The organism is Brevibacillus sp. Leaf182 (assembly GCF_001423865.2).
Classification (GTDB): Bacteria; Bacillota; Bacilli; order Brevibacillales; family Brevibacillaceae; genus Brevibacillus; species Brevibacillus brevis_C.
Window position 1 is genome coordinate 173014 of record NZ_LMPN02000019.1, and the last position, 57671, is coordinate 230684.

The window sequence follows — 57671 nt, forward strand, 5'->3', positions numbered from 1 at the left end:
TATGCCTCATCAATGTCGTTTCGATTCGCCAGCTTCATGCGGGCTACCACGTCACCATTGTAAGGGTTTACATTTTCATACACGTAATCACTTGAGCCTTCGCGCCAAACCCCGTTGATATATTGCATGGAGAATTTATCTGCCATCTCTCGGTGACCCCCTTAAAATTTTGTAATGACAGTTACCCCTACGCCGCCATAAGAAACCATTTCATCGAATGCAGCATTGATGTCATCCAAAGCGATTTGTTTTGTGATCAATTTCCCTGGTGCGACCTTGCCTTGGCTGACCATATTAAGCATTGCGGGAAACTCCGGGATCGGCATGCCAGCAGAACCAATTAGTTGCAATTCGTGTCCGAGCACGAGATTAACCGGAATCGGTGTCATACCGCCGTTTGGATTGGAGCTCAAACCGATTTGTACATGACGTCCGCGTTTGCGCAGGCTCATGATCGAATTGAGGCATGTTTCCTGAATACCCAGGGCATCGATGGATAGATGAGCGCCGCCCTTCGTTATTTCCTTGATAGCTTGAGGCGCATTTTCTTCTTTGCTATTAACAGTTGCAACCGCTCCCATTTCTTTGGCGAATGCGAGCTTATCGTCGGCAATGTCGACCGCGATGACGTTCGCGCCTGCTGCTGCTGCAATTTGGATAGCAGATAGCCCCACGCCTCCGGTGCCATAAACAGCGACCCATTCCCCTGGACGAACGTTTCCTTGGGCAACTGTCCCATGGAAAGCCGTCATGAATCGGCAACCCATGGCAGCCGCACTCAGGAAATCAACGTTCTCAGGCAGATGAAGAAGGTTCAGGTCCGCGTTTGGAATGTGGATATATTCTGCATATCCTCCGTTAAAATGCATGCCGACCAATTGGCTGTTATCGCAAACGTTATTGTGACCGGACAAGCAATGCGGGCATACACCATCGCCTTGGGTGAAAGGTACGATAACGCGGTCGCCTTTTTTGAAATTACGGATGTTGCTTCCGACTTGTTCCACAACACCGCTCATTTCATGTCCGAGAATATGCGGGAAATTTTGAACCATAGACATCTTTCCGTGAATCGCGTGCAAGTCGCTACGGCATACACCGGACGCCACCAATTTCAAGATAACACCGTCTGGGGTCAATTCAGGGTCTGCGACATGTTTTACAACTAAAGGTTGATTAAAAGCTTCAAGGACTGCAGCTCTCATGCTTTATACAACTCCCATCGACTGAGTATTCGTTCGCCTTCATTATAGGAAGTTATTTTCATAATGAATAATATATTATAATTATCTAAATGATAGATAAACGTCTATATAGAAAGGGAAATAGACAATGGACCTGCTTCAGATGAAATATTTCTTGACTGTAGCCCGGTTGGAACACATGACAAAGGCCGCTGAGGTACTGAATATCAGTCAGCCTTCTTTGAGCATAATGATTGCACGCTTGGAAGAACGCGTGGGTGTACCGTTGTTTGACCGCCACGGTCGCAAAATTCGTTTGAATCAATTCGGAAAGGTATATGCGGAGCATGTAGAGCAAATCTTTCATGTGCTGGAACAAGGTGAAAGCATCGTGCGAGATATGGCCGGGCTAAGTAAAGGAAGCATTACCCTGGCTGTTTCTATTACTGGTGTCATCCCTGATTTATTGGGAAAGTTTTTGCGTCTATATCCGGACGTCCAGTTTCGCCAAGTGTTCGAACCAACACCTGTTGTCAAGAAGATGCTTGAAAATGGCGAGATTGATATTGGCATCACCTCGGGAGTAATCGACAGTCCTGATTTAGAATGGCAACAACTCATTACCGAGGAAATTTATGTTGTGGTCCCAGAAAAACACCACTTGGTGGGCCAAGAATCTGTTCCGTTGAAAATACTGAAGAATGAACACTTTTTGAGTGTACGCCAAGGATTTTGGCTTCGTAACTTCATGGATGAACATTGTTTGCAGGCAGGCTTTTCCCCGAAAGTAATTTTTGAGGTAGACGAGCCTGATGCCATCGTATCCTTGATTAGACAAGGGATCGGGGTGTGCTTCGTCCCTGCTATGAGTTGGAAAATGAGATCGCATCTCATCCCAAATAAAATCAGGATTACAGATCCAGAATGTCAGATTACCAGAGGCATTGCGTGGTCACGAAAGCATTATTTATCCCAAGCAGCACAGCGCTTTCGGGAATTTACCATTGATTATTTCAAAGAGTTACAGCGTTTTCCATTTACATAATTACTTGTTATGCATATAATTGTCATTGCAAGTATTTTGGACGAAAGAGGGTTATTCCCCTGATCGATCATTGGCAAAAAGAACCGGTTGGATTTCTCATTGGAAATACATACCGGAGAATGATTCATTATGTTTCCCTTTTTTTAAAGGAATTTGATTTGACCACGGAGCAGTTTGCCGTCCTTTATCGGCTACGCGAAGAAGAGGGCATCAATCAAAAAGAGCTGGCCCAGCGCTCGGCCAAGGATCAGCCTTCCATGACACGCATTTTAGATACACTTGCCAAAAAAGGCTTTATCGAAAAGACATTGAGCGAACAAGACCGCCGCGCCTACATCATTACCCTTTCCCCGAAAGGACGGGAATGGATTGAGCAGGCGATCCCTGTAGAGGCTCATGCCGTCGCAGACATTTTGGAGGGTATCTCTCCTGAAAAGCTGGCCTTCTTACGAGAAATCTTGCTGGAGATTAACGAGAACATCAATAGAAAAACGACAGACTAGGAGTGACAGCATTGGGAGAGAGTAGAGAGAGACTGTGGACGAGAGATTTTGTCCTGTTAACTGTATGCAATTTGTTGTTGTTTCTCACTGTTCAAATGCAGACCCCTACCTTTCCTGCCTATGTGAAGGAAGCGTATCAGGCCAATGATTTTGTCGTCAGCCTGGTCATCAGCTTGTTTTCACTTGCAGCAGTGATCGCAAGGGTGTTTACCGGGGAAGCGTTGAAAACAAAAAGCAGTAAGCTCTTGGCGATCGTCGCCCTTGGATTCGTCGCGATTTTTAGCGCAGGCTATTACTGGGCGGGAAGCATTGTTTTCTTTCTTCTGTTGCGAATTCTGGTCGGTATCGGCTTTGGGATGGGTAGCACGACCTTTCCGACGATTGTCTCCAATGTGATTCCTGCCAAACGGATCGGCGAAGGCATGGGGTATTTCGGCTTATCGACCAGCTTGGCAATGGCACTCGGCCCGTTGATTGGACTTGGAGTTTTAAATGGGTTTGGATTCGGATCGATGCTTATGGTTCTCGTGTTGTTAGTTGCCATTATTTTTCCGTTGATGCATTTTATTCGCGCCTACAATCAGCTTCCTGTGTCGTCCGGGAACGTACAAACTGTCACAGGCATTCGCCGTTTTTATGATAAAAAGCTGCTGCTTCCAGCTGGACTGAATTTTTGTTTGTCTATTACGTATGGCGGGATTCTCAGCTTTTTGGCCTTGTACGGAAAAGAAGCCCACATTGAGAATGTCGGCTGGTTTTTCCTTACGAATGCACTGGCGATGGTGTTGATTCGTCCGTTTTCCGGCAAGCTGTATGATCGCAAAGGGCACATTGCTGTCCTGCCTCCCGGTGCGATTTTCGTCGGGATCAGCCTTTTGCTCCTGTCCCTGACAACGACAGAGTCCTTGCTTCTCGTCTCTGCTGCCTTCTACGGGCTTGGCTACGGCATGATTCAGCCATCTATCCAGGCGTGGATGGTGAAGGTCGTCACACCTGAGCAACGAGGCATGGCGAACGGACTGTTCTTTAATTCCATCGATCTGGGTATCGCGGTCGGCTCTATGCTCCTCGGCGTCATTGCGACACATTCGAGCTACTCTGTCATGTACCGCTGGTCGGCAGCTTGCTTGCTGCTGTTCCTTATCGTTTATTTCCTTTCGCAGTTGGCTGCGGCTAAAGCGAAAAAAGCGGCGATTGCGAGTGAGAACGTTGGTGTGTAATAGAAGCTTAAGCGACACGATAAAGATTGAACCCCGTAGAATTAGGCGCCTTTTAGCGCCTCTTTCTTTTCTGCGGTGCTGTTAAGCTATATACGATTACTGCAGCAACAATTACCAAAACCACCATAAAGATAAGACCAGGGTAACCTACACTCCCCATAAATACCCTTACCCCCTAAATTTTTACTATTATTGGCATTATACAAATAAAACTACTCCGTTTGTAAGGAATAGTTTTATTTGTATAATGCTATTTTTGGTGTAGACACACCTTCCAGCACATGTAAAAAAGCTGTTCCCCAAGTAGTAATTTCTACCGAAGGAACAGCTTGTTCTTTTATTTATCCCTTTTGCTGATACTTCATCGCACGTGCCGCAATATCCGTTCGATACTGCGCCCCGTCAAACGAGATTCCTTGGACCTTCGCATAGGCTGTCTCACGCGCTTGCGCCAAATCCGATCCTGTTGCCACAACGCCAAGCACACGGCCACCGCTCGTAACGATCCCTTCCTCGGTTTCCTTCGTACCTGCGTGAAACACCATAGCTCCCTCGTTTGCCTGACCCAGTCCTTGAATCAACGCACCCTTTGGATATTCGCCCGGATAACCCGGTGCTGCCATGACGACACAGACAGCACTTCCTTTTTGCCATGTCACATCGACTGCATCGAGCTCGCCATTGACCGTTCCTACAAAAATATCGAGCAAATCTGTTTCGAGCAACGGCAAGAGTACCTGTGTCTCTGGATCGCCAAAACGCGCATTGAACTCCACGACTTTCGGGCCTTGCTCCGTAATCATCAGTCCTGTGTAGAGAATGCCTTTAAACGGAATGCCATCCTTGGCCATCCCTGACGCCATCGGCTGGACAATCGTTTTGACGATCTCGTCCACCAGCTCAGCAGACATTTGCGGTACAGGGGCGTATGTTCCCATGCCGCCTGTATTGGGACCACGGTCATCATTGAAAATTCGCTTATGATCCTGGGAAGTAATCATCGGCTTAACCGTCTCTCCATCGACGAAAGACAGCAGCGACAGCTCTTCGCCGAACATGCACTCCTCAATGACCACACGCGCTCCCGCTTCACCAAAGACGCTTTCCTGCATGATCTGACGGAGTGCCTCTTCTGCTTCCTCCACCGTCTCTGCGACAACGACACCTTTCCCCGCTGCCAAGCCGTCCGCTTTGACAACGATAGGAGCTCCCTGCTCTCTCACGTACGCGCTCGCCGATTCGTAATCCAGGAACGATTCATAGGCAGACGTCGGAATCTCGTAGCGTTTCATTAAACTTTTCGCAAAAGACTTGCTGCCCTCGATCATTGCCGCTTTTTCGTTCGGGCCATAGATCGGCAGATTGCGCTCCTGGAAAAAGTCCACAATCCCCGCCAGTAAAGGATCTTCCGGGCCAACGACAGTCAGATCAATTCCCTCATCTTTGACGAATTGCGCCAGTGCAGCAAAATCGAAAACGCCAATCGGCACGTTTTGTGCGATTTGGGCGGTGCCCCCGTTTCCTGGTGCACAGTATACCTTTGTCACTTTAGAGCTCTGCAACAGCTTCCAGGCAATCGTGTGTTCTCGACCGCCGCCGCCGATCACTAATATTTTCATCGTATTTCCTCCTGTGTGAGAGGTGATCCACTCTTTAGTACGTGTTTAAAAAAGCGAACGTTACTCCCGAATAGCCTCTTTTAGTGCTTGAAATGACGAGTGCCGGTAAAGATCATCGCAATGCCCGCTCGGTTACAAGCATCAATCGATTCTTGGTCGCGAATGGAGCCGCCTGGCTGGATGATAGCAGTAATCCCTGCTTTGGCTGCCGCTTCCACGGTATCTCCCATCGGGAAAAATGCATCCGAAGCCATAACCGCGCCACTTGCCAATGCACCAGCTTGCTCGATGGCGATTTTCGCTGCCCCAACGCGGTTCATCTGGCCTGCACCCACGCCGATGGTCATATTGTCTTTTGCCAAGAGAATCGCATTCGATTTGACGTGCTTGACGACCTTCCAGGCGAATTTCAACTGTGCCAGTTCCTCTTCCGAAGGCTTTCGGTCTGTAACCACTTGAATCTCGCTTTCTTCGAGCTGCTTGTAGTCGAAGTCTTGAATGAGCGCCCCGCCTGCAACCGGAGCCACGCGGAACAGATTGTCCACTTTTTTGGCTGGTTCATTCAGCGCAGGAATACGCAAAAGACGCAGGTTCTTTTTCTCAGCCAGAACAGCCAACGCCTCTTCGGTGAAGTCTGGTGCGATGATAATTTCCAAGAAAATCTCTTTCATCGCGAGTGCAGTATCACGGTCAATCGGGCGGTTTGCTGCCACGATCCCACCGAAAATAGACACAGGGTCTGCTTCGTACGCTTTTTGGTAAGCGGCGCGAATATCAGTGCCGATCCCTACTCCACATGGGTTGGAGTGCTTGATCGCAACGACAGCAGGTTCAGCGAATTCACGTACAATCGCCAATGCTGCATCTGCGTCATTGATATTGTTATAGGAAAGCTCTTTTCCTTGTAGTTGACTCGCATTCCCGATGCTCAACTGATCCGATAACGGCTCACGGTAAAATGCCGCACGTTGATGTGGATTTTCCCCATAGCGTAAATCCTGTGCTTTCTCGTAAGTCACCGTGTAGCTCTCAGGCAACAGTTCGCCTACCTGCTCACTCAAATAGCGAGAGATCAAGGCATCATAGGCAGCAGTATGACGGAAAACTTTTGCAGCCAGCTTGCGACGGGTTTCTAGCGTAGTATCGCCATTTGCTTCAATTTCTTCTGCTACTTTTTCATAATCGGCTGCATCGACCACTACACTGACGAACGCGTGATTTTTCGCAGCAGAACGCAGCATCGTTGGTCCACCAATATCAATGTTCTCAATAGCATCTTCATATGTCACGTCTGGCTTTGCTATCGTTTCCTTGAAAGGATAAAGGTTCACGACAACCAGATCAATGGTTTCAATCCCAAGGTCTTTTAGTTGCTGCACATGTGCTTCACTGTCCCTTACAGCCAAGAGGCCGCTGTGGATATTGGGATGCAACGTTTTGACGCGACCGTCCAAAATTTCTGGAAATCCAGTCACTTCAGAAATGCCAATGACGGGAACTCCCTCTGCTTTTAAGAGAGAAGCCGTACCCCCGGTAGAAATGATCTGTACCCCGGCGGCTACCAATCGACGGGCAAACGGAATCAATCCTGTCTTGTCAGAAACGCTGATCAACGCTTTTTTCACACTCACGGATAGAACCTCCTGAATTTTAGTGAAAACATGAGTAACTATTGACCAAAACACGAACAATACTTATATATTATAAAATAATTGTACGCTATTATCAACAACTTCGTCAGGAAAACAAACGCAGCCGCCCATGCCTGTTCGGCACTTGCGACTGCACACACCTGCATTTGTTTTGATGAAGTTATCGTTTTTTCTTGCTTTTGCCTGACAGCTTTTTGATGCGGTCTGACAGTGAGACTGATTTGCTTTTGGCAGTCGCCCTGATTGGCTTGATCGGCTTCTTCGACTTGCGGCTTTTCGCCTTTACTTCTTTGGGCATTAAGTTACCTAACTCTTCCATGGAGATGGATTGGCCGTCCTTTACACGATCCCTGACGCGCTCCTTCGTCTCCTCTGGAACTTCGAATCCCATGTTGCCCAGCTCATCCAGCAGCGCATCTACATTGGCTCCACCCTTCGGCATTTTTTCCGCTAGCTTCATAATATCGTTAAGCGTCCATTGCCGCCCTGTTTTTTGGCTTAGCTTATCGAGCAAGTTCGAAACAAAATCTCCGCTCAAGTCGGCCCCTCCCTTTGTGGGAATATCCTTCTCTGTTACTGTATGTCACCAGAGTTGATTTGGTTTGTCATGATTCGCGGAGGAAGAGTAACAGTAAAAAGGGGGAGACGGTCATAGTTAGAAGCCGACACCGTCTGAAAGGACATGAATAACATAGTGGTAGGACGAGAAAACGTGATTGGCAAAGTCAATCATTCATCCTCGTTAGGTGAGGCTCCTATACAAACATAAGCCACTGCCCGGAAATATCGAAAGATGCCAATGGGTAGAACAGGAACTGCCGAACTAAGGCTTTTCTTAAGGTGGCTAAGGAATGTTTCCTTTACGTTGTATAGTGCCAAAGCTCTGGTAGGGGGCCCTCTAGATTCCCGCTAGAGGGTTTTTATTTTCGAAAGGGGGGAACGTTTTTATGGACAGTAGTCCAAGTTGCGGAATAAATAACTGCAATCAAGATTGTGTACGGAGAATTTTCCGGCCTTGTGGCGCTGCGGCATGTTCCCCATACCTTATTTGACATTGTCCCTTTTTATGGGACGAGTGTATGTAAGTATCTATATGTAGACATGCTTGCGCAACATGGTCGTATCCCTCCGATCCTGATTTGTGAAAGGATGAGAAAACCATGTTGAACATTTACAAAACGAATGCCATGGGAAAAATAGAAGAACTGCATCAAATTGAAAAAGGCTGCTGGATTCATCTGACCGATCCTTCTGAGCAAGAAAAGCAACATGTCGTCAGGGAGTTGTCGATTGACCTTCATTTTTTGCAGGATGCCCTTGATGACGAAGAAATAGGTCGGATCGACAAAGAAGGAAACCGCGTAATGCTCTACGTGGACATCCCCATCTCCACGAAGGAAGGGACGAAGGACAACTATACGACGGTTCCGCTGGGAATCATGGTGATGGAAGATTATATCTTAACCGTTTGCCTGGTAGAAACGGCTGTCATGAATGAGTTCGTCCAAGGGAAAGTGAAAAGCTTTCACACGCATATGCGAAACAGGTTCGTCCTGCAAATTTTATCGAATACGTCGCATGATTATTTGCATTACTTGAAAAAAATCAACAAGCAGACAGAAACGTTGGAAAAATCGTTGCGACAATCGACGAAAAACAATGAACTGCTTACCTTGCTTGAATTGCAGAAGGGCCTCGTTTATTTTTCGACGTCCCTGGAAACGAACAGTCTGTTGATCTCCCTGCTTCGGAGCGGCAGTTATTTGAAAATGTACGAAGAAGATAAGGAACTGCTGGAAGAAGTCAAAATCGAAACCAAGCAGGCCATCAAAATGACGGAAATTTATACTGCCATTTTAGGGAACATCATGAACGGCTTTGGCTCCGTCATCTCCAACAATCTGAATCGCGTATTGAAGCTGTTGACCGCCATCACGATTGTCATCACCTTACCTATGGTGATCGGCACCTTTTACGGGATGAACGTCCCGCTTCCTTTTCAGGATCATCCGCACGCATTCACGATCATTATGATCATGTCCACCGCCATTACGTCCGTAACAGCCCTCCTGTTTTGGAGAAAGAAGTATTTTTAAAATGAATGACCAAAAAACCGACATCAGAAAAGGATGTCGGTTTCTTTTTGATCTCTCGATTTACGTCAGCTGGACAAGCCTTCCTTCCAGCTTCACTCTCTCTTCTGCTAAATAGCCAATGACCTTCACCAAAAGCTCATGCTCCACGGCATGAATGCGAGCCGCCAAAGTCTCAGCCGTATCTGCATCTTGCACCGCTACAGGAATCTGGGCAATGATCGGCCCTGTATCCAGACCAGCATCAACCAGATGTACCGTTACCCCCGTTATCTTTACCCCGTAAGCGAGTGCCTGACCAATCGCATCTTTTCCTGGGAAAGCAGGCAAAAGCGACGGATGCAGATTGATGATTTTTCCTTCGTAGTGAGACAAAAGAGTGTCGCCCACCAAACGCATGTAGCCTGCCAGCACAACCAGCGATATATCGCGTTTTTGGAGCTGCGCCACTATTTCCTGCTCAAAAGCAGCCTTGTCTGCATACTCCTTCGGTTGAAAAACAAAGGCGTCGATCCCTAAACGCTCTGCCCGTTCCAAAACCTTGGCGCCGGGCTTGTCGCACACGAGCAAGGCAACTTCTACGCCTGTGAGCCTACCGTCCTGTACAGCCTGCACGATCGCTTCAAAGTTGGAGCCGCTGCCTGAGGCGAAAATGGCCAGCTTTCTCACCATTCCACCCCGTTGTATACGACTTTGCGCTCTCCCGCTTGAATATGTCCGATCAAATACGCCTGTTCTCCCAGCTCTTGCAGCTTTTCCATCACACTCACTGCGTCTTCCGGCTTCACGACAAGCATCATGCCAATACCCATGTTGAACGTTTTGTACATATCCGGGTAAGAGATGTTACCCGCCTCTTGTACCAGCTCGAAGATCGGCAGTACAGGCCAGGAACCAACGTTGATTACAGCTTGCATTCCTTCTGGAAGCACGCGCGGAATGTTTTCAGTAAAGCCGCCGCCTGTGATGTGCGCCAGAGCTTTCACTTCATGTGACTCAAGAACGGATAACACTTGCTTCACGTAAATGCGGGTCGGTGTCAGTAGCTCTTCGCCGAGCTTTTTGCCCAATCCATCAACATGATCATGCAGGGACATACCTTTGTCTGCCAAAAGAACCTTGCGAACGAGCGAGAAACCGTTGCTGTGCACGCCGCTGGAAGCCAGCCCGATCAGTACATCGCCTGCCGCCACAGAAGCTCCCGTAATCATTTTGCTCTCGTCCACGACACCTACGGTAAATCCTGCGATGTCGTATTCGCCTTCTGCGTACATGCCAGGCATCTCGGCAGTCTCCCCGCCAATCAGCGAGCAGCCGGACTGGGAGCAGCCTTCTGCGATCCCTTTGACAATCGCTTCGATTTTTTCCGGAATGACCTTGTCTACTGCCAGATAATCGAGGAAAAAGAGCGGCTCTGCCCCTTGAACCACTACGTCATTGACGCACATCGCGACAGCATCGATGCCGATTGTATCGTGTTTGTCCATGGCGAAAGCGAGCTTCAGCTTGGTTCCTACCCCATCTGTGCCGGAAACGAGAATCGGTTTCTCGTATTTTTTGGTATCCAGGCGAAACAGCGCTCCGAACCCGCCCAAATCCGTCATAACTTCCGGGCGGAATGTTCGTTTGACGTGCTTTTTCATGCGTTCGACGGCTTCGTTGCCCGCATCGATGTCTACGCCAGCTTGTTTATATGCTTCACTCATCGTTTCTCCCCCTAGCAAGAGGTGCTTATATTAGCGGTTGTTCATAAGTAGCACGGTTAGCATTTGAGCGCAGGTAGCGCTTCTTCGAACTCAATCTCTGTCGGATATTCTCCGTTAAAGCATGCGAGGCAGTGTCCTCTATTGGGAGCCGAATCCGTGCGGCCAATTGCATCGATCATTCCTTCAACAGACAAGAATGAGAGCGAATCAGCCTCAATGATTTGACGAATTTCCTCAACGGATTTGGTCGCTGCAATCAGTTCCTCACGCGACGAGGTGTCGATGCCGTAAAAACAAGAATTCATAACAGGCGGAGAGCTGATGCGCACATGTACTTCCTTTGCACCAGCCTCACGCAGCATGCGGACGATCCGATTACTCGTCGTACCGCGAACAATGGAGTCGTCAATCATGACAACACGCTTGCCTTCCACTACCTTGCGAACCGCAGACAGCTTGAGATAGACAGCACGCTCACGCAGCTCCTGACTCGGCTGAATGAAGGTACGTCCGACATAGCGGTTTTTGATCAAGCCGATTTCGTACGGAATTCCCGTCGCTTCCGCAAATCCGATAGCAGCAGAGATACTCGAATCCGGTACACCTGTGACGACATCAGCATCAATCGCGGATTCCAATGCCAGTTGCTTGCCCAGACGTTTGCGCGCCATGTGGACGTTGATTCCGTCGATGTCACTGTCTGGTCTAGCAAAATAAATGTATTCAAACGTACAAATCGAACGCTGTGTTGTTTCGGTAAACTTGCTTTCCGTAATGCCATCCTTGTCGATGACGATCAGCTCACCTGGTTGCACGTCACGCCAATATTGCGCGCCGATAATATCGAATGCACAGGTCTCAGATGCGACAGTGATCGCATCTCCGAGTCGTCCCAATGACAGCGGACGCAAGCCATTCGGATCGAGGGCGATCACGAGTTGGTTTTCGTTCATGACGAGAAGCGCATACGCTCCCTTGATATATTGCAGGGCGTCCTTTACCGCTCCCGGCAAATCCTTGCACTCAGAGCGGGCGATCAGATGTGCGATCACTTCTGTGTCACTCGTCGTCTGGAAAATAGATCCTTTTGCTTCCAGCTCTTTTCTAAGCACGGCGGCATTCACGAGATTCCCGTTGTGAGCAACAGCCATGCTGCCTTGTGCGTAACGGAAGAACAACGGTTGGGCATTTTCAATTTTGCTCGAACCAGCAGTCGTATAACGAGTATGACCAATCGCGATATGACCGCTGAACTTCTCCAGATCACCCTTGCCAAAAGCCTCTGACACGAGACCCATTCCGCGGTGCTTATACCATTTCTCACCGTCAGAGGCGCAGATACCTGCGCTCTCCTGACCGCGATGCTGAAGGGCATGCAGACCCAGATAGGTCAATTGGGATGCTTCTTTGTGGTTGTAGATGCCAAAGACGCCGCATTCTTCGTTCAATTTGTCCCAGATTAGCCGATCAAACATGGAATCGCATCCTTCCAGGCTGCTTTCACCTCTTGAGTCGAAGCGTTGATCGCTTCTGTACCGTTCACGTTCACTACCAGACGATCGCCGCCGACCGTACCGATGTTTTCAGCAGGTACGCCATGTTCACCTGCCAATGCGAGAATCGCCGCCGCTTGCTCCCCAGAAGCACTGAGCAAGATGCGAGATTGAGATTCACTGAACAAGAGCACGTCAGCACGCAGCTCAGACGCAAGAGCCACCTGCGCACCGAAGCCTTTGCCAAAGCAAGATTCAGCCAATGCGACACCCAGACCACCTTCGGACAGATCGTGTGCGGAGTTCACCAGACCTTGGCGAATCGCTGTGAGAACCAGCTTTTGCACAGCCGCTTCTTTAGTCAGATCGATTTGTGGAGGACGTCCGGAAATGCTGCCCGTAGCCATCTTTTGATACTCACTGCCGCCCAGTTCAGCGAAGGTTTCGCCCAATAGGATGATCGCGTCGCCTTCATTTTTGAATTCCTGGGTCGTAATATGGTCAACATCAGTGATCAAGCCGACCATTCCCACCGTTGGAGTTGGATAGATCGCGTCACCGCTGCGTTCATTGTAAAAAGATACGTTTCCGCCGATGACCGGAGCATCGAGTGCTACGCACGCTTCGCTCATGCCCTCGCACGATTTTTCAAATTGCCAGAACACCTCAGGCTTTTCCGGGCTTCCGAAGTTCAAGCAGTCCGTAATCGCCAACGGCTCTGCACCGGAGCAGACAACGTTGCGCGCAGATTCTGCAACCGCAATGGCACCGCCCACTTTCGGATCGAGGTATACATAGCGACCATTGCAATCCGTACTCATGGCAAGGGCCTTGCGAGTACCGCGCACCATGACAACAGCAGCGTCAGAACCAGGCTTTACTGCTGTGTTTGCACGCACGATGTGATCGTATTGCTCGTATACCCACGCTTTATTCGCCACTGTTGGCTGAGCCAGCAAGCTTTTCAGCGTAACATTCAGATCTTTCGGTTCTTGGATGGCTGCCAACACATCTACATTCGCATTTGCTTCGTAGTAAGCAGGCACCGCAGATGGACGATGGTACACAGGTGCGTCGTCTGCCAAGCTGTCTACTGGTACTTCTGCTACTACCTCACCTTGGTGCAACAAACGCAGCTTGCTGTCTTCGGTTACTTTGCCCACGACAGCGGACGCCAGACCCCATTTGTCAAAAATCGCAATCGCTTCTGCCTCTTTACCTTTTTCCACGACGACGAGCATGCGCTCCTGAGACTCAGACAGCATCATTTCGTATGCAGACATGCCAGCTTCACGCTGTGGCACCAGGTCCAGATTCATCTCGATTCCGTTCCCTGCCTTGGATGCCATCTCGGAGCTGGAGCTCGTCAAGCCAGCCGCTCCCATGTCCTGAATCCCGACGACGATACCCGTGTCGATCAGCTCCAGGCACGCTTCCAGCAGGAGCTTTTCCATGAATGGATCGCCAACTTGTACCGCCGGGCGTTTTTTCTCCGACTCTTCCGTGAGCTCCTCAGATGCGAAGGTCGCCCCGTGAATACCGTCGCGCCCTGTGCTAGAACCAACGTAGATAACAGGGTTGCCGATACCGGACGCTACCCCTTTTTGAATCTTCTCGTGGTCGATCAAGCCGACACACATCGCGTTGACAAGCGGATTCCCTTCATACGTAGGGTCGAAATTCACTTCGCCACCCACAGTCGGAATCCCGATGCAGTTCCCGTAGCCTGCAATACCAGCTACTACATTTTCAAACAAATATTTGACGCGAGGAGACTTGAGCTCCCCGAATCGAAGCGAGTTGAGCAGCGCAATCGGACGCGCGCCCATCGAGAATACGTCACGGATGATACCGCCCACACCCGTCGCAGCCCCTTGGTACGGCTCGATTGCAGATGGGTGATTATGGCTTTCGATTTTGAAAACAACCGCCTGATTGTCTCCGATGTCGACGATACCTGCACCTTCCCCTGGTCCTTGCAAAACGCGAGGTCCTTTTGTCGGGAAACGACGCAGGACAGGCTTGGAATTTTTGTAGGAGCAGTGCTCCGACCACATGACGCTGTACAGACCTGTCTCCGTCCAGTTCGGCTTGCGGCCGAGAATTTCTACGACACGCTGATATTCTTCGTCAGTCAGACCGATTTCTTTATATAGTTTTTGATCGGCAATTTGTTCGGCTGTCGGTTCTTTATGCGTGAGTTGTGACACTGTTCTGCTCCCTCCAAGTCTTCAGGATCGAGGTAAACATGCGGCGTCCGTCATCGGAAGTCATCCAAGAGTGGACGGCACGCTCCGGGTGAGGCATCATGCCAAGTACGTTTCCACGTTCATTGCAAATACCCGCGATGTCTTCCAGTGAACCATTCGGATTCTCGCCATGATAGCGGAAAACAATCTGATTATTCGCTTTAAGCTTCGCCAGCGTTTCTTCATCACAGTAGTAGTTTCCTTCGCCATGCGCGATCGGAATTTGGATGACTTCCCCTGCCGCGAAATCACGGGTAAAGGAGGTATTGCTGTTTTCTACACGCAATTCGGACAGCTTGCAACGGAATTTCAGTGAACGGTTGCGCAAGAGTGCTCCTGGCAACAGCCCCACTTCGGTCAGGATCTGGAAGCCGTTGCAGATTCCCATGATCAGCTTGCCTTCTTCTGCTGCTTTCACCACTTGCTCCATGACGGGTGAAAAACGAGCGACCGCACCACAGCGCAGATAATCTCCATAAGAGAATCCACCTGGCAAGAGAATCGCATCATATTTGGAAAGATCGGTATCGGAATGCCATACGTAATCCACAGGCACTCCCATTACGTCTTCAACTGCGTTAAACAAATCAATGTCGGCATTCGAGCCTGGAAAGACAATAACGGCTACTCGCATATCCTTAGCCCTCCACGATATCAAAGCGATAGTCTTCTACCACCGTATTGGCCAGCAGCTTTTCGCACATTTCACGTACACGTTCTTCTGCTTGCGCACGGTCAGAAGTGTTCAATTCCAGCTCCATGTACTTCCCGATGCGCGCATTGTTTACTTCATCAAAACCCAAAGTGTGCAGAGCACCTTTTACAGCGTGTCCTTGCGGGTCCAAAACACTCTCGCGCAATGTTACATAAACAACAGCTTTAAACATGTACGTCTCCTCCTAGTCTCGTAAGCATTTCTTTGTAAGCTTCCTCCACATTGCCCAAATCGCGGCGGAAGCGGTCTTTGTCGAGCTTTTCATTTGTTACCGAGTCCCAGAAACGGCATGTATCCGGGGATATTTCATCGGCGAGGAGAATCTCCCCATCCGCTGTTTTTCCGAATTCCAGTTTGAAATCGACCAAGGTAATGTTGCGGTCGCGCAGATAAGGCACGAGGACCTCGTTTACAGCAAGACCCATGCGCTCCAATGTCGCTTGGTCACTCTCGCTGGCAATCCCCAACACTTTGATATGGGAGGCATTCACCAATGGATCTCCCAGTGCGTCATCCTTGTAGTAAAACTCGACAACGGGCTGCGGGAGCACAGTCCCTTCTTCCATGCCAAGACGCTTGGCCAATGAGCCTGCTGCGATATTGCGAACGACTACCTCCAAAGGGATAATCTCCACTTTGCGAACAACTTGCTCTGTGGCGGACAGCAGACGGACAAAATGGTTGTCGATGCCCCGCTCCTTCAGCATGGTGAAAAAGATTGCCGTAATGCGGTTGTTCAGCTCACCTTTTCCGGTGATTTGCGCCCGTTTCTCTCCATTGAATGCTGTTGCGTCGTCTTTGTACTCTACCCAGTACTGATCAGGCAAAGATGTCCGATAAATACGTTTTGCCTTACCTTCGTAGAGTTGTTCCTGTTTTTCCACCGTAGGAGTCACCTTCCCAGTCAAAAAGGTTGAGTTTCGGTTAATTCACGAACGTTTCAACTACATTAAAACACAATCATACGCATTTATCAACGAAAAATGCTGGAATAGACTTCGACAAACGTTCGGGATTTACTGCATGTTTTCCGAACTATATATGTTAACATTCGTTTACATGTTCTCCATACTGGCTTTACATCTCCTGATTACAATAGTCCTTAGTCTCGGGACTTTTCGACCATCCACTTATCAGGAGGCAACTGGAGATGCACGCTATCTTTCGCCATTTACTCACTCCCTTATCTCGCTTACACAGGCAAGTGCGGCTCCGTACCAAGCTGACGATCCCACTGCTATGCATCCTGCTCATTTCTTCTGGCATGATTGGCTGGACCTTTTACACCCAGGCAAAAAAGGCGATGATTTCGCAAATGGAGTCCCGCCTTGACTCAGAAACGGACAAGACTACCGAAAAAATATCGCTTTTGAAGTTTACTTTCGCTAGCGACGATCAAGCCTACCAAAAGCGCCTTCAATACGAATTGCAACAGCAGGAAAGCAATCTGTCTCAGGAAGGCTTGATACTTCAGCAATATCTGGTCAAAAATGGAGCCTTTCATCCCATTGAAAAAGTGACAAAGGGCGCTATTGAAATCCCGCAAGATATCGCGATACGGATGGAAGCGGAGCGATTCGGCGTGATTCATGTCCCTGTCGATGGTCACATACATACACTGGCCTTTACGCATTCTCCTGAGGAGAACTACATATATGTCATAGACGTTTTGCAGGAGTCCTATCTAGGTCCTCTTCACGAGATAACCAAAATTATCGTGGTGACCATTCTCGCTAGTCTGGTCCTTTCTTTGTTGCTTTGCTTGCTGGTTGTAAAGGGGATAACCGCGCCTTTTCAGACGTTGATTATGGCCATGCAACAGGTCAGCTCGGGCGATCTCACTCATCGTTCCCTTCTGCAAAACGAGGGTCCAGAGATTCGCGGGATTTCAAACAGCTTCAATCACATGATCGAGCAAATGTGTGAGATTATTGCCGAGATCCAACTCATGATTGAAGAACTGAACAAAGGCGGCATCGCCATCAGACAAACAGCCGATGAAGCAGGGGATCGTTCGTCGATGCTGTCGTTGCGTCTCGATACAGTCAACCAAGGCGTCGAGCAAACGGCTGCCTCAACAGATGGTGCCAGTGCCTCCTTTCAGCACATCAAGCAATCGATGGACGGACTGTTCGCGCGTATTTTCTCTGTGATTGAAGCGGGTAAAAAGATGCAGACAGTCACCCATAATGGACAAGATCGTATCGATGATTTGAACACGATGATCAACCGCTTCTCCCACACGTACGCACAGGTCGACACCCGCATGACTGAACTGCGTCGACAAACAGAATCCATTGGAGATGTTGTTCATCTGATCCAAAACGTGGCGAAGCAAACCAAGCTTCTCGCTTTAAATGCGAGTATTGAAGCGGCCCGCGCTGGAGAATACGGGCGTGGATTTGCAGTCGTGGCCAGCGAGGTAGCCAAGCTTGCCAATGAGTCGGAAAATGCCACATTAGAAATCACGCGGCTGATGGACGCTGTTCAGGAACAAACCTATGCGATTTCCTCCGAAACCTCACAGGCATCCGAACAGCTTCAGCAAAGCCTGCAAAAGCTCTCAGATGCTGCCTCTGCTTTTCTTGAGCTTCGACAAGCTGTCGATCAGACAACGGGAGAGCTGCATATAGCCAACGAGGGGTTATCCGACATAACCGAAGGCTTGCACACGGTAGACATGGCATTGGATGCGTTTGTTGCCATTTCCCAAGAGACCAAAAGCAGCACAGAAGAAATGCTGGTCGCCTCGCGCGAACAGCTCACTTCCATTGAAAAATCACGTCAACTGGCTACAGAGCTTCTATCCTTATCTGAGCGGTTACAAGAAATCAGTGATCGCTTTCGTGTTGCATGAACGAGCAGAGCCTTCCCCTCGGGCAGGCTCTTTTCTTTTGTTTATGATAAAATTGTCAGTGGTACAACCAATACGTGAAAGAAGGAATTTCAGATGTTTCCATTTGAAGTGTCTTTTCCTACCAAGATTTACTTTGGCATAGGCGAACTGGAGCGTTTGGGCCGAGAAGCAAAATCGATGGGCCAAAAAGCATTGCTTGTCACAGGCGGCAATGCGGCAAAACGTACAGGACTTTTGGACCGCGCCAAGGCTCTGTTGCAGGAAGCTCAAGTGGCGTATCTTGTTTTTGACAAAATCGAACCGAATCCGCGTACGGCAACGGTTGATGCCGGAGCTGCTCTTGCTCGTGAGCAACAGTGTGACTTCATCCTCGCTATCGGTGGCGGCTCCGTGATGGATGCCTCCAAAGCGATTGCGGCAGCAGCCGTTTCTGGACGCCCGATTTATGATTACATGCGGGGAAATCCGAGTGGCTCTGGTCAATGGCTGGTACCTGTTCAGGAAGCACTGCCGATCATGACCGTCCCGACAGTAGCCGCTACAGGTTCGGAAGCCAACCATATCAGCGTCCTGACTCATTGGGACACGCATGAAAAATCTTCGATCAACGGTCCCGCACTTTACCCGAAGATTGCTATTCTTGACCCGTCTATCACCTTTACCGTTCCGGCTCGCGTCACAGCGGAATCTTGCGCCGATATCTTTTCTCATCTGTTTGAAAACTATTTGATCAGCGCGGAAGGTACCCACGTTCAGGACGGGATTTCCGAAACACTCATTCGTCTCGTCGTCGAGCACTCCATCACAGCGATCCAGCAACCAGACAACGCAGAAGCACGATCAACCCTTTTGTGGGCGAGTACGCTGGGCATCAGTCCATTCGCTGCTGGCGGTCGTAGTGCTGGCATGCCGTTGCACGGAGTTGAACATCCGCTGAGCGGAATCTACGATATGGCTCACGGTCGCGGACTGGCGATCCTGTCCCTTCCATATTTCGAACAAGTGATATTGCAAGATCGTCCCGAGAGACTAGCCCGTATGGGACGTCATTGCTTTGGCGTTACTGTGGAGGACGAGGGCGAAGCAGCACGAGCAACGATTGAAGCCGTTCGCCGTTGGTATGAGCGCATGGGAATCACAGAGCGTCTGTCTGACTTCGGCGTGACCAAACAATCGCTGGCGCAAATGGCGGAAGAAGCGGTTCGCATCGGCGGACGTGGAATCGGGTATCTGCCTAGCTCACGAAAATTGAATGAAGCCGATGTCATCGCGATCTACGAGGCTTGCCTGTAATTGAGCATCAAACACACTGGCGAGCCCTCGTTCAGTTATGTAATAATACAAATTAATCATTAATCAAAATTATTTTACTACGGAGGTTACCACCTATGGCAGATCCACGCATTAATGAACTGGCAAGCCGTCTCGTCCGTTACTCGCTTCATTTGCAAAAAGGCGAAAAAGTTCTAATCGAAAATACAGGCCTGCAACCTGAACTCGTTCGTGCACTTGTGCGTGAATCATTTGCAGTTGGGGCTCTGCCTTTGGTCACCTTGAAAGACCAGGAAGTCATGCGTGCACTCTATCAAGGCACGAGCGAAGAACACATGTCCCTGATGGCAAAATACGAGTATGACCGGATGAAGGACATGGACGCTTACATTGCTATCCGCGCCTACGACAACATCAACGAGTATGCCGACGTACCGGAAGACAAAATGGGCATTTACGCTCGCGTCCTGTATCAACCTGTACATACGAACGAGCGCGTTCCGAACAAACGCTGGGTTGTACTGCGCTACCCGAACAAGTCGATGGCGCAACTGTCCAAAATGAGTCTCGAGGGCTTTGAGGATTTCTACTTCTCCGTCTGCAATCTGGACTACGCCAAAATGTCCGCTGCCATGACTCCGTTGAAAGAGCTGATGGAACGCACTGATCGTGTACGCATCGTCGGTCCAAAAACGGACCTGCGCTTCTCCATTAAAGGAATCAATGCCATCAAGTGCGACGGCAAACGCAATATCCCGGATGGCGAAGTATACACCGCTCCTGTGCGCGATTCCGTAGAAGGAACGATTTTCTACAACGCGGCATCGATCTACAATGGCATTACCTTCAATGATGTTCAGTTCACTTTCAAAGAAGGCAAGATCGTGGAAGCGACAAGCTCCAATACCAAAGCATTGAACGATATCCTCGACACGGACGAGGGCGCACGCTATATCGGAGAATTCGCGATCGGCTTCAACCCGCACATCCTCCACCCAATGCTGGATATCCTGTTTGACGAAAAAATCGCGGGCAGCTTCCACTTCACGCCAGGGAATGCTTACACAGTAGCAGACAACGGCAACCGCTCCTCCATTCACTGGGACTTGGTCCAAATCCAACGCCCTGAATACGGCGGCGGCGAAATCTGGTTTGACGATGTGCTGATCAGAAAAGACGGGCGCTTTGTTTTGCCAGAGCTGGAAGGCTTGAATCCGGAGAATTTGATTTAAACGAAATCTATCAAGCCGTACTAGCAAAGGGGCTATCTAGAAAGTCGTACTCACTGACTTTCTGGATAGCCCCTGCTTCCGTTTGGCAACCTGACCTCAAAACATGTACGAATCAAATCACTTTGAACAAAAATCGTTCCCCGATGCTTCTCGACGATATTTTTGGCAATAAACAAGCCAAGTCCTGTGCCTCCCCCTTGATGCGTTCGCGCTTTGTCGCCCGTAAAAAACATTTCAAAAATATGCGGAAGCGCCTCTTCGGGTATCTGGTCACCATAATTCATGATTTGTACAACCACTTCATCTCCCTCACGATAAGCGTTCAAATCGATAAACTGACCATCTCCCCCGTAGCGTATCGCGTTAGTCAGGATATTCTCAAATACGCGCGCCAACAGCTCCCCATCTCCCACGATCACTAAATGAGCTGCAATCGTACACCGCGCGACCAGTTCATTTTTCTCAAAGGAAGGATACATTTCTTCATTTAACTGGACAAGCAATTCGCTCAAATCAATGACCTTTTGCTCGATGGTAACCATGCCGTAATTCATTCTCGTAATTTCGAAGAGCTCATCAATCAGCTTTTCCAATCGTTGTGACTTGGTAAAAGCAATCGTCGCATAATGCCGCATTTGTTCTTGTGACATCTGCTCGTTTCGTAAAACTAAATCTAAATAACCCAGTACAGATGTCAGTGGTGTACGCAAATCATGCGCGAGATTCAAAACAAGCTGATCCTTGCTGCTTTCGGCGAAATCTCCTCTTTCTACCGCCTTTTGCAGCATTTCACTTGCCAGATTGATGTCCTTGGCAATATCTGCGAACTCATCATTGGATGGAATATGGACATGCCGTGTAAAGTCTCCACTGGCGAGATAATGAATGCCCGTGGAAATCTCCCGAAAGTAGCCCGCATACCGTTTGGTCAGGAGATAGAAATACAAGATCGCAATGGGAACAAAGACAAGCAAAAAGAAATTGATATCCCCCATCTCCTTGATGAAACGGCGAACCTGGGCGAGCGGATCTTCGTACTTAACCTCCATCCGATAGTAAAACTGGAGTACTTTATAGAGCAAAAAGGTTACGATACCGGCCAGAAGCATGCCAAGCCCAAGAAGCCCAAGCATTTTGGAACGAAAACTATGTCTCCTCTTCACCATAGAAAAAATGAACCACTCCCTATACTCGTTTTCGTCCAGGGCTCAATCATGATAGATTCTTGTGACACGTTCTCCCAAATGGCTTACCAGCTCGTTCGTAATGGTTTTACACGGTTGGGCCATTTCCTCGGCAGTGATACCCTCTTCTTGATCTCTGCCGATAAAGGTCACAACATCCCCTCTTTGCACCTCTTCTATATCTGTAATATCTACGATAAGCTGATCCATGCAGACAAAGCCAATAATCGGTATCCTTTTTCCTTTGATCAAGCAGGTAGCGCCCGCATGTGACAGCATGCGCGGAACCCCATCTGCATATCCAATGGATACGATTGCGATCTTACTGTCTTTCTGTGCTGTGTGGGCACGTCCATAGCCCACGGATGCTCCTTTTTCCACTTGTTTCACCTGCACAACTCTTGCTTTCAGTGATAACACAGGTCGTAGGTCGACACTTGTTTTTACCTTGTCTCCCTGCTTGCTCAACATTCCGTAGAGAGCAATCCCAATCCGAGCATAATCGTATTGCAGCTCCCCGTAATTCAGCACGCCGTAACTGCTTTGAACGTGCAGCTTCTGTGGATCGATCCCCATTTCTTTCAACTGTTCGATCCCTTTCTGGAAACGGGTGATTTGATTTTTCGTGTATTCGATATCCGAAGCTTCCAAACTGTCAGCCACACTCAGATGCGTAAAGGTACCGCATACCTGCAAATTTTTATATCGATACATGGCCGCAATTTTTTCCGTGTGGTCCCAAGATTCCCCGAGCCTTCCCATCCCCGTATCGATCTTGATATGAACAGAGATTTTCACGTTGTAGCCATTGAGTTTTTGGGCATATTCGTCATCTACTACGGTTTGCGTCAATCGGAAACGGGCAATTTGGCGTATCCGTCGTTCATCGGTATAGCCAAGCACCAGAATCTCCCCTTTTACGCCCTTCTTCCTTAGCTCGATTCCTTCGTCGATTGTGGCAACTGCGAAGTGATCAATCCCGAGCTTGTTTAAGAACCTCGCGATTTGCCAACCGCCGTGGCCATATGCCTGCGCCTTTACGACTGCCATCACTGCACAATCCTTCGGGAGAACCCGCTGAATTTCCCTTACATTATGTTGGAGATGAGGAAGATGGATATCAGCCCATGCTCGCCCGGTTTGATCCGGTTTCTTCCCTCGCATGCGCTGGATCACCTTCATCGCCATCACAGAAAGAACAAACGACAGTACCGTGACCAGCGTAAAATGCACCAAGCTGTTTTCAACAAGCAACGGTGTCAGTCCCGTTACTTTGGCCGCTGCGCGAATGAGCACAATACACAGCGGATGAATGACATACACATACAGGCTCAGCTTTCGTAAGGTTGGGCGATTTCTGCCTTTCCCGAACAACAGAAGTTGAAAGAGAAAATACATGCACGGTATCAACAAAATGTACATACTGTCATGGCGTTGCAGTTGATAAGCGTGCAAAAGCAAACCTTCCATTACCAGCATGCTTCCGAACAATCCAAGTCCGATAGCATACGGTACGACCTTTTTCTTTTTCCGTCTGCGGGTATTGGCAATCATCCCTCCCATGACAATAAACACAGGGGCAAAAAATATACCGTTCCGCGTGTAATCAAACAGGGTAAACATCGATTGGTAGATACTGTCCACATACGGATTCATCTGTGCAAATCCAAAGTAGCTGTCTCCCAATAGCCCGATGCCATACAACAGCAAAGTCACCCAAAACGTATTCCATGCGGATAGTCTTGTATACAAAAAAGTGCTGATACACACCCCCAGCATGATTCCAGGGAAATACCACAGATGATACAAGGTCCCGTTAAACAAGAGGTCCTTCACTGCTGAAAATACGGTAAATTGATCCGTGAAATACCCTGCGTATACATTCACGGGAAGATAGAGAAGAATCGAAAGCAAATAAAGCTTCCCTACCTTCCATAAAAACTGCTTCAGCATAGACGCATTTCTGTGGCGATCTGTGCCAAGCTTTTGCAAGAAGAAGAATCCTGTGCACATAAAGAAAAACGGAACCGCAACCCTGGCTATTGTTCGTGTCAGTGTAAAGTCAGCCCATTCACTTATGGACAGCAGGGGAGAAGTATGGATTGCGATGACAAGGATCGCTGCCATGATTCGAAATCGATCTAGCCCGCCATACTGCTTTTCACTCCCCGCGTTCATTACGTGCCTCCTGATGAAACACCGTAATGATAAAGCCATCCACGTTGTTGCCCGATATTTCGTAGCTCTCACCAGTCACAATCGGGATGTGCGTAACTGTATCAGTAGCCTTTACATAGTAGATTTCCATGCTCTTATCATCCACTAGCAAATGCTCCTGATGGAATTCGTAGTTTTTCACATACTCGATATACTCTTCCAGACAAAGCTGAAGCTTTTCCATCAAAACAGCATGCGGATAGCCCACATATCGAAAATGCCAAGGCTCATCCGAAATCCCTGTCAACTGCTCCTTGTCTTTGTCGTAGCGTTTGATAAACCCATATTGACTGGCGCGTTGGCGAAACATTCGACATACGCCATGATCGGGAAAAGAAGGGCAAATAAAATCGATCTCCTCCTTCTTTTCCCCTACATCTATCGCAAGCCCTGTCTGATGCTCACTTTCATTCGGGCGCGCTACATATTGACTGGTAAATACCTGTCCATTTTCGAGCAGGGATTGATCATAAATATCCTTTTGTTCCGCCTTGCTGCGAAAGCCACTGACAGGCACAATTGTATGCTCTGCGTTACAGGCTTTCAGCAGTTTGGCAAACATCTTCGCAGCCGTGTTTTCCAGCATCATATTGTTGTGTGCTCCGTCAATCAGCCGCATACGGTTCAGCAGGATACCGTCGTCTGTTTGCCAGCGGATCGGGTACTGACGATTCACCAAAACCAGATGGCCGTGATGCAGATTGTCGCTGTTCAAAGAAATCGTCGAGACGTGAGGTTGTGTCATCGATTAGTCCTCCTCCAACGCTAGCATAATCAATGTATCCAGAAGCTCTTTATAGGAAATCCCCGCAGCACGCAGCATGCTTGGATACCTGCTCTTCGAGGTAAAGCCGGGTATCGTATTCACTTCGTTAAACACAATATCTCCGTCCGGTGTGACAAACATATCCACGCGAGCGAAGCCACGACAGCCAAAAACCTGATAGAGATGGGTGGCTGTTTGCTTGATTTTATGAGCGAGTTCGTCGTCAATTCTTGCTGGGACATGGATATGGGCAGTTTCCAATGAATACTTTTCTGTATAATTGAAGAAGCCTTGGAGCAATTCGATCTCATCCACTTCCCCGACAATGACCTCACGATTTCCTAGAACCGCGCAGCCTACCTCAAATCCCACGATGTTTTCCTCGATGACTACTTTGTCATCATGCAGCAGGGCGTTTTCTATCCCGAAAACCAATTCCGATGGGCTGTATGCTTTCGTAATCCCAATCGAAGACCCTGCCTTAGCCGGTTTGACATACAAAGGGAATCCCAGTGCTTCGGTGGCAGATTGAATAGTTGCCAGATCAGTATTTGGATAAACGGTAATGGATCTTGGCGTTTTGATATCGGAGCTTTCCGCCAGCGTGTGGGCAATATCCTTGTCCATACAAATAGCAGAGGATAGCGTGTGACAACCGACAAAAGGAATTCCGGAGAGCTCCAATAGCCCTTGCACCGTTCCATCCTCTCCGTTTTTGCCATGCAAAATCGGGAACACCACATCAACCTTCGTGACCATCATGGCACCGTTCTCCTGTGTTACGATTCCCCGCACCTTTCTGCAAGGAGAGAGAAAGGCAGGCACACACGACTCACTTTGATGCCAACTGTCATTCCGAATGCTTTCGATGTTGCCGGTATAACGAAGCCATTGCCCTTCCCTTGTAATTCCTAGCAAAATCACCTCGTACTTTTCCAGACACAAACTCTCCAGCACCGAACTCGTCGATTTAAGGGATACTTCATACTCCGAAGAACATCCCCCAAACAAAATCGCGACAGTCAATTTCTTCATTAGATTCACTCCTTCTGTTCCTCGTTGACGTAGCTTGTCACAATCACGCCGCCCATGTTGTCACCCGAAATCTCATAGTTGCTCGTAATCGGTACTTTGATCGTCATCTCTTGATCGACAGGATAGTAGTTAATTTCATAGATTTTCCCATCGTTTGTCACGGAGATACTTCTTTTTTCTCTTAGGTAATCCAGGTATTCTTCCAGCGAAAAGTTATTCTCCTTCATGATCGCGCTATGCGGCAAACCGACATATCGGAAGTGCCAAGGCTCGAATACCGTTCCTGTAATGGCTACCTTGTCTTTCGGGTAGCGCAAAATAAAACCGTATTTCCACGAATGATCTTCCAGCCACTTGCCTTCAGGGGCGTGCTCCATTTTCATTTGCGTCGATCCAATATCCAGCGCGGAACCTACATTGTGTTCGCTATAACCGCTTGGCATCGCGATCGCAGGCCCCATTTCTTCATACAGCTTCTCTTGTTCTTCCATACTTCGATAACCGCTGTTCAGGATAAAGTGGCTCACGTCATCTTGTTGCGCAGCTTTGACCATCTCCAAGAATACTTTGGCTACACGCTCCGACACTTCGAGTCTATGATCGAGCAAAGTATAGCCTTGCAACAGTTCTTCATGCTCAGACAACCGAACCACATCGTTTTTTACCCCTGCCTCATGAACCGGATAGTCTTTATTGACCAAGAGAAGGTCTCCCTGATAAATTTGATCTTTTGTTATTTGTATCGATTGATACTCCACACCCACACCGGTAGCCTCTCCCACTGTTTCGATATGTCCGCCAACATTAGGTGGTCCTTCTGTAATTTTTTGAAAAACGATATATCCAAACAGCGATAAAATGACAAGCCAAAAAACCCTCTTTTTCATTCACAGCTTCCTCCTTCACTTACACTTGTAGGATAGGGAAAACTGTTAAAATAAAAAGTAGGGTAAATCTAAAATAATTTTAAAGATGTCCAATCATTTTTATAAAGTTGCTTAGCTGGATAGAGAGGAGGTCAGCAGCCTAGCATGAATAAAACAGACCGTCTGTTGGCGATCGTTCTGGAACTACAGCGAAAAGGTACGTTGCGCGCAGAAGATTTGGCCGCGACCTTCGAGACGAGCGTCCGGACGATTTATCGTGATATGCAGGCATTGAGCGAAGCAGGCGTCCCCATCGTTGGGGCACCGGGTCAGGGATATTCGTTAATGGAAGGGTATTTTCTGCCGCCCGTCAGCTTTTCTGTAGAAGAAGCCGTTGCACTCTTGATCGGAGCAGACTTGGTCGAGCAAGCATTTGACCAAAACTTTGGCAACAGCGCAAGAGCTGTACAGCGCAAAGTAGAAGCGATCCTGTCTGCGGATGTAGGCGAACAAGCCAGCCGTATCCGCTCAACCTTTCGCCTCGTAAGCCCCCGAGCAAACAATCTGCGCGAGCAGGAAAAAGCGCATGCACAACTCCTCCACGATGCGATCATCAATGAACGGAAGGTACGATTCCGCTATCGGAGGGGTACGCCCGGGGAGGGGGATGATCGTGAAACAGTGCGTGATGTTGCTCCATATGGTCTGGTACTGGTTCGGGGTTCTTGGATACTGCTCGCACATTGTGATCTGCGACAGGATATTCGTCGATTCCGCCTGTCCCGCATGAGCGGCCTGATTGTATTGGAAGACCGCTTTCTCCTCCCTGACCATTTCCATTTTGCTGATTACAAGCCTCTCGACGATCGGTACTTGGAGGTGCAGATCGTAATCAGCCCAACTATCGCTGATCGGGTAAAAGAATCGGGCTATTTTTTTATCGAAGAGATTACGGAGCATCCGGACGGCTTTCTCGTCAGATTGCGCGTCAGACAAATCGAAGAAATATTGTCTTGGGTACTGGGGTTGGGGGCAGATGCAGTTGTTCTTATGCCTGAATCCTTGCGTAACCGAATTCGCGAAGAAGCCCAAAAATTATTAGAACGCTACTGACATACTGCTGTCAGGAGCGTTCTAATATGATAAAAGCAAGAAAACCAAGAGGAGCTGATTCGCCCATGAATACAAAGGAAATCGTGAACAAATTTGAAGACGTGACAAACCACTACCTGGATGAATTAGAGGGCTTCACCATGGAACAACTCCTGCAAAAACCAAGTGAAGAGGAATGGTCGATCGGTCAAATGTACCTTCACTTGATCCAAACTGCCCGCTATTTTCAACTGGGAAGTCTTGAGAAGTGTAGACAAGGAGGTCCGGCTGTTACAGAAGCAGGTACCGAAAAATCCGAGATCGGACAGACGATATTTGCTCAAGGCTCCTTGCCTCCCATCCGCGTGAAAGTCCCTGCCTCTCCGGAGTACACACCTGCACAACCGGAGAGCAAGGAGCAATTGCGTGATGGACTCATCAGCGTGCTCGCACAAATGAAAGAGCTGGAACCGACTCTGGACGAAATTCCTGCGCATCACACGGTGGCTCACCCAGCCTTCGGTTCGCTGACGGCCAAGGAATGGTTTGCTGTCGTAGAAATGCACTATCGCCATCACCTGCTCCAGCTCAACCGACTGAAGGGTTAGTTTTTTTCTCCAAACATCCCTGCAAGCTTTTGATAGGTCGGCGGAAACTCTGCCTGATAACGCAAGAAGGACGGGATCGGGTAGCGGATTCCGCCTTTTTGCGTTCCCGCTAATCCCTCGACCAGCTCGGCGGCATCGCGAAAATGAAAGCTGAAGGCCATCTCATGATCCTGTGTCTGGGCAAACAATCTATCGCCATAACACGGTACGATCACTTGCGGCTGTCCCGTCTGGATCGGCTTGATGGCGATGTCCGCACAGTCGGCCCGACTGGAAAAGGTGGACGGAATCGATCCACCGCGCTTGTACAGCATCCCCGCCACCAATCGCATGACCTGAGCCGCATTGCCGTAAATCACCACGACATCTGGCTCAATTTCTGCCCGCTCCAGCGGAAACGATACGTAGTAGCCGCTTTCTTCTGCTGAAAATTTCGGGACATCCTCCTCACTTTTCGCCCCATTTTCCAATGAATCTGTATACATCCCACAGGCGAGATGCCCCTCTGAATAAAACGCCGGCTGCTCTTCATAGCCAAAAGCCACCTGCGCGATCGGACAGGACAGATCGGCTCCATTCATCGCGATGCTCCAGCCATAACGCCGTGAAAAACCGACAGCTTGGCAAATAGTAATCGGATACCCCAGATCACGGACAGGTCGCTTTGCCTTTGATGGCAGAGCGGCTTCTTCTTTTCGGATGCTAACTCCTACAGGAAAGGTCTCGGTCCTGACATACATTTGAAGCGCTTGATTCAGCTCGATAGCGTTCATTCCATTTACCCCCTCGTTTTTCACATACACTGCCTATGATCTGAATTTTTCGTCTCTTTTTCCCAAAGTCCTGTCACTCCCTCTCTTTTTCTCGAAGCTTACAACATCGTAAGGTAATGGAAAGGTTAATCGATAGGGAGTCGAAACAATCCCTGTTAGGATAAAAAAAGACTACATGTATGACTTGGGATGGCTGGAGGGTTCATAATGTTCACAATGAAAAAGTTCGCATGGCTGGGTACGGCGGTTCTCGTCTTTTTGTTAATGGGATGCTCCTCCAGCTCACCAGATACAGTACATGGGCTCGGAAAAGAAGAAGCGGCGCAAATCGCTGCAGCCGCTGTTAGACAATATTATCAGATGGATGTTGATACGACTGATCGGGAAATCACGCTGGAGGACCCAACCAATTCGGTATATAGAGGAGTCCCTGTTCACGCTGTACTGAAACGCGAACCTGTGAGTGGCGATGTCCATGGCTTTCACGCCATCATAGAACCGAAGTCCAAGCAAATTCTTTCCCTGTCGATTGACGTTATTGGAATAAACGGAGAAATGGCGACAAAAACGATGACAGAAGCAGATTTGGAAAAGACGGCATCGGATTTCATCCGCTCGAAAAACCTGCTTGCGACGAACGACTTCCAATTGGTGAAAGCTTCTGACGCTCATTCCAATGACGCCAAACGTTACTTTTATTACACAGATGGCCTAAATGATGTGGCAATCGGAGTGGACCCAGGCCTGCAACAGGTCGTTACGTTCACATATGATTGATGCTCCCACCCCTTTACATTTACAGTGGGTTCTCCGTTGCGACTGCAATCGCTTTTGTAACGGGGAACCCATTGCTGTTAGTTTCCGCTGTATTTATCCTCAATTTCTTCTCTCATTTCCTGATAGGTCTCGGTTGTGAGACTCACCAAGTAATTGGTAAGCTCCTCCTTGGACTTTGTAGCCAACGCTTCTCTTTCTTGCCTTTTCCCAGTAAGGTACTCCCTCGCTTCATTGCCAATCTTTCCATTCGCAGACAAATGCTCGATCGCCATTCCTATGTTCAGGCTCTCCCGCCAGTTTTTCTCGTACCAGTCCCGGTCGTAAGCATCCACCCATTTTTTGCGGTCGATCAACACAGCGTCTGCTTCTGTCAAAGCATCCCGTTTCCACTGCTCCCACTTCTGGGCAATTTCTTTCGCGCGTTCCAGCTCTTGCTTGAACTGCTCGCGGTTCGTCACATTTGCATACAGACCTTCTGACGCGTGAGCAATCTCCTTCAATTGCTTCTGCCCATCTGCATTCACGTCAAAGCCGATGACGTTCAACAACGGCATAATTTTGGACTGGGACAATTCCTTGGCTACTGCCACCGGGTTGCCATCGCACGTCTCGATACCGTCACTGACCAGGTAGATAACATTCGTATTTTTATCCGCTTCGAATCCCGCCAAATCTTCCTGAGCGAGACGCAAGGAGTGCGCAATGGATGTCCAGCCCGTCGGCTCAAACATGCCAAGTGCTTGCTCAAGACCTTTCGCATCGTAGGCTTGCAATGGATAGACCATCTCGCTACTGCCGCAGGAGAGCTGTTTATGCTCATTCGCATTGCTGCCCTTATGTCCATACACGCGCAACGAGATTCTCGCCTCTTCAGGCAGTGCTTCCGCGAATTCCTGAATCGCTTCCTTGGCGAGCTGCATTTTCGTTTTGTCCCCAATTTTTCCAGCCATGCTGCCGCTTGCATCCAGAATGATTTCTACGTTGAAATTCTCCCGAAACTGAAAGCGGGCGTCCTCGATGTCAGGACTGCCATACGAAGCCATTCTCCAGCGGTCTACAACCATTTGGGGACTGAGGTAATCCTCAGAAAACAGAGTGAGCAACTGATTCCAGTACAAATCCAAGTAAGCATCATTCATCCCGTCGACCAGGGTAGGCATTTTATCCAAAACCTGTACGATCTCCGCTCGATGCGGATAAGCTGCGTGGAAAAATTGTGTGCCAGCAAGCGGCCCGGGCTGTGAAGCAATCAATTCCTGTGTCGTCTGCGGCCATTGATTTTGCCCGATCCCTGTACCCGCTCCTATTGCGCCCAGTGAACAGCCAGAAAGCAGCAGCATGATCATGATGCTGTTGATCAAGAGCGACATCCGCATTTTAGTGTTACGCATTCGGTCATATCCTCCTTGCCTAGTTGCCCTGTTGATCAGATCGCCGCGTTTTTCTTTCGGATGAACGCCAGATGGTTTCTTTTGATAAAAGGCATACCGATGGCGAGTATGAGCAGTTGCAACGGAAACTCTTCTCGATAAAATGCGCCGATGACCGTAGCCGGTACGATCAGGGCGTAAAAGTAAATCATCATGTATCGCCAAAAGCTCTGCCAGTTTCGTTCCTGTCTGGACATGGCCTACTCCTTCCTTCTCATCCACTTGATCATCACCGACTCATTTCTTTTCGTCGCAAATGGTCCATGCCAGCCTGTTCAATATACGGAAGGGCAAACATAAAAAAGAGCAGTGCATACGGAAGCTTTTCACCCAACGCCATGAACAGACAGGACAGCGGCAGGAAGACGCCATAGATGATCACCGTCATTCCATTCCAGAACCGCTGCATTTTTTGTAGCTTTCTTGTCATGCCATTTCCTCCAATGCGCGCCGTTCCTACATAGGGATACGCAGATTCGCCCATCCGCTTACTTCATCAATAAAACCGATCCGTCTGCTTTCCCCTGTCTGGTAGATTTGCTCGGAATAGGCAGGAATGAAGTCAAAGCCCATCGATTCCGATTCGTACTTTACAGAAGTTGTTACTTCAATCCGATTGTCACTGTTGAACAATTGGACGGACGAGCCGCTGAGCGTTGCATTGTTGTCTGATAGCACTTTGGCAACCACCCCAGTAATTTTTGCTGTTGCCGTTTGCAAGCCAGCATAGACATAAGTCTGCAACTCAACATTGCTTGGCAATTCGTTGCTCAATACCAAGTCAATCGCACCATATTCAATTTCACTTTGAGACCAATCGGCGTGCGATGCTCTCATCTGGCTCTTGGCAGCTCCTAGTTTTAGCGTGAGATAATTTTGGTCATAATACCGCTGGGGTGACGCATCATGTATTTTAATAGCCCACTCCATCTCATCATAAATATCCTTCACCGCCGCAATACTCGCCTGCTGCGCACTGTTCGACGCCTGCTCCTTGTCTACAAAAATGGTCGAAAAGTTGAAAAGCGCAACAAACACCAGCATGAACATAAACCAGTAAATCGTCAGGGTGAAGATCGTCATATTTCCACGTTCATTTTGCAAGTGACGCAGTATACGTGCCATCTAGTTCATCACCCTGCTCTTCATTTCCCGATCAAAGGAGATATATCGGTCCTCCTTTTTGATATAAAGCCAGTCAGGAAGGAACCCCAACTCCATCTGCACGCCGACCTTGGCGGTAAAATATCCGCTGCCTTCCCATGTGATACCGCCTCCATTGTAGGAGATGTAGCCTCCAGCAGCATCCACCACGTTCTTCGCAGCTTGCATGGCTTCACCCGAATTTCCCGTTATGGCATACACCTTCGCCGCCTCATTTGCTGCCGACTGAGAGATGATTACGCCGTAGACACCCACAAGAAACTGCCAGCAAATCAGCATGATCAGAAAGACGAACGGCAGTATGGCGATAAACTCTACGGTGACCGAGCCCTTTTCATTGGAAACGATCTTTTTCAGGCGCATTCTTCGCTCATCTCCTCCCGAACTTATTTGCAAGCTACCTTTCATCGAGCAGCAATCCCCCTGCTACAGCCGCTTCCGCTCTTGCCGCCTCGTCCTTCCATTTATTGACGTACATCATGAACATGACCGCAAAAAACGGAAGAACAATCACATTGAGCAACAACTCAATAAACATAACCGCCCCGAAGGTCGCTGTAATCGACGTGACGAGGAACAAGCCCGCCATACTGATTAGCCATTCCACCACACTCACCAGTAGCAACAGGCCAAAGATTTGGAAGAAATGCTTTTTGCCCATTTCCATGGCAGCTCGCCAAGAGCGCCAAGCCGATTGTTTTTTTAGCACGACAAAAAACGGCGTCAAATAGAACAAGACCATCAGAATCAACCCGGGTATCATGAACAGCATCATTCCTGTAGAGACAAGAAAGCTAAACACGATCCCCAATACAAACACGGAAAAGCTGTGTTCAAAAAATGCCCGAAATGCCTTTCGAATTGGACGCTCATCACCATCCAGATCACTTTGGACATACTGGGCAAAAGGGATCTGGAGGATCAGCAAAAACAGAAGAAGTAAAAACAGATTGAAAAAGCTAGCGACGAATTTGGCGCCCGTGATCGCGGCGATCAGATTCAGGTAGTTCAGCGTAAAGTTGTGGATGATAAAAAATGGAACCACGAGCACGGCGGACAAGAGCAGCAACGATTCGATGTTCCGTGCATAAAAACGAATGCTTTCTTTGAAGGGATGCATATGGGTTCCTCTCACCTTTCCTGTTAAGGGTTTCGCAGCTTATCCATCAGCCCGTTTTCCAAGATGGTCATATTAAGCTTCTCGTGGGCCTCCCGCAACTGTTCAACCGAATGGAAAGACTCATGTTTCCCTGTCGTATGCGTTTCAAAGCTCTTCACGGATTCATTGGCAATATTTCGCAGCGTTTTGTCTTTATAAGCAGAGAGCAAGTCGCTCAGCTTTTTTCGTTTCTGCTCCTGTACCCGATCCAGTTCTACTCGATCCGCTTGGAAAAACTGGTAAAGCCGATCCACCGAGTCTTTGATCAGCACCTGTTTGCGAATACGATCATACAAAATGTAGTCGGATTCAAATAACACATCCCGCAATGCCGTTTCTTCTCCCGCGATGACGTAGTTGCGCGCGAAAAATTGATTGAGCAGATCCATCCCTCGATCATAAATGACACGTAGCTGGTCCCGGCTTTCCATCATGGTTTTGCAAACGTCGATCAGCTTCTCTGCATCTTGCCGAAGCACCGTGTCCATCTTATCCTGGTAGCTGGGCAAAAGCGCCCTCAGATACTCGTATTTTTGCTCGTACATCTCGATCGGCTTATCCTTATCAATGGCCAGATTGTTCTTAATCTTGCGCCCCGCATGTGCATGCACCAAAAACAGTTTCACTACGGGCTCTGCTTCATGGCGGCGAACCACTTCACCATCCGGTCGCAACACCAAGTACCCGACAGCGTCTTTTTTGCCCCATTTCCAGTACGCCACATGGTAGTAATATTCTCCGTCTACGTAGGCCGGGTAATTATACAGCTCTGTCCTCTCTAAAAAACGCTTATTCCGCTCGATCTGAGCCTGAACCTGTGGTGTATTCACGACTTTCATAAGCAAGGACCTCCGTTACGCAAATAAGGATTTTACCCAGCCAACAGCTTTACCGACCCCATCCCGGATTCCACGGGTAATCGCTCCTCCGGCTAGCTTGTCAGCGTACTTCACGAGTTTGCTCAATCCCCACAAAACCGCACCAGTGACAACAAGCACACCGCCTACCGCCTGCCCACCTGGTATGACAGAAGCAATGACCCCTGCATCCATCAGCACACTGCCAAAATTACCGACGCCATCCACAAATTTCTCATTTTGTGTAGCTTCATTCTGGCTCGGATCAAACGCCATACCAAAACTACCGAACGTATCCATGATGTCAAACGGAAGGCTGATCGCTGCTACGCCCACATTTAAGCCCTTTACGATCCCCGGCATTCTGACGCCGGATGGATTTGCCGAATTTGTGAGCTGACCACCTTGGAAAATATCTCGAAAACTGTTATTCGGCAATTGCGCCAACACAAATTGATAGTTGGCCCACGCGTTCATCCCGTCGAGTGAATCGACACCCAAGCCTGTTACTGTGTTTACATACGGCGTATTCTTGAAGGCAAGATCAAGGCCTTTTATCGCCAGATCTCCCAAGAACAAGCCTTTTCCACGAAGTCCCGCTGCCATGTCTACTTCGCCATTCATGAGCAAATCAGCGCTGTATGCCAGCGTACCGCCCATGACGTCCTTGAACGTCCATTTGACTGCACCGTATTCAAGCGTCTCCGTCATCGGCTTCGGGCTATCAGGATCGACGCCGGGTTGCTGAGAAGAAGGCATCTGTACATTCGGTGCCGGTGCAGTTGCATTTGGCGCTTGCGGGTTCGAGTAATTGACGTTTGGCCCCTGCAAATCAGGTGCTTGCGGATTTATCTGATCCCAATTTGGTGCTTGCGGATTCGTCCGATCCCAGTTCGGAGCCTGCGGATTCAGCTTTTCCCAATCAGGAGCCTGCGGGTTTAGTTCCCACTGCGGCGCTTGGGGGTTGAGCTGCTCCCATTGTGGCGACTCCAGATTCGGCTGATCCCACTTCGGGGCCTCGTATTGCAGTCCTTGATACTGCATGGAGGCTGCCAGACCCACCAGCGGAAACAGATTCATCATAAGAATCAGAAAAGCGAAAGTAGCCGCTGCCACTGGGCCTCTTAACCATTTCCTCACTTTACAAACCTCCTTTTGGAGATTTCGTCTCTAGTTTGTTTTCGTGTTTTGTGCAAACTTCTGGTTGATCGCATCCACGGCTTCCTTATAGGACTTCTCGTTCAAGGTATCCAGGAATTGCTCCAGTTCATCTGCCTTTTTCTGCGCGATTTCTAGCTGCTCATCGTTCAACTTCCGCAGACGATCGGCGAACTCATCTGAAATCATGTTGTTTGCATCCATGGTCATGATCGCAGATGTTAGATCATGATTTTCCCGTTTGGCGATACGGCTCCATTTCAAAGCAAAGTGACTAATGTCGATCGATCGAGAACTACGAGTGGATACGGCTTGGTAGGATGCATTGGCTTTCCACTCTTTCCACTTGTTCGCGATTTCTTTCCCGCGATTGAATTCGTCCTGCAGCTCCTTCTGATCTTGAATCAGAACATAGCGGCCTCCTGCTGCCTTTGCGACTTCTTTCAACTGCTGCTGCCCGGGACCGTCTACCCCAAATCCAATCACGTTAATAATCGGCGTAATCTCGGATTGGGCCAACTGTTTGGCAGCTTCGACAGGGTCACCATCGCACGTTTCGATTCCGTCACTGACTAGGAAGATCATATTGGTGTTCTTATCTCCGGGTAATTTGCTTAAATCCTTTTTCGCTTCCTGCAAAGAGTAGGCAATCGGAGTGTATCCGGTAGGCTGGAACTGATTTAAAGATTGCTGCAGCTTTTCTTTGTTGTAAGGCTGCATCCCGTACACCAGTTCACTGCTGCCGCAAGATAGTGCTTGATCCGACTCTTTCCCGCTGCCCTTGTGCCCGTATACGCGCAGTGCGACATTCGCCTGTTCCGGCAAAGATTCAGCAAAGGCTTGAATCGCTTCTTTGGCAGCATCCATCCTCGTCTTGCCGTTCGATTTTGCGGCCATGCTGCCACTCGCGTCCAGGATAATCTCCACATTGTAGCTTTCTTTAAACTTGAACCGCGGATCATCGATGTCCGGATTCCCAAATGAGGCCATTTTCAGTTCATCCATGATTTGTTGCGGATCAGGGTAGCTCTGTGCAAACAGCCCCAACAAGGCAAGGTAGTATTTGTTAATCATTTCTTCGTCCGGGTTTTCAACAGTAGGGAACTTTTTAAGTTCAGGCAATACTTCTTCCCTGTTGTTGTCATACGAAACCCCGGAAAAACGTCCTGGCGGCGAATTGACGAAGTCCTCTGTCGTTTCCCGCTTTAGCGGCATTCCTTCCTGTGCCATTGCCTCCAACGCTTTTACCTTTTCTTCTCGCGTCATCTCGGGATTTGGCTCTCCTGTTTGGTCTGGCGGTTGGCCTTGCGCAGGCGGTGTTTCCGTGCTTGGTGGTACAGAAGGATTTTGCCCCTCTGTGTTCTGAGGTGTATCCGGCTCCTGCGAACACGCCGTTAACAGGCTCAACAGGAGGATCACTGCAATTATTCCCTTCACGAGTCTCATCAAAGTGCTACCTCCTGCTTGATTTCGACTTGCTATGTATGAAGCGCCATATAGTTCAGGTGGTGAAGAAGCATTCCTCCACCACCTCTTTTCCATATGCTCATCACCAATAAAGCATTCAATGGTTGATTAATTTCCGTCTAATTTTTTGATGATATTGCTCAATGTATCCCCAATGGATTCTCCAACGAGTGCGGGGTCGGTATCAAAGTAGGCGATAACCGCACCAAACACAGCGATGACCACACCTGCCAACGCGATCCACTCAATCGCCTGTGCTCCTTTTTCGTTTCCAAGAGCTCCCTGACCTTTTACATACCATTTCAGCATCATGCTTTTCATATAAAATCTACTCCCTTCATGATTTGGATAATGAAAAAATAAAGAACTGTGCACTCCCATCTCGCTGACGGGCATCACCTCCTAAAAGTGAAGCCATGGATCATGGCATGACGTCGGAAAACAAGCTGACGTTCTCCAAAATATTCAATACCATCAAACCGCCAATCAGGATAATCGCTGTAGGAGTCACGATAAACGTGGTGATCAGGGTTACTTTTGGCGACGCCTTGGCCGCCTTTTCCTTGATCAGCTCTTTGCGGATTCTCCGCATGTTTTCCGCCTGTGCCTTGAACGTGACGGCAATCGGCACCCCCAAGCGCATCCCCTGAATGAGCGCTTTGATCAGCATTTGAAACTCCGGGTTGTCGTTTCTTCGCAGCAATTGTTCATACGCCTTTTCCCTCTGCACACCGAGATCCAGCTCTTGATTGAATCGAGAAAACTCTTCCCGAATCGGCCCTTCAAAAAACTTGATGACTTCGCGCAAAGCCTGATCGAGACTCACCCCCGCCTGAAGCGTCACGCTTACGGTGTCGAGAAATTCAGGCAGGTCATAGCGAAGCTGCTGCTGACGATCGCGCGCTTTTTTCTTCAACAGAAGGATGGGCAAAAAGTAGCCAATCAACGGCCAAGCGATCAAACCTAGATGCGAGAAGGGAAAGCGAAGAATGAAAAACAGCGTGCCGGCAATAATGCCGAGCAGAGCCATGAAAATTTTGACCCCTTGGAATTGGGCCACGGTCAAATCTAGCGGTCGCCCAGCCTTTAGCAACCAATCCTCAACCTCATGCGACTCACTGAAAAAGTTGATGCGCTGCCCCATGACAGCATAGTCGTCTCCGTACCGAAGCAATCGTTTGACCAGGCGCTCGGATGAGGTTTCCTGCTTGCGAACGCCGTAATTTTTGTGCCCGCTCATCTCATGGACATGGGCGAGCAGCTTTTGCTTCTCGATGGAGTAGCGATACCACTCCTTCAAACAGATGGCAAACAGCAATAGAAACAAGAACACGCATGTAATTATGAGAGCATCCATGTTTTCACACCTTTATGTTGGTCACTTTCTTTACGAGGATATAGGACAGGAGTGTTCCGATTACAAACAACCCCAGAAGAAAAAGACCAAATCCGGAAAACAACGGATCCATGAAGCCTTTGTTCATCATGTTCATCATCAGCACCAGGGCAACTGGCATGATCGGCACCAAGATAGAGACGTATCGCTGTTCTGCCGTCATCGTCTTGATTTCCTGATTCACGATGCGGCGATCCTCCAATGTCTCCGCCATTTCTTGCAGCACCTGGCTCAAATTCCCCCCTGCGCGCCGTTGAATCAGCAGGGTAGCAGTAAAGATACGGAATTCTCGCGTCGGAATTCGTTTTTCCATATCAGAGAGCGCCCGGTCAAAGCTGACGCCTAGCTGCAGCTCACGCGCCATGCGACTAAACTCATCACCAGCGGGATAATTCATCTCCTTGGCTACCAGTGAGATCCCCTGCGAGAGCGTAAGACCTGCACGCAGCGAGTTGGCCAAAAGGCGACAAACTTCGGACAACTGTTCATTCAATCGCTCCTGGTATTTGTTGCGTCGGACAAAGAACAGCACGTTCTGTATGAGATACATCACCACTGCCCCGATCATAATGTTAAAAGGAAAAGAAATATTCACGATGTTACTGAGCAAGAAGGCGAGCACCATGGTACCTACGATCAAAATTCCGTAAAACTCCGAGGGAGCAAGCGGAAAGTTCGCTTTGATCAGCTTTTTTTGGATTTCCTTGGCATAGGGCGTCTGGTCAAATTTATCTCCCCAAACGATGACGACGCTTTTTCGTTTTCCCTTCACTTCGAACCATTCTTCCGCTTTCTTTTTCCATTCGGTCTTCTTGGCCCGATAACCGAGATACTCGTAGATGCCCCAGATGCCAAACAACACCGCGAGACTAAACAGAATGGGCATGGTCACGTTGCTTCCCTCCTTCCGCCCTGAATATGGATTCATCCAGATTGATTCCAAAAACTTGGAGCCTCTCCAAGCACCGCGGGATCACCCCCGTTGCCGTAAAGTAGCCAAGGACTTCTCCTTTCGCGCCAATCCCCTTCCGCTGGAAACGAAAAATCTCGTTGACCTCCACTCGTTTATCTTCCGTTTTCGCTACTTCCGAAATCGAAACGATTTTACGTGTTCCGTCTGACAGGCGTGTGACCTGGACGATGATATCCAGCGCACTGACGATATATTCACGGACAATCGTAGAGGGCAAATCCATCCCGGCCATAACGACCATCCCTTCCAAACGGTTAAAGGCATCCTGTGGTGAGTTGGCGTGGACAGTGGTAAGTGATCCTTCATGCCCGGTATTCATGGCCTGCAGCATGTCGAATGCCTCTGCACCCCGTACCTCCCCGACGATGATGCGGTCTGGCCTCATCCGCAGGGAGTTTCGCACGAGCTGACGGATCGTGACTTCCCCTGTTCCCTCCATATTGGGCGGGCGTGCCTCCATCCCGATACAGTTGGGGTGAGTCAGCTTCAACTCGGCCGAATCCTCAATGGTAATGACACGTTCATAGTGCGGAATAGCTTTTGCTGTCGCATTCAGCAGCGTCGTCTTACCACTACCCGTACCGCCAGAGATCAGCACGTTCATTTTGGCTTCCACCACGGCTTGAATGAACTGAGACATCGGTTGACTGAAAGAACCAAATTGCATCAGATCATCCATCAAGAAAGGCTCTTTGCGAAATTTACGGATCGAAACAAGTGTGCCATTGAGACTGATCGGAGGGATGACAGCATTCACGCGGCTTCCATCCTTCAGCCGGGCGTCGACCATCGGCGAGCTTTCATCGATTCGTCGTCCAAGCGGTGCCACAATCCGGTCCACGATATGCCGCAAGTGTTCCTCGTCGCGAAATTTTAAATCGGTTAATTCCAGCCTTCCTCGTTTCTCGATGTATACCAGATTGTGTCCGTTAATCGAGATCTCCGTGATTTCCGGATCGGCGAGCAGCGGTTCAAGTGGACCAAGCCCTACCGATTCATTGATCAAACGAGTCAGCAGGATATCCTTTTCATTTCGCGGAATGACTACTTTTTCTTCCGACATGTATTGGGAGACGAGACGTTCGATTGCGAGACGCATCTCATCTGAACGAAGGCTGGTCAGTCTCTCCAGATTGGTCTCCCGCAAGAGTCGGGTCTTGTAGTGCTCAGCCAGCTCGTCGATGTACGGATTGAAGGAAGGAGCTGCTAATGTGGCAGCGAGTGTCGTCTGCTTTGCCTCATCCCCTGGCGCTGTCTGCTCTTGCTTTCGTCGGAATAAAGCCATCTAACTCCCACCTTTTTGAACTTCCTCTTTATGACAGTTTTTTGAGTACCCATTTTCGGATGTCTTTCGCAGCCGGGGAGAGCTTCTTCTCATTCGCTTCCTTTTGCAATGGTCGGCCTTGATTGACAGCCGCTTGCACTCCTTGATGATCTCTGCTGATTTCAGCAGTAATCGGTGCGGTGAATAATCCTTTCAAATCAGACACATTCAGTTCGTTATCCCTTCCCACCTGATTGACGATCACCTCGAGCCTGCCTGCGGTATCAATTCGCAGACGTCGGAACAGGTCTTCCACGAGTCGGTAAATTTGAACGGACGGTGTGTCCAGATTCATCACGTAATAAATCATGTCCGACTCTGACAAAGCGGCAAAGGTAAGCTCGTTCATATGTGTTGGCAGGTCGATAATCACAAAGTCATAACTGCGGCGGCTAGCGCGGATCAACCTGGTGACAAATGCCTCGGACATATTCTCCGCCGTCTCGGCATCACGCGGGCTGACGAGTACCTCCAGCTTGGAATGGTTCTCCCTCTGGGCTACATTGCGAATATGAAATTCGTTGATTTCGTCCATAACCGGCATGAGATCGCCCAATGTACGGTTGTTGTCAAAGGACAAGAAGGTTTCGATTCCACCGTATTGAAGATTGAGATCGATGAGCAGCACACTGGCCGTAGATTCCAGCTTCAACGCTTGTGCAAAGCCCGTTGCTAGTTGGGTTCGTCCGCTTCCCCCTTTTCCGCTGTAAAAGGAGTACACCTTTCCCCGTCCTCGAACGAAAGCTTTGCCGGATGCATCTGTGCCCTTTTTTCTCTGTTTGATCTGAGATAAATCTGATATTTTGTCGAGACGATCGGATAACAGGTTGAGCTCATCAGGCATCACGATGTATTCCACCGCACCCGCGCGAACGACATCTCGCAGCAGGACAAAGTCCTGTTTTTCCGTAAGATAAATGAGGATGCCCTCCGGGAGCTCGCCTTGTATGTATTGCACCAGCTCTACTCCTGCTCCGTCTTCTGGCTGCACAAGCAAAACGACATCGGGTCCAATCCGGTCAATTTCTTTTTTCACTTCGATGGAAGTCGTGTAGCGCACTTGCTCATACGGGGTCAAAATGTCCCTCAGCATGTCTTTTACAGAGTCGTAATCCGCAACGACGAGAATCTTCATATCTTTGTTCATGACTTACCCTCCGGTTTTCGGTGGTTGATTAGTTGGCTGTGGTGGTACCGAAGTTGGTTTCGTTGGAGGCTGGGCCGGAACCGTCGGTGGTGTCTGTACTGCCGGCTGCCCTGCTGCTGGTGGTGTGACAGGCGGTGTCGCAGGCTTCGCTTCAGCCGGTTTGCCAGACGGTTTTGCCTGTTCCGGCTTGGGCTCCACAAACGGATCGGGAATACCCAAGTCTCCTTTGCCCACATTCGCTTTCAAAATGCGAACCATCTGGGCATAATGCTGCTGGTGAATGAATTTCGGCGCTTCCTCAAACGGCAGTTCAAGAGCTACCCCCTTGAAGCTGTTCTCCGATTTGGCCACCATCGCGACTGGCACGTCTTTCATGAACACTTCCGTCATTGGCTTCCCGTTCACCTCATGCGAGATGATGATGTCCACCCGATCTAACGCCTCCAGCTCCTGGTCAAAGACGACATTGTTCGATGAAAACACCGTTACGAGCCTGTTGTTCTGGTCCCGCACAACATTGGCTGGCTTCATGATGTTTTTGGTGATGACGTCTCCCTTTGACAAAGGAACGATCGTAACTTGATTTTTCAAACTGGCTTTATCGATAACGTACGAATCATCCGCGTACTTTTTGGGGATTTCCCTTACCGTCAATTGGTCGGGTTGAATCAGTGCCCGAGATGGAATATCTGCATTTGCTTCGTATATTTCCACCATTTCACCCAGTTGCGCATTCAAATCCTTGATTTTTTGCAGAAACAGAAAGCCCGCAAGTGCAGCAAGTAGGAACGATAATACAAGAAAAATAATTGCCCTACGTTTTGATTCCAACATCAGAAGATTCCCTCTCTTTTCCGAAAAATCCATTCATGTTCATACTTTGTCGTTTTATTGCCAAGATTCTGAACCCACCAACTTATGAGAAAGGCACTAGGAATACATGATCATGACCAGCATGATACTGGTCCCACCCGCGACAAATGGAGCCAACGGGATCTCTCGTCCGAGCTTCATCCTGCCTGTCATTTTGGCGATGGCCCACATGGGAAGCACACTGACTCCCGCAAGCAGATACGTAAGCACGAGCACGACCAACCCCGCTTGCCATCCAACCGCTGCGCCGACCAAAGCGAGCAGCTTAATATCTCCTCCGCCCATCTGGCCGTTGCTGATCACCGCCATAAGTAATGAAATTCCCCCCAGCACAATAACTCCCATCACATAAGTCAGCCATTTCTCTGGATGAAGGTATGCATGCAGAACGAGAAAATATACAATTCCCGGAAGCGTCAGCCAGTCGTAAATGAGACGGCGGCGTAGGTCGGTATACATAGCGACTGCCATTACGAAAATAATGGGAATGATGACATACCAAGATAACACCATATGTCCTCCTTCCTGCTTTTTGAGGAAAATTTCACCATTACAGACTGTGTATTTGGGAAATTTGTTGCAAAAATATCCAACTTTTTTGGATGTTTTTTTGGAAAAGCGCTTTCATTCCCTTGGAGACTACCTCCGTTGTCGTTTCATGAGGCAAACATTTTTTTGTGCTATTCTAGTAGAAATGTACGGCGACGAAAGGTGGATATACCGAACCATGCAGGAGTATCTCGAACTGACTGAACTACTTGCAGAGATTGAACGTCATCCGACGAGTCTGATGTTTATAAAAACGGCAAACTGTGGTGTTTGCGATGTCACCTACGTTAGAACGGTAGAACTGCTGAAACAATATCCACAAGTGAAAAGTATGGTGGTATCTATGGAGAAAATACCCAATCTTTCCGGAGAGTATCTCGTATTTACTGCTCCAGCTATCCTGTTGTTTATGGACGGAAAAGAAATATTTCGGCAAGCCCGGTTTGTATCATTTGACGAGCTGGAGCGTGTTCTGACCTCCATCACTTGCTAAAAATTCACATTTCCTTTCACTGTAAAGGTTTGGATAACCTCTCTTTTGATGATAGAGTAGAGAGTATGAACAAATCAGAGTGGTAAGACAATCAGTTGCATTTTATCGTTTTTTGAAGGAGAGACAGTGGATGAGAGCCTTATTGGTAGACGACGAGCAACTACCCTTGATGCATCTGCAACGATTGCTAGAAAAAGATGTTGGCGGCGTTAAGGTAGTCGGAGCCTACACCAATCCTCTCGAAGCGATCGACCAAGCAATATCCCTTCAACCAGATGTCGTATTTTTGGATATTAATATGCCGCGCATCAGTGGACTGGAGATCGGAGAACGTCTGCAAGGAATCGATAACTCCCCGGAGATCGTATTTGTCACAGGGTACGATAAGTACGCCGTTGATGCTTTTGAGCTGTGCGCACTGGATTACATCATGAAGCCCGTACAGCTTCAACGCTTGCAAAAGACAATGGACCGTCTGCGTGAAAGAATCAAGTCCGCGCAAGAAGCCGAGCCTGTTAAAGAAGAATCAGTCGTTTCCATCCAATGCTTCAACAGTATTTTGTTTCACCAGTCAAATCAGGAGCCGCAGGAGATCAAGTGGCGCACGAATAAAGCCCGCGAGCTGTTTGCGTATTTGTTGCATCATCGCAACAAGATGATCGACAAGGATTCGATTATCGAGCTTTTGTGGCCGGACTATGATGGAAGCAAAGGCGTGACCCAGCTATATACGACGATTTACCTCATCCGACAAACCTTGAAACGCTATGGTCTCCAAACGATATCGATCAACAAAGGCAATTTAGAAGGCGGCTATAAGCTGACGATTGATTCAGCTACGATCGATGTGGAGGAATGGGAGAATCGTCTCAAACAATTACTCCCACTCTCTCTTGCCAACATGCAGGAGTATGAGCAAATGCTAGCGATGTATACAGGCGATTATTTCGGAGATTACGACTATTTGTGGGCAGAGTACGAGCGGGAAAGACTCCGCAGAATGTGGCTACAGCTCGCCAAAACAATGAGTAGCTTTTATTTGGGACACGGCAGAGTACAAGAGGCGATCAGCGTCAATCAGCGCATTCAGAATTTGCACCCGCTTGAAGAAGACAGCTACATGATCTTGATGCAGTTGTACGCTTCTTTGGACGATCATGCGGCAGTAGAAGAACAGTATCAACTCTTGACCTCTCGGTGGGAGACTGAACTCGGCTCTGCTGCAAACGAACATATCACCAAGTGGTATCACATATGGAAACAGGAGACTGAACAAAAGTAAGTAATAATACTCTCTCACTAGATTTAGGGGGCACTCATGAAGATCAGAAGTGGTCTATACAGCGTACTTCTCGCTGCTTTTTGCATTCTACCTTCCTCTGCCGCCGCCTCCAGTTATGGAACGGCAACCTATTCACCAAAACAAACTCAAGACGTGCTCCAAAACCCGTATATGGGACTGGCTCCCGACTCACGGACAAGTAATAATGAGCAAGAACACACCCTCGTCTATGCCAATCTTACCTGGAGGATGCTCGAGCCCACCAAAGGGGATTATGCATTTGATGAGGTCGAAGATACGATCCGGTTTGAAGAATGGACAGAAAAGGATGTCAAGTTCATCCTCCGTATTGTTATGGATATTCCCCATAAAAAATCGGACATGGAGATACCGGATTGGCTATACAACGAGATCGGCGGGGACAATGACAACTTTGAAGATGGCGAGTGGTATCGAAACGACTATGGCAAAGGCTATAGTCCCAACTACAGCAATCCATTGGTCATCCAATACCACAAACAGTTGATTGACGCTCTGGGAGAGCGTTACAAGGACGATCCCCGCATTGCTTTCATACAGTTGGGAAGCGTCGGTCACTGGGGAGAATGGCACACCGATACGTCTATTCCTTTCCCTGCGACAGAAATCACGGATCAGTACGTCGAACCGTATCTGGATAACTTCCCTGATTCCATGCTACTGATGCGAAGACCACATCCAGTCGCCAAGGAGTACAAACTGGGGTTGTTTAACGACATGTTCGGCAACAAAGATGATACAGACAGCTACCTGTCCTGGATACAGAAGGGCTATGTATCCTGGCTGACCAAAGAAAAAATGCCTGCCATGCCTGACTTTTGGAAATATGCACCGAGCGGTGGGGAGTTCTCTCCATCCGATTCGTTAAACAGCTATTTTACTCGCTCTTCCATTAACCAGGTGATCTCACAAGCCAAAACTTCGCATATTAGCTGGCTTGGCCCCAATACCCCTGCACGGTTCGAAAAAGATGGCGAACAACAACAATATTTGGACCGCTTTTTAAACACGATTGGCTACCGCTTCTCCATCACCAAAGAGACACATGCCAAAGTAGTCGAGCCCGGAGAAAGCCTCGCTGTGACCATGGATTGGCAAAACCGCGGTGTCGCTCCTTTTTATTTCCCGTGGATTCTCGAGCTGTCACTCGCGGATGAAGATGGCGAGATCGTAGCAAAAACCCAAACGGACGAAGACATCCGCAAATGGCTTCCTGGCAAGAAAACCGTCAAGCAAAGCTTGAAAATCCCCGATGATCTTCCAGAAGGAACATATACCCTCTGTGTAGCGATCCTCGATCCCCATACGGAAGAACCGGGCATTCAATTTGCCATGGAAGGAAAAAGAGCGGACGGAAGATACACACTCGGCAAGGTTCAAGTACGAGACTGATCACAAAGAAAAAATCCCTTCCTGACAGCCTGTAAAGGCGTCGTCAGAAAGGGATTTTTTGTAGAATCTGCTATGGTGCATAATCGCCATCGTAGCTAACCAATGATACGTTTTTCACACCTTCTACCTCTGAAATATCTTGAACAAATGCCGTATTATCTCCTTTGATTTTTACTTCTACAATCAATTCCACCATCTCTTTGTTGACTGTCTTTGATTTCAGGGTGTATTTTAGCTTGTTCAACTGGTATTTGACTCCGTCATTGGCTTGATCCTGATAGGTAATAATGAGCAGATAAGCAACATCTCTCATTTGCCGCTTGGATAATACGACAATAACAGCCGCCACCACCAATGATCCTAGGACGGAAACCGGGTACACACCTGCCCCCGTCGCAATACCTACCGAGATCGACCAAAACATGAAGACAATATCCAACGGGTCTTTGATGGCGGTACGGAACCGCACAATGCTCAACGCGCCGACCATCCCAAGAGAAAGCACGATATTCGTGCTAATCGTCATGATAATCAGGCAAGTAAGCATGGCCATGGCCACCAGCGTGATGTTAAAGGTGTGCGTATAGACAACGCCACGAAACGTTTTCTTGTAAATATAATAGATGAACAAACCAAGCAATCCCGACAGCACAAGACCTATGATGGTATCGATGATCGATATGCTGGCGAACTGGTCCATTTTTAAGACGCTTTTTTTGATAATATCTTGAAAATTAATCGTATTGGTCGTGTCCATAGTTTCTCGACTTCTCCTCACACTAAAGATTATAGTACTTTTTGGTTTCCTCTCTGCAAATGACATATTTGGAGATAGCCGACCGCTGATTACTTAGGTTTTGTAGCAGATGTCTAATATTGAATGGCAGGAATTGATCGTACTTCACTTCCATGATCATCATGGGCTGATGAATCGCTCTGACCATCATGATGTGTTCGTCAAAAATATCAAGCGAATTGACGTTTGCCTTCAAGTACTTATCAAACGTAATTCGGACATTCCCTTCCCTCACCAAATACGCCTCTCGAACATAATCCGTGATGACACGAGGCCGAAACAGATGATTCTTGCACGACAAATAAAAATCTCGCAGCACAGCACTTTCCGTCTCGCGCAGAAACTCAACCTCGCCTGCCAAAATCCGTTCATACTCATCTCGCGTAATCGACGCTGATTCTTTGCAAATGTATCCGCCGAACTTGCTTTTTCGCTCCATCTTGATGACCGCATCACTTTTGTTATAAATGCGGATGCGATACTTTTTTCTTTGAAAAACCCCGTAGTTTTTTTCATAGAGAGCCGTGTCGTGATAGTCATCAAAATACAGGCTCCGAATATGATAACCTTCCTCACTTACAGAATGAGGATCAGGAGTGGCGATCAGACGCAATTTCTGCCGTAGCGGCTCGTAATGACTCAGCCGAAGATAATACTTCAACTCATGCCGCAATCGCTTGTTGCCGAGCTGGATGCCCGTGCTCTGTATTCCTTTCATTTCAACACGAACTCCTTCACCCCATGATAAATCGCATCCTCCGGCTCTACTCTGTCAAATGCCGTCTGTACGTTCCCTTTACTGTCCCGTACAATCACCCTCCAGAAAAAGCGACCTTTCCCCGGATCGTTTATCGTGTATTGGACTCCTGTCAGCCCCTTTGCCTGCGCGTGTATCTTCGTAAACGCAGGATCGTAACTAACAGCAAAATCGTAGGTCAGATCGTCTCCTTGCAGGTCATAGGAATGGTCCCAAGCAAAAATGAGTCTATCTCCTTCTTTTCTTGGCTCTCCCATAAAAAAGGGCATCGGATTCTCTTGGCGTTCATAGTACCTCTTTTTGTTGCGCTCTGGTTCACCAGAGAGAAGCGCTTGCTCTTTGTGAAAATAGGAGACATCCAACGGTAAATTATATAAATCAGGTAGTTGCAGCACGTATTTGCTCACAATCGGATAATAGCTCTTCAAGTATTTTTCCGTTTGCTCTTTCGTAATGATCTTGCTGACTTCCTCGACCTTTTCGTTTAGAGCCTTGACGTTTTCCGGGTCTTTGAAGATGCGGCGATGCAGGTTCGACACCCAGTAGTTGGAGATGCCAAACTGCCATTGACCGAGTCCTTTTTCTGGACTGCGCTTGAGCTCTTCTTCGAAAAATCCCCATGTTGAGTCATAGTCCCACGGAAGGAAATACCATTTGTTCGAGTTGCTTGGGCTGTATAAATAAAAATTGTGAACAGCCGTGTCGTGATTCCCCATCAACAGGTTGGATGCCAGCCATGTATAGTAGTTCTCCCGATCAAAATGCTTGTCCAAAAAGTCCTGCGTATTTATTGCAGGATTATGAAGATCCTCCAGCATGGCAATGAGCTTTTCATGGTTCTCGCTACCTTTGATCTCCAAGATTTTCTCAAATGCCTTCTTGTCGTAGGTAGGATCGGTCGCCAGCTTGATCTGATCCTCGTAACGATGGAACTCGAAATCAATAGCCTTGTATAAGTTTCCATTCCGGTCCAATCCGTGTGCCTGCAAAAATGTTTTGTTTGGCTGCTCAATTTGAGTGAACAAACCGTAATCAACAAAGTCCCGGTCTGGATTTTTTTTGGTCAAATCCTTGATTTTCACCTGAACGAACTGCGTCCGCAAGCTGGTCATATTCGGCATCTGCTCAAAATAATCAAAGCTAAGCTTTTGTCGAACACGCGTCATGTCAGACTTGTGCTTGCTTAAGTTGATGTTGCGCTGATCCCGCCAATATCCGGCACTTTCGAACAAACGGATTTTGTACGATTTTTGTTCCGCTCTCCTGCTCGATTCCCCCCGTAGCTCAATCGTTCCGTTCGCTCTCGTCTCGCCAAAACCAAAGTAGCCTTGAGTCGGCCCCTCCGCCGTCCCTTCCTGCATAATGACTTTGGCCTGGAGATCTTCTCCCTTTTCATTCCGTCCGCTAGGAGCTAGATTGAGTTCCGAAAAGGTGGTTGTCTTCAGTTTTGAATTTTCTTCGTTGACTATCGTCACATATAAATGGACGATGCTCCCATCCACATCCTGATCGTATACGCTTCTATTCTCAATCAGCCCCTCGTTCATCTGCTGAGTTGGCGCCACCTGACTCGTTGCTGAGGAGTTGTCTGACACTGGTTGTTCAGGTACATCCTGTGTACAACCAGTCGATACAACTCCTAATGCTACGAGCAGGCTCAGTATGAATCGTTTTTTCTTCAACCTAAGTCCTCCCCAATCCATCAGTCCCCATCTATTCCATTCGCTTTCCTTTGACAAAGAGCGGCTGTAGGCAATAGGTGTAATAATCGATATTTTTCAAGTAATAGATCAGCCTGCCGAGACCGGCTACCAGCGCAAGAAACGAAGCCATAAAAAATGAAAAACCGTAGTTCTGAAGGGGCAGCATCGCTATGGTGATGACAACCGTACTGATGAGAAATAAGGTCGTCACCGCAAGCGCTCCCTTCCGATCGTCAAAATAGAGCAACATCAGCACGATCACAAACATAACAGCGTACAAGTATCCCGCGATAACCAAGATGTTGTACCGCTCCATTTGATCGGACGTAAAACCGATGTGCGGAAGCAGCGTAATTCCCAGAGCCAATGCAACGAAGGAAAAGAACAGCTGCACTTCCATCATGAAGCTGAGTTCTTGCATCAATGTTTGGACCATGTCTGTTTTTGCCCGCTTGATATCCTGCACCGAGCCTGTGCCCAATATCGTCCCGTAATACGCTCGATACTTCTCGTAAAAAGCAGTCTCGACAGATACAACAAACATGACCATCGTAGGCAGTATGCTCAAGGAGGCATAGAACGCAGGCACGTCATAAAAAGGCGCAATCACGTATGTATTCGCCACGACTTCTTGAAGCGGACTCCCCAGCCAGTAAATAAAATGGTGTACATAGAAGCCGAGCGAGCAAAAGAGACCCACCCCCAGCAGGCTTGGGTATTTTTTCACGTACTTCACGAAATCAAAGTAGTTCCTCTCCCGCTTTGGAAAATAGCTCTCCAGATGAACCATCGACAGAACGATCATTGTAAAAAAGCCAAGATCCAAAGAAATTAGCATTGCGATTCCTTTTTCCAATTCAGTCAGATTCAACAGCAGAAACGCAGCCAGAAGCGTAACGGCAACAGCCGCCAAATACCCGCGAATAATGCGCATATAATCCTTTAATGCGGACAAATAGGCGGATTGCAGCCATACGACAATCAGTTCCACAAAAAGAAGGTAGGCTACGAGCTTAAAGCTAGACGGCAAAGGTGCAAGCCAGTAAAAAGCACCGCCGAGAATTCCCCCCAAGCCCAGACAAACAGCGATAACTCCATACAAAGACGCAATGATGTCGTTGTACTCGCGCAAGTAAATTTTGTCTGCAATATAGCGAGAAATGACCATAGAAAAACCGCAGGTAATTAACAGTGAAAACACGAATGCATAAACGACAGCGGCTAAAAAAGACATCCGCTCCAAATAACTGACATTCAATTGAAGCAGAATTTGCTGTAGCACCGTGATCATGACCATACAAATCAGCATCGGTCCGACTGTGACCAGCGAAGAAAATGCATACGCCTTCACACTGGACAAATACCCTTTATTCCGAAACATTTTCTTCAGTTCAAAGCCAATGCCCGCCATGTTTCTTACACCTCGTATTTCCGATACATATTGCGATATCCCGCCAAGAAGTTCTCATGTGTGTAAATAGCTGATACTCTCTGGAATCCGCATCTGCCCATACGCCGTCTCAATGGTTCGTTTTGAGACAATGTAATGATCGCTTGGGCAATTTGGGTAAAATGCATAACGGGTACCGTTATCCCTGCGTTGCCATAATTGTCACCATTTCCGTACAACAATTCCCGACAGCTTCCCACGTCTGTTGTGACGAAGGGCTTTCTGCATGCCATCCCTTCCAGAATAACGAGCGGTTGGCCTTCACTGATGCTGGTCAAAACAAGCATGTCCATTTTTCCGAGATGCTCTTTCACATTGACCGCACCCGTAAACGTAACATCCTCCAGTTGCAGGCTGTCGACCAATTGCAGGCATTCTGTGTAGTACTCCTCGTCTTCATCCGTCGGGCCCATGATAACAAAGCGTGCGTGTGGCACTTGTTCTTTGACGAGCCCGAAGCTTTGCAGCATTGTTTTAATATCCTTGATAGGCACGACGCGGACGACAGCGCCAATGGTAATTATGTCGTTCTTTTTTTCCTCCACGATATCAGCATAATCACTCACTTTTACACCGTTCGGGATCACTGATACCTTGGAAGGATCACAGCCTAGCTCGATCTGAATTTCCTTGTTTCGCTCAAACAATGTGATTACCTCATCCGCGTAGGAGTAAGCACATGCAGAGAGATTATGGAAATAATCGATCCAAATATCTTTAAAGTGACCCTTGATCCAGTTTGCCTTGATAATTTCTTCTTCCCGCTCGCGGGTATAAATTCCATGCTCCGTCAGCAAAAACGGCTTTGCATGCAGATACTTACCGAGACTCCCTGCTACACCGCCATATCCTGTACAAACACTGTGATACAAATCCGCTTGTGGCATGCCGTTTTGAATGATTAGACATAGCGGCAACACCATCGAGCGAATCATCCAGATCATTTCGGTAAAAGGAATTTGCGGGTATTTTTGCTCGCAAAGACGTTGAATGACCTCGAAAAAGTCCTTGCTCGTTAGCAACTCGGCTACGGATGGCACCTTACTCCCCGACAACACGGAGAACAGAGCATGCCAGTCGCCTTTGCTGCCATCGAGCAACGAAAGCAACGCTTGCTGCTCATCCTCAGTCAGACCCAGACGCTTGCCCGGTGCAGCCTCTTCCTTCAGATAGGCATCCAGAAATACCTCTTTGATTTCCACCACATTCGCGGGGAGTTGGTAGACGTATTTCCCCCTGTTTTTCTCTTCTGCACCAATCGCATAAATGATAAACTCATGCTCTGGCATGCTAGCGATTAAGGAATGAATCCAGCTAGAGACTCCCCCTGTAATATAAGGGTAAGATCCTTCGGCAATCAGACAAATTTTCATCGCTTACTCTTCCAGTCCTATTTCAAATTTTGCACCCGTTGCATGCACGAGATAGACGCCTTCCTCTATTTTTTCTACCGTGCAATTGACCAAGCTCGTCATTTTTTTGTTTGTCCGCAAGATGTAATACATTTCTTCGGAGAAATTGTTCATGTAGCCTGTCATTTTTTTATCCGTATGCGAGATATATACATCCGTCTGCATATAGCTCTCAAGACTTGCTGCCGCTTCGGAAGCAGTCTGGCTACGCAGCCATGGATACTGCTGGTAAAGTTCTTCCATCATGAGTTGGAAGTCTTTTACCAATTCCGACCACGACTTGTTATTGCTTCTCTCCTTGTCCAACACATCGTCTGGGTGAACAAAATGAGAAAAAACACCGATGGATGTGATCGCATTCGTTATGTACCAATCATGAATGTCTGTGCGACTGTATCCTGAGGTAATACGCGGCAGCTCTACAATGCCATCTTCAGCCACGGAAAACTCCTGAATGTATTCGTGCATGCTATCTGATTCCGCATATAAGGAGGCAATGACTCTCAGATCAGGGAAAGACTTTTTCAGCGCTCGACGCCCTTCCTCTCCCAACACGTTGGAAGGCGGGACATACACCTGTATGTCATATGACGAGAAGACCTTCTTGATATAATTGTCCAGATACGTAAGTGACTCAGCCATACTTGCTTCATCAGGCCAAGCCTTATACTCGTAATGGCTCGCCGTCGCTTGATCGGTAACCAGTGATTGATGATTGTATCCGTGGATGCCCAATTCGCCACCTAATTTCAACAAATCCCTGCCGTACGTAATCAAATTGTTCGAATCCGTTCCTTCCTCATCAGTGAAGGGCGGGGCAACTCGGTTATTGTAGGTTTTGATAATAGCTCCCGTGTAGGTCACATCGTAATCGGCAGCAAGCCTGATCATGTCCGGCCACCACACATCCCGATAGAAGCTGGGAATATCTTTGCGGTACTCGCGGTAAATACTCGGCTCGATCCCCTGTCGAAAAGGGGCCGGAAAATCGTCAATATACATGATTTTCATATTGAAAATGGGGTACATGAAATCTTGATTCAATAAACTGATGCCACCAGCAATCAGTCCTCTGTTCATTGCAGATTGCATATTCGTCCCGTTATAGACCATGACCTTTCCCTGTCCATACCGGGTCTCCCATAGCAGTGGCATATTATCGGCAGAAACTGCGTGAACCTTCGCTTGCCTATCCAGCTCTACAGGAATCGAGGAATTAACAATGGAATCTGCGCCGATTTTTGCATCTTCTCCTTGGATCAAGAGATTGGATGTCATCTGAATGCCGTTTGTCACGATAGGGAGATTGATGGAATTGATTCCTAGTTTTCGGTATATGCGGTACAAGCTGTCATTGTATTCAGGCGTACGTGAAAAGAACACATTTCCACCATTGTGCGCATATTGCATCAACTCATCCAGATTGGCTAGCATGCCCAGATTTTCTATGGTGACAAAGACCGTCATGTATTGGGGATCAGGCTTCGCGAACTGCTTAACGTCAGCGAGATCGTACTCCTTTTTCATATACCGCAGCACTTGCTCCACATTCCTCGCGATTGCCATGCTGCTCTCATCCTTGGGATCATGCAGAATGAGGAATTTCTCCCTTGCTAGCTTGGCGATTTCCTCCTGACTGATCGCGTTTTGCTTCGGCTCGTTAGTCTGCACTCCCGAGTTTCCTGACTTATTACTGCTCACCTGAAGAATGAACTGAGATCGAGTAGCTTCTATGGTGATCCCCAGAATCGCCACAAAGATCAAAATGATGTAGATGTTTTTTTTCACGGGAATATCGTTGGACCTCGACCTGCTCCATTCTCTGTCATTTTCCCTGTCTTTTTTCCTTCTCCCGAACCTTGTCATTCTCATTTTGTATCGCTCATCTCTTTCAGATTCGTACCTATTTCCTGTGCAACAGCGACTTCCTCCCAATTGCTGTCTTGCTCATCGTCATGCCAATGCTCAATACTTTTGTCTTGCTCATCGTTCCAGTAGCGAATCATCATCAGCGTAGCGTGGGAGATTTTAACCGACGAGCTTTTTAACCGATTCATTTCTGCCACAAAACCTGCGTAGTCTCTGATCGTAAAGAAACGCTTAAGCGACATGACATATGGCTGCTCGCTTTCCGGATGATACTCATGAAACCATTGACAGTATTGTGCGGCTTTTTCATAGGACTGGTTCACCAGCTCGCAATTGATCTTGTCCACAAAATAGCTTTCTTCTTCCTGATAAATGTCCAATAATGACTCCAGAACAAACGAATACGTGTAGCTGTATTTCACAAAGGTACGTTGATCAATGAGTGAACTGTCCAGATACTTCTTCAATACGTCTGCGTAGGCACGTAAAACCTCAAGATCCTGCTTGTTCTCCTCGTATTTCACTGATAAATCCTGCAATTGGAGCTGAAGGTTGCGACGCATTTCCGTTAGAGCGGCTGCCGCGTAGTGGACCGTTTCCGAATCCTCGTTTTGCAAGGCTGTCTCCAATGTGCCGATCTGCCAAATGGTCTGCTCTTTCAAGACATCGATCAGCATCTTTCGGCGCGTGCTCGTATCGTTCAAAAATAAAATGTCCTCCACCGGTACGATGTTCATTTCCTTTTCCAAGTCCGTTCTTCGGAAAATATTCGATCCCTCAGCTAGTTTCAGCAAATCGCTTTCTAGCATCAGTTCATTCGCATTCTTTTTCGATGTTCGTTTGTACACATCGGTAATCCCCAATAACAGGAGGCCAAAAATGGGAAGAAAGCCAGCAATGAGCATTCGCATAATAAGCACCTGCTTGTTTTTGCCGCGGCTTTGCATCCAACTGTAACCAACAGACACCAAGACATGGAGGAGGACTAGATTAAGCATAGGCGCCATCCCTCAGAGAGAAGCGATCTTGGTCTTTCTCCTGCACAATTCTCGATGCAATACCGAGTCTACCAAGTCTATCAATCACGATATTGGCTTCTTCCTCGTTGGAATTGGAGAGAATGATATAGACATCTCCTGCTTCGTCCATTCCCATATAATCTGCTTCGCGAAGAGAACTGGCGATATAGGCAGAAAGAGTATGATGGTCCATTTGCGCTGAATCCACTGCCAAAAGGGTAAAGTCAGTGTTCAACTGTTGCTTGGCATCCCTTTTGTTCTTCACCATTGCTGAAAAATAAGCAGGAATCAGGATAGAGGTATCTTCAAGATATCGGTCCTTTTGTGTAGAGTTTAAGTATCGGAGAGAACGGGACAAAGCGGATGAGATCAATTGAACGGCGACTTGGAAGAGGTTTTGGGTGTACATTGTAAAATTTTCAAATCCGAGCTGTTGCAATGTGACCACCGCGACCATTTTTCCCTTGTCAAAAATAGGAGCTGCTATAAGGGGCATGTCGTGACGTAGCTCTTTATTCACGATGATCTTCTTCATTGTCATTAGTTCAGTAAGATAAGCATGCTCACTCATTTTCAATGATCGTGGCAGATCAAAGCCCGCTTTATTCGATTTGGCCATCAATCGCAAGAAAGAGCCATTTTGATTCATCGTATAAATGGCGATCTCATCGGACTTCATGATTCTTTCCAGTACCTTGACCGATTTCTGCAATACGCGTTCAGGCTCGAGGCTGTCCAGCTCTTTGGTGATGTTGTAGATTTTTCCGAAGCTGTCTTCCGAATTCACGATCTGCTGCTGTAATTCTTGCTTGACCAACAGTACATCATTGTAAATGTCCTTTAAAAAATCGTACTTTTCTTCAATGGCCTGCCTTTGCAGCTCCTTTGACAGTACGTCCCTGTTTCGTTTGTCGATCGAATAACCAACAGCAATCCCGATAATAAAATAGACAGCGATATGAAACAGAACATTCGCGTCATATAAGAGCGATACGACATCGCGTCCATTATGCAGGCTTTCTCCGATAAAAAGTCCACAAGCCAGGATAACAGACAAGAGGGATTGCTTCGTTCCGTAAATAGCGCCAATCAACACGATGTAAATCAGCTTGAGATCAAAGACACCGCTATTAACCGTTCCAACTGTGGCGAAAAACACCAGAATGAAAGCAAGAATGTTCTCTATGTACGGCCTTGCATCCCATGAACGGAACCAATGGATCGTTTTCTTCGCTTCGCTCTCCTGCCCTTGTTCTTTCTCTGCGTTGGTCTCTTGATACCACTGCGCCGTTTTTTCTAGCCCCTCCGCTAATGAATACATCGGGATCCAATCTAGCCTTCTCTTTGCCCGCGTATTATCCAAAACCGACTTATCTACGTCTCCTGGGCGTTTTTCCCTTCGTAAGATACCCTGGAGAGGCTGGTTAGCCCCGAGAACGTCAATCAGCTCATTAATGCTGCTTTCCTGATTCGTAGACAAATTCATCACACCGGTATCATCCGCGGTAACGGAACGGAAAATAGCATCAGCTACATCCTCTACATAAATAAAATCTCTCGTTTGGCTGCCATCCCCATGCAAAACTATTTCTTTCCCATTGTTGATCTGGGTTAAAAAAGTAGAGATAACGCCGCCTTCCCCTACTGAACTTTGTCTGGGGCCGTACACATTCGCCAAGCGAAAGACTACCGTTCGCAAACCGTACATTTCCGTCCATTTGCGGCAATACATTTCGCCGATATGCTTGTTTATTCCATAAACAGATACCGGATCACACGCTGAATCTTCGAGTAACGGTGTATT

General features: G+C 48.1%; 55 protein-coding genes and 1 riboswitch (2 of these 56 only partly in view). Of the genes, 13 read left to right on the forward strand and 42 right to left on the reverse strand.

The window, feature by feature from the left end; all coding sequences use genetic code 11:
- Positions 1-146 carry the beginning of an aldehyde dehydrogenase family protein gene (locus ASG16_RS09900; RefSeq protein WP_056494718.1) on the reverse strand. It extends 1309 nt beyond the left edge of the window, so the window shows 146 of its 1455 coding nt (coding positions 1-146); its start codon is at positions 144-146; its stop codon lies off the left edge, out of view.
- A gap of 15 nt (positions 147-161) precedes the next feature.
- Complete coding sequence (locus ASG16_RS09905) at positions 162-1205, reverse strand: zinc-binding dehydrogenase (RefSeq protein WP_048031077.1); 1044 nt, start codon at positions 1203-1205, stop codon at positions 162-164.
- Positions 1206-1332: 127 nt separating this feature from the next.
- On the opposite strand from ASG16_RS09905, the gene ASG16_RS09910 reads away from it, so the two are divergent.
- The 3 genes from ASG16_RS09910 to ASG16_RS09920 all read left to right on the forward strand — a co-directional run bounded on the left by ASG16_RS09910 (position 1333) and on the right by ASG16_RS09920 (position 3952).
- On the forward strand, positions 1333-2229 hold the full coding sequence (locus tag ASG16_RS09910) for a LysR family transcriptional regulator (protein WP_056494715.1): 897 nt from the start codon (positions 1333-1335) through the stop codon (positions 2227-2229).
- Between the two features lie 119 nt (positions 2230-2348).
- Positions 2349-2732 (forward strand): MarR family winged helix-turn-helix transcriptional regulator, encoded by a 384-nt coding sequence (locus ASG16_RS09915; protein WP_017249722.1) that lies wholly within the window; start codon positions 2349-2351, stop codon positions 2730-2732.
- Positions 2733-2743: 11 nt separating this feature from the next.
- A complete protein-coding gene (locus ASG16_RS09920; protein ID WP_056494710.1) occupies positions 2744-3952 on the forward strand; it encodes an MFS transporter in 1209 nt (402 codons plus the stop codon).
- A gap of 341 nt (positions 3953-4293) precedes the next feature.
- Here ASG16_RS09920 and purD read toward each other — a convergent pair whose 3' ends face one another.
- The 3 genes from purD to ASG16_RS09935 form a co-directional block, all read right to left on the reverse strand.
- The gene (purD, locus tag ASG16_RS09925; protein WP_056494707.1) at positions 4294-5571 is read right to left on the reverse strand and encodes a phosphoribosylamine--glycine ligase; all 1278 of its coding nucleotides are present in this window, start codon (positions 5569-5571) and stop codon (positions 4294-4296) included.
- Between the two features lie 80 nt (positions 5572-5651).
- Complete coding sequence (gene purH / locus ASG16_RS09930; RefSeq protein WP_056494704.1) at positions 5652-7202, reverse strand: bifunctional phosphoribosylaminoimidazolecarboxamide formyltransferase/IMP cyclohydrolase; 1551 nt, start codon at positions 7200-7202, stop codon at positions 5652-5654.
- A gap of 181 nt (positions 7203-7383) precedes the next feature.
- Complete coding sequence (locus ASG16_RS09935; protein WP_056494701.1) at positions 7384-7761, reverse strand: hypothetical protein; 378 nt, start codon at positions 7759-7761, stop codon at positions 7384-7386.
- A gap of 193 nt (positions 7762-7954) precedes the next feature.
- A riboswitch (M-box (ykoK) riboswitch) is annotated at positions 7955-8122 on the forward strand.
- 261 nt (positions 8123-8383) lie between these two features.
- Here ASG16_RS09935 and ASG16_RS09940 point away from each other — a divergent pair.
- A complete protein-coding gene (locus ASG16_RS09940) occupies positions 8384-9319 on the forward strand; it encodes a magnesium transporter CorA family protein (RefSeq protein WP_056494698.1) in 936 nt (311 codons plus the stop codon).
- 60 nt (positions 9320-9379) lie between these two features.
- Here the strand turns inward: ASG16_RS09940 and purN are convergent, their stop codons facing one another.
- The 7 genes from purN to purC are packed head-to-tail and all read right to left on the reverse strand — an operon-like array spanning position 9380 to position 16363.
- Positions 9380-9988 (reverse strand): phosphoribosylglycinamide formyltransferase, encoded by a 609-nt coding sequence (gene purN / locus ASG16_RS09945; RefSeq protein ID WP_056494695.1) that lies wholly within the window; start codon positions 9986-9988, stop codon positions 9380-9382.
- On the reverse strand, positions 9982-11022 hold the full coding sequence (gene purM / locus ASG16_RS09950; protein ID WP_048031069.1) for a phosphoribosylformylglycinamidine cyclo-ligase: 1041 nt from the start codon (positions 11020-11022) through the stop codon (positions 9982-9984). Before purM ends, purN begins: the two co-directional genes overlap by 7 nt.
- 56 nt (positions 11023-11078) lie before the next feature.
- On the reverse strand, positions 11079-12497 hold the full coding sequence (purF, locus tag ASG16_RS09955; RefSeq protein WP_048031068.1) for an amidophosphoribosyltransferase: 1419 nt from the start codon (positions 12495-12497) through the stop codon (positions 11079-11081).
- Positions 12482-14725 (reverse strand): phosphoribosylformylglycinamidine synthase subunit PurL, encoded by a 2244-nt coding sequence (gene purL / locus ASG16_RS09960; protein ID WP_056494692.1) that lies wholly within the window; start codon positions 14723-14725, stop codon positions 12482-12484. The genes purF and purL overlap by 16 nt, the downstream gene beginning before the upstream one ends.
- Complete coding sequence (purQ, locus tag ASG16_RS09965; protein ID WP_056494689.1) at positions 14706-15398, reverse strand: phosphoribosylformylglycinamidine synthase subunit PurQ; 693 nt, start codon at positions 15396-15398, stop codon at positions 14706-14708. The genes purL and purQ overlap by 20 nt, the downstream gene beginning before the upstream one ends.
- A 4-nt stretch (positions 15399-15402) precedes the next feature.
- On the reverse strand, positions 15403-15651 hold the full coding sequence (gene purS / locus ASG16_RS09970) for a phosphoribosylformylglycinamidine synthase subunit PurS (RefSeq protein ID WP_007717324.1): 249 nt from the start codon (positions 15649-15651) through the stop codon (positions 15403-15405).
- Positions 15644-16363 carry a phosphoribosylaminoimidazolesuccinocarboxamide synthase gene (gene purC / locus ASG16_RS09975; RefSeq protein ID WP_056494686.1) on the reverse strand — a complete coding sequence of 240 codons (720 nt, stop codon included), beginning with the start codon at positions 16361-16363 and terminating at the stop codon, positions 15644-15646. The genes purS and purC overlap by 8 nt, the downstream gene beginning before the upstream one ends.
- Before the next feature lie 266 nt (positions 16364-16629).
- Here purC and ASG16_RS09980 point away from each other — a divergent pair, with 266 nt between their 5' ends.
- The 3 genes from ASG16_RS09980 (at position 16630) to ASG16_RS09990 (ending at position 20840) form a co-directional block, all read left to right on the forward strand.
- The gene (locus ASG16_RS09980; RefSeq protein WP_056494683.1) at positions 16630-18336 is read left to right on the forward strand and encodes a methyl-accepting chemotaxis protein; all 1707 of its coding nucleotides are present in this window, start codon (positions 16630-16632) and stop codon (positions 18334-18336) included.
- Between the two features lie 93 nt (positions 18337-18429).
- A complete protein-coding gene (locus tag ASG16_RS09985) occupies positions 18430-19629 on the forward strand; it encodes an iron-containing alcohol dehydrogenase (RefSeq protein WP_056494680.1) in 1200 nt (399 codons plus the stop codon).
- A gap of 95 nt (positions 19630-19724) precedes the next feature.
- The gene (locus ASG16_RS09990; RefSeq protein WP_056494677.1) at positions 19725-20840 is read left to right on the forward strand and encodes an aminopeptidase; all 1116 of its coding nucleotides are present in this window, start codon (positions 19725-19727) and stop codon (positions 20838-20840) included.
- Between the two features lie 50 nt (positions 20841-20890).
- On the opposite strand, the gene ASG16_RS09995 is transcribed toward ASG16_RS09990, so the two are convergent.
- From ASG16_RS09995 to ASG16_RS10015, 5 genes are read right to left on the reverse strand one after another with little or no spacing between them, the layout of a single operon-like run.
- On the reverse strand, positions 20891-22006 hold the full coding sequence (locus tag ASG16_RS09995) for a HAMP domain-containing sensor histidine kinase (RefSeq protein WP_056494674.1): 1116 nt from the start codon (positions 22004-22006) through the stop codon (positions 20891-20893).
- A gap of 42 nt (positions 22007-22048) precedes the next feature.
- The gene (gene vanT, locus ASG16_RS10000; protein ID WP_056494671.1) at positions 22049-24202 is read right to left on the reverse strand and encodes a serine racemase VanT catalytic subunit; all 2154 of its coding nucleotides are present in this window, start codon (positions 24200-24202) and stop codon (positions 22049-22051) included.
- Complete coding sequence (locus tag ASG16_RS10005) at positions 24186-24986, reverse strand: M15 family metallopeptidase (RefSeq protein WP_056494668.1); 801 nt, start codon at positions 24984-24986, stop codon at positions 24186-24188. The genes vanT and ASG16_RS10005 overlap by 17 nt, the downstream gene beginning before the upstream one ends.
- Before the next feature lie 3 nt (positions 24987-24989).
- On the reverse strand, positions 24990-26042 hold the full coding sequence (gene vanG, locus ASG16_RS10010; protein WP_056494665.1) for a D-alanine--D-serine ligase VanG: 1053 nt from the start codon (positions 26040-26042) through the stop codon (positions 24990-24992).
- 5 nt (positions 26043-26047) lie between these two features.
- On the reverse strand, positions 26048-26929 hold the full coding sequence (locus ASG16_RS10015) for a M15 family metallopeptidase (RefSeq protein ID WP_056494662.1): 882 nt from the start codon (positions 26927-26929) through the stop codon (positions 26048-26050).
- 144 nt (positions 26930-27073) lie between these two features.
- Between ASG16_RS10015 and ASG16_RS10020 the strand changes: the two genes are divergently transcribed.
- Entirely contained in the window at positions 27074-28021 is a 948-nt protein-coding gene (locus ASG16_RS10020) for a helix-turn-helix transcriptional regulator (protein WP_056494659.1), read from the forward strand.
- A gap of 65 nt (positions 28022-28086) precedes the next feature.
- Positions 28087-28608, forward strand: coding sequence for a DinB family protein (locus ASG16_RS10025; protein WP_056494656.1), 522 nt, complete (start codon positions 28087-28089; stop codon positions 28606-28608).
- Here ASG16_RS10025 and ASG16_RS10030 read toward each other — a convergent pair.
- Positions 28605-29381, reverse strand: a complete 777-nt coding sequence (locus tag ASG16_RS10030; RefSeq protein WP_056494653.1) for a DUF169 domain-containing protein — start codon at positions 29379-29381, stop codon at positions 28605-28607. The genes ASG16_RS10025 and ASG16_RS10030 overlap by 4 nt on opposite strands.
- 207 nt (positions 29382-29588) lie before the next feature.
- Here ASG16_RS10030 and ASG16_RS10035 point away from each other — a divergent pair, with 207 nt between their 5' ends.
- Complete coding sequence (locus ASG16_RS10035) at positions 29589-30158, forward strand: hypothetical protein (RefSeq protein ID WP_241970731.1); 570 nt, start codon at positions 29589-29591, stop codon at positions 30156-30158.
- Positions 30159-30235: 77 nt separating this feature from the next.
- Here ASG16_RS10035 and ASG16_RS10040 read toward each other — a convergent pair whose 3' ends face one another.
- The 16 genes from ASG16_RS10040 to ASG16_RS10115 all read right to left on the reverse strand — a co-directional run bounded on the left by ASG16_RS10040 (position 30236) and on the right by ASG16_RS10115 (position 43619).
- Positions 30236-31549, reverse strand: coding sequence for a VWA domain-containing protein (locus ASG16_RS10040; protein ID WP_056494650.1), 1314 nt, complete (start codon positions 31547-31549; stop codon positions 30236-30238).
- 35 nt (positions 31550-31584) lie between these two features.
- The gene (locus ASG16_RS10045) at positions 31585-31785 is read right to left on the reverse strand and encodes a hypothetical protein (RefSeq protein ID WP_056494647.1); all 201 of its coding nucleotides are present in this window, start codon (positions 31783-31785) and stop codon (positions 31585-31587) included.
- Positions 31786-31817: 32 nt separating this feature from the next.
- Positions 31818-32018 (reverse strand): hypothetical protein, encoded by a 201-nt coding sequence (locus ASG16_RS10050; protein ID WP_235617602.1) that lies wholly within the window; start codon positions 32016-32018, stop codon positions 31818-31820.
- A gap of 26 nt (positions 32019-32044) precedes the next feature.
- Positions 32045-32713, reverse strand: a complete 669-nt coding sequence (locus tag ASG16_RS10055) for a Tad domain-containing protein (protein ID WP_056494641.1) — start codon at positions 32711-32713, stop codon at positions 32045-32047.
- Positions 32714-33160 carry a TadE/TadG family type IV pilus assembly protein gene (locus ASG16_RS10060; RefSeq protein WP_241970732.1) on the reverse strand — a complete coding sequence of 149 codons (447 nt, stop codon included), beginning with the start codon at positions 33158-33160 and terminating at the stop codon, positions 32714-32716.
- On the reverse strand, positions 33150-33872 hold the full coding sequence (locus ASG16_RS10065) for a YciC family protein (RefSeq protein WP_056494638.1): 723 nt from the start codon (positions 33870-33872) through the stop codon (positions 33150-33152). The genes ASG16_RS10060 and ASG16_RS10065 overlap by 11 nt, the downstream gene beginning before the upstream one ends.
- A 23-nt stretch (positions 33873-33895) precedes the next feature.
- A complete protein-coding gene (locus ASG16_RS10070; RefSeq protein ID WP_056494635.1) occupies positions 33896-34750 on the reverse strand; it encodes a hypothetical protein in 855 nt (284 codons plus the stop codon).
- Between the two features lie 15 nt (positions 34751-34765).
- The gene (locus ASG16_RS10075) at positions 34766-35908 is read right to left on the reverse strand and encodes a hypothetical protein (protein WP_056494632.1); all 1143 of its coding nucleotides are present in this window, start codon (positions 35906-35908) and stop codon (positions 34766-34768) included.
- 30 nt (positions 35909-35938) lie between these two features.
- Complete coding sequence (locus ASG16_RS10080) at positions 35939-37372, reverse strand: vWA domain-containing protein (protein WP_056494628.1); 1434 nt, start codon at positions 37370-37372, stop codon at positions 35939-35941.
- A 129-nt stretch (positions 37373-37501) separates the two neighbouring features.
- Positions 37502-37714: a hypothetical protein gene (locus tag ASG16_RS10085; protein ID WP_056495066.1), complete on the reverse strand. Its 213-nt coding sequence runs from the start codon at positions 37712-37714 to the stop codon at positions 37502-37504.
- Positions 37715-37814: 100 nt separating this feature from the next.
- A complete protein-coding gene (locus tag ASG16_RS10090) occupies positions 37815-38750 on the reverse strand; it encodes a type II secretion system F family protein (protein ID WP_056494625.1) in 936 nt (311 codons plus the stop codon).
- Between the two features lie 4 nt (positions 38751-38754).
- Positions 38755-39681, reverse strand: coding sequence for a type II secretion system F family protein (locus tag ASG16_RS10095; RefSeq protein WP_056494623.1), 927 nt, complete (start codon positions 39679-39681; stop codon positions 38755-38757).
- Entirely contained in the window at positions 39659-41047 is a 1389-nt protein-coding gene (locus ASG16_RS10100; protein WP_056494620.1) for a TadA family conjugal transfer-associated ATPase, read from the reverse strand. The genes ASG16_RS10095 and ASG16_RS10100 overlap by 23 nt, the downstream gene beginning before the upstream one ends.
- Before the next feature lie 28 nt (positions 41048-41075).
- Positions 41076-42233 carry a CpaE/TadZ family protein gene (locus tag ASG16_RS10105; RefSeq protein WP_056494617.1) on the reverse strand — a complete coding sequence of 386 codons (1158 nt, stop codon included), beginning with the start codon at positions 42231-42233 and terminating at the stop codon, positions 41076-41078.
- Between the two features lie 3 nt (positions 42234-42236).
- On the reverse strand, positions 42237-43067 hold the full coding sequence (locus ASG16_RS10110) for a CpaB family protein (RefSeq protein ID WP_056494615.1): 831 nt from the start codon (positions 43065-43067) through the stop codon (positions 42237-42239).
- Positions 43068-43163: 96 nt separating this feature from the next.
- Positions 43164-43619 carry a prepilin peptidase gene (locus tag ASG16_RS10115; RefSeq protein WP_056494613.1) on the reverse strand — a complete coding sequence of 152 codons (456 nt, stop codon included), beginning with the start codon at positions 43617-43619 and terminating at the stop codon, positions 43164-43166.
- A gap of 214 nt (positions 43620-43833) precedes the next feature.
- Here ASG16_RS10115 and ASG16_RS10120 point away from each other — a divergent pair, with 214 nt between their 5' ends.
- The 3 genes from ASG16_RS10120 (at position 43834) to ASG16_RS10130 (ending at position 46861) form a co-directional block, all read left to right on the forward strand.
- Positions 43834-44148: a thioredoxin family protein gene (locus ASG16_RS10120; protein ID WP_056495062.1), complete on the forward strand. Its 315-nt coding sequence runs from the start codon at positions 43834-43836 to the stop codon at positions 44146-44148.
- A gap of 130 nt (positions 44149-44278) precedes the next feature.
- The gene (locus ASG16_RS10125; RefSeq protein WP_056494610.1) at positions 44279-45430 is read left to right on the forward strand and encodes a response regulator; all 1152 of its coding nucleotides are present in this window, start codon (positions 44279-44281) and stop codon (positions 45428-45430) included.
- Positions 45431-45466: 36 nt separating this feature from the next.
- A complete protein-coding gene (locus ASG16_RS10130; protein WP_056494607.1) occupies positions 45467-46861 on the forward strand; it encodes a DUF4832 domain-containing protein in 1395 nt (464 codons plus the stop codon).
- A 70-nt stretch (positions 46862-46931) separates the two neighbouring features.
- On the opposite strand, the gene ASG16_RS10135 is transcribed toward ASG16_RS10130, so the two are convergent.
- From ASG16_RS10135 to ASG16_RS10170, 8 genes are all read right to left on the reverse strand, one after another.
- Positions 46932-47618 carry a DUF4956 domain-containing protein gene (locus tag ASG16_RS10135; protein WP_047072385.1) on the reverse strand — a complete coding sequence of 229 codons (687 nt, stop codon included), beginning with the start codon at positions 47616-47618 and terminating at the stop codon, positions 46932-46934.
- Positions 47619-47640: 22 nt separating this feature from the next.
- Positions 47641-48375, reverse strand: a complete 735-nt coding sequence (locus ASG16_RS10140) for a polyphosphate polymerase domain-containing protein (protein ID WP_048031024.1) — start codon at positions 48373-48375, stop codon at positions 47641-47643.
- Entirely contained in the window at positions 48372-50096 is a 1725-nt protein-coding gene (locus tag ASG16_RS10145; RefSeq protein ID WP_056494603.1) for a CotH kinase family protein, read from the reverse strand. Before ASG16_RS10145 ends, ASG16_RS10140 begins: the two co-directional genes overlap by 4 nt.
- A gap of 31 nt (positions 50097-50127) precedes the next feature.
- On the reverse strand, positions 50128-51528 hold the full coding sequence (gene pelG / locus ASG16_RS10150; RefSeq protein WP_056494601.1) for an exopolysaccharide Pel transporter PelG: 1401 nt from the start codon (positions 51526-51528) through the stop codon (positions 50128-50130).
- Between the two features lie 5 nt (positions 51529-51533).
- The gene (gene pelF / locus ASG16_RS10155) at positions 51534-52940 is read right to left on the reverse strand and encodes a GT4 family glycosyltransferase PelF (RefSeq protein ID WP_056494598.1); all 1407 of its coding nucleotides are present in this window, start codon (positions 52938-52940) and stop codon (positions 51534-51536) included.
- Positions 52941-52943: 3 nt separating this feature from the next.
- On the reverse strand, positions 52944-54767 hold the full coding sequence (locus ASG16_RS10160) for a DUF2194 domain-containing protein (protein ID WP_056495059.1): 1824 nt from the start codon (positions 54765-54767) through the stop codon (positions 52944-52946).
- Positions 54768-54847: 80 nt separating this feature from the next.
- Positions 54848-55846, reverse strand: a complete 999-nt coding sequence (locus tag ASG16_RS10165) for a hypothetical protein (protein WP_056494595.1) — start codon at positions 55844-55846, stop codon at positions 54848-54850.
- Positions 55839-57671, reverse strand: the 3' portion of a protein-coding gene (locus ASG16_RS10170) for an NAD-dependent epimerase/dehydratase family protein (protein WP_056494593.1). The gene runs 372 nt beyond the window's last position; the window shows 1833 of its 2205 coding nt (coding positions 373-2205); the start codon falls outside the window, past its right edge; its stop codon occupies positions 55839-55841. Before ASG16_RS10170 ends, ASG16_RS10165 begins: the two co-directional genes overlap by 8 nt.

What these genes read in the sequence shown, in the direction of transcription:
- ASG16_RS10035 (WP_241970731.1), top strand. Translation starts at nt 29,589, where the DNA reads ATGTTCACAATGAAAAAGTTCGCATGGCTGGGTACGGCGGTTCTCGTC.
- purN (WP_056494695.1), bottom strand. Translation starts at nt 9,988, where the DNA reads ATGGTGAGAAAGCTGGCCATTTTCGCCTCAGGCAGCGGCTCCAACTTT.
- ASG16_RS10110 (WP_056494615.1), bottom strand. Translation starts at nt 43,067, where the DNA reads ATGTTGGAATCAAAACGTAGGGCAATTATTTTTCTTGTATTATCGTTC.
- ASG16_RS10020 (WP_056494659.1), top strand. Translation starts at nt 27,074, where the DNA reads ATGAATAAAACAGACCGTCTGTTGGCGATCGTTCTGGAACTACAGCGA.
- ASG16_RS10055 (WP_056494641.1), bottom strand. Translation starts at nt 32,713, where the DNA reads ATGGCACGTATACTGCGTCACTTGCAAAATGAACGTGGAAATATGACG.
- purQ (WP_056494689.1), bottom strand. Translation starts at nt 15,398, where the DNA reads ATGCGAGTAGCCGTTATTGTCTTTCCAGGCTCGAATGCCGACATTGAT.
- ASG16_RS10130 (WP_056494607.1), top strand. Translation starts at nt 45,467, where the DNA reads ATGAAGATCAGAAGTGGTCTATACAGCGTACTTCTCGCTGCTTTTTGC.
- ASG16_RS09915 (WP_017249722.1), top strand. Translation starts at nt 2,349, where the DNA reads ATGATTCATTATGTTTCCCTTTTTTTAAAGGAATTTGATTTGACCACG.
- ASG16_RS10065 (WP_056494638.1), bottom strand. Translation starts at nt 33,872, where the DNA reads ATGCATCCCTTCAAAGAAAGCATTCGTTTTTATGCACGGAACATCGAA.
- purS (WP_007717324.1), bottom strand. Translation starts at nt 15,651, where the DNA reads ATGTTTAAAGCTGTTGTTTATGTAACATTGCGCGAGAGTGTTTTGGAC.
- ASG16_RS10105 (WP_056494617.1), bottom strand. Translation starts at nt 42,233, where the DNA reads ATGAACAAAGATATGAAGATTCTCGTCGTTGCGGATTACGACTCTGTA.
- ASG16_RS10015 (WP_056494662.1), bottom strand. Translation starts at nt 26,929, where the DNA reads ATGAAAAAGAGGGTTTTTTGGCTTGTCATTTTATCGCTGTTTGGATAT.
- pelG (WP_056494601.1), bottom strand. Translation starts at nt 51,528, where the DNA reads ATGGCGGGCATTGGCTTTGAACTGAAGAAAATGTTTCGGAATAAAGGG.
- pelF (WP_056494598.1), bottom strand. Translation starts at nt 52,940, where the DNA reads ATGAAAATTTGTCTGATTGCCGAAGGATCTTACCCTTATATTACAGGG.
- ASG16_RS10045 (WP_056494647.1), bottom strand. Translation starts at nt 31,785, where the DNA reads ATGTCCAGACAGGAACGAAACTGGCAGAGCTTTTGGCGATACATGATG.
- ASG16_RS10070 (WP_056494635.1), bottom strand. Translation starts at nt 34,750, where the DNA reads ATGAAAGTCGTGAATACACCACAGGTTCAGGCTCAGATCGAGCGGAAT.
- ASG16_RS10115 (WP_056494613.1), bottom strand. Translation starts at nt 43,619, where the DNA reads ATGGTGTTATCTTGGTATGTCATCATTCCCATTATTTTCGTAATGGCA.
- vanG (WP_056494665.1), bottom strand. Translation starts at nt 26,042, where the DNA reads ATGAAGAAATTGACTGTCGCGATTTTGTTTGGGGGATGTTCTTCGGAG.
- ASG16_RS10140 (WP_048031024.1), bottom strand. Translation starts at nt 48,375, where the DNA reads ATGAAAGGAATACAGAGCACGGGCATCCAGCTCGGCAACAAGCGATTG.
- ASG16_RS10120 (WP_056495062.1), top strand. Translation starts at nt 43,834, where the DNA reads ATGCAGGAGTATCTCGAACTGACTGAACTACTTGCAGAGATTGAACGT.
- vanT (WP_056494671.1), bottom strand. Translation starts at nt 24,202, where the DNA reads ATGAACGCGGGGAGTGAAAAGCAGTATGGCGGGCTAGATCGATTTCGA.
- ASG16_RS09905 (WP_048031077.1), bottom strand. Translation starts at nt 1,205, where the DNA reads ATGAGAGCTGCAGTCCTTGAAGCTTTTAATCAACCTTTAGTTGTAAAA.
- ASG16_RS10060 (WP_241970732.1), bottom strand. Translation starts at nt 33,160, where the DNA reads ATGAAAGGTAGCTTGCAAATAAGTTCGGGAGGAGATGAGCGAAGAATG.
- ASG16_RS10050 (WP_235617602.1), bottom strand. Translation starts at nt 32,018, where the DNA reads ATGACAAGAAAGCTACAAAAAATGCAGCGGTTCTGGAATGGAATGACG.
- purM (WP_048031069.1), bottom strand. Translation starts at nt 11,022, where the DNA reads ATGAGTGAAGCATATAAACAAGCTGGCGTAGACATCGATGCGGGCAAC.
- ASG16_RS09990 (WP_056494677.1), top strand. Translation starts at nt 19,725, where the DNA reads ATGGCAGATCCACGCATTAATGAACTGGCAAGCCGTCTCGTCCGTTAC.
- ASG16_RS10085 (WP_056495066.1), bottom strand. Translation starts at nt 37,714, where the DNA reads ATGAAAAGCATGATGCTGAAATGGTATGTAAAAGGTCAGGGAGCTCTT.
- ASG16_RS10025 (WP_056494656.1), top strand. Translation starts at nt 28,087, where the DNA reads ATGAATACAAAGGAAATCGTGAACAAATTTGAAGACGTGACAAACCAC.
- ASG16_RS10165 (WP_056494595.1), bottom strand. Translation starts at nt 55,846, where the DNA reads ATGCTTAATCTAGTCCTCCTCCATGTCTTGGTGTCTGTTGGTTACAGT.
- ASG16_RS10100 (WP_056494620.1), bottom strand. Translation starts at nt 41,047, where the DNA reads ATGGCTTTATTCCGACGAAAGCAAGAGCAGACAGCGCCAGGGGATGAG.
- purD (WP_056494707.1), bottom strand. Translation starts at nt 5,571, where the DNA reads ATGAAAATATTAGTGATCGGCGGCGGCGGTCGAGAACACACGATTGCC.
- ASG16_RS10125 (WP_056494610.1), top strand. Translation starts at nt 44,279, where the DNA reads ATGAGAGCCTTATTGGTAGACGACGAGCAACTACCCTTGATGCATCTG.
- ASG16_RS10135 (WP_047072385.1), bottom strand. Translation starts at nt 47,618, where the DNA reads ATGGACACGACCAATACGATTAATTTTCAAGATATTATCAAAAAAAGC.
- ASG16_RS10080 (WP_056494628.1), bottom strand. Translation starts at nt 37,372, where the DNA reads ATGAGACTCGTGAAGGGAATAATTGCAGTGATCCTCCTGTTGAGCCTG.
- ASG16_RS09995 (WP_056494674.1), bottom strand. Translation starts at nt 22,006, where the DNA reads ATGGTGAAGAGGAGACATAGTTTTCGTTCCAAAATGCTTGGGCTTCTT.
- purF (WP_048031068.1), bottom strand. Translation starts at nt 12,497, where the DNA reads ATGTTTGATCGGCTAATCTGGGACAAATTGAACGAAGAATGCGGCGTC.
- ASG16_RS10090 (WP_056494625.1), bottom strand. Translation starts at nt 38,750, where the DNA reads ATGGATGCTCTCATAATTACATGCGTGTTCTTGTTTCTATTGCTGTTT.
- ASG16_RS09980 (WP_056494683.1), top strand. Translation starts at nt 16,630, where the DNA reads ATGCACGCTATCTTTCGCCATTTACTCACTCCCTTATCTCGCTTACAC.
- ASG16_RS09940 (WP_056494698.1), top strand. Translation starts at nt 8,384, where the DNA reads ATGTTGAACATTTACAAAACGAATGCCATGGGAAAAATAGAAGAACTG.
- ASG16_RS09985 (WP_056494680.1), top strand. Translation starts at nt 18,430, where the DNA reads ATGTTTCCATTTGAAGTGTCTTTTCCTACCAAGATTTACTTTGGCATA.
- ASG16_RS09910 (WP_056494715.1), top strand. Translation starts at nt 1,333, where the DNA reads ATGGACCTGCTTCAGATGAAATATTTCTTGACTGTAGCCCGGTTGGAA.
- ASG16_RS10005 (WP_056494668.1), bottom strand. Translation starts at nt 24,986, where the DNA reads ATGACACAACCTCACGTCTCGACGATTTCTTTGAACAGCGACAATCTG.
- ASG16_RS10030 (WP_056494653.1), bottom strand. Translation starts at nt 29,381, where the DNA reads ATGAACGCTATCGAGCTGAATCAAGCGCTTCAAATGTATGTCAGGACC.
- ASG16_RS10040 (WP_056494650.1), bottom strand. Translation starts at nt 31,549, where the DNA reads ATGCGTAACACTAAAATGCGGATGTCGCTCTTGATCAACAGCATCATG.